Genomic DNA, 56,472 nt, shown 5'->3' with positions numbered 1-56,472 from the left:
AACGCGCTACCCCCTTGTCCTTTGTCCTAGTCCTTCAGCGGCACGCCGAGATTTGCGAAGGCAACCGGATCCCGGCTCTTCAACGCACCGGCAAGCAGCAGGCCGACCACCGCGGCAATCAGCACCAGCCCCGGCAGCAACACGCCAAGGAAGCCACCGGCCCCGGACAGGCCACCGAAATTAATGACGATCAGGTAGATGATGACGACGAAAGCGATGAAGGCCAGCCCAGGCAGGATGGTGGTCTTCAGCGCATTCTCCTGCGTCGACGGGTTGGCGCGGAAGTACATCACCACGGCGAGCGAGGCCACCGCCATCATGACGATGACTCCCAGCGTCGCGACATTGGTCAGCCAGGAAAACAGCGCCAGAACCGGATCGAGGCCGAGTATCGCGAACAGTCCGATGACGATCGCTGCCAACACGCTCTGGATGACGGAAGCGACATGCGGGCTCTGGTGCACTGAATGCGTCACGCCGATCGCTTCAGGCAACAGCTTCTCGCGGCCCGAGACGTAGATGTAGCGGGCAACCGCGTTGTGGAACGCCAGCACGCCGGCAAACAGGCTCGACACGAACAGGATGCCCATGGCGTGCGACAGCATGGTTCCGGCGTAGCGGTCGGACAGGCCGAACAGGAAAGTCGTCGGATCCTGAAGCGCCTGCAGTGCCGGCAACAATTTGTCGACGCCGGCGCCGACCGCCATCAGCCAGGCCGTGACCATGTAGAAGACGCCGATCAGCAGCACGGAGAAATAGGTGGCGCGCGGAATGGTCACCTTGGGGTCGCGGGCTTCCTCGGCGTAGATCGTCGTCGCCTCGAAACCGATGAAGGCGGCGAAACAGAACAGGATGGCGATGGCGGGCGAGCCGCTGACGATCTGGCTCCAGCTGAACGGCGCCGCCGAGAGGCCGCTGTCGCCACCGGTCTTGAGGATGGCGAGGTCTAACACCAGCACCACGATGTATTCGCACAGCACCAGCACCGTCAGGATCTTGGCCGAGAGGTCGACCTGGCGGTAGCCCAACACCGCGACGATGGCGACGGCGATGAAGCTCCACACCCACCAGGGCAGGTCGATGCCCCAGCCGGCGAACAGGCCGGCGGTCGCGGCCCCCAGCAGGCCCATGACCCCGATCTGCATGGCGTTGTAGGACAGGATCGCGATGATTGCGGTTGCGCCGCCGGCAAAACCGCCGAGCCCGCGCGCGGCATAGGCATAGAAGGCGCCGGCATTGCCGACATGGCGCGACATGGCGACGTAGCCGACCGCAAACAGCAGCAGCAACACGGTCACGATAAGATAGGTTCCGGCAAAGCCCGCCCCATTGCCCATAAGCATGCCGAGCGGCGTGCCGCCGGCGACCGCGGTGAGCGGCGCCGCCGCCGAAATCACCATGAAGGTGATAGCGCCGACGCCAAGACTGTTCTTGCGCAGCCTGTTGGCGGGCGCCTGTTCCGAAACTGCTGACATTTGTCCCTCCAGTCTTACGAACCCCTGGGTTCGCGGCCGCTCGGCCTGTTCCCTGAATGCCATCGGTTCATTATTTGAACCCTTATTTTGAATATAGACTTGCAAAGAATGCGGATGCCTGTCAAGTTAATTCACACATTAAGTTTCTATCCGAGCGGGAGGCTGGATGGGTACGGTCGGCAAGGCGATTTCACTTCTGGAGCTGTTCACGGCGGACGAGCCCGAGCTCGGACTTTCCGATCTCGCGCGGCGGTGCGCCTTGGCCAAGGCGACGACGCGGCGGCTGCTGATGGCGCTGGGCGGCCATGGCTTCGTCGAGCAGGATGCCGGCACGCGGCACTATCGCCTCGGCGCCGGCCTGTCGCGGCTGGCGCGTATCCGCGAAGCCTGCTTCCCGTTCCTGCAAACGGCAATTCCCGTGGCGCAGGATTTGGCGGGTTCGACAACCAAGACGGTGCATCTGTCGGAATTCGGCGTCGACAGGCTGATCACCGTCCATGTCGAGCATTCAAGCTGGGCAAACCGGGTGAACATCGATGTCGGCCAGCTTCTGCCGCTGCATTCCACCGCCTCCGGCATCGCCTATCTCGCCTTCGCCGACAACGCGACCGTGAAAGCATGCCTGACAGGTTCGCTTGAGGCCTTCACCGATCATACCCTCGTCGAGCCGGCCGCCATTTCAAAGTCGATCGGCGAGGCGCGCGACCGCGGCTATTCGATCTGCGACCAGGGCCATGAGGACGGCGTGATCGGCGTCGCGGCTGCAATCCGCGCCGCCAACGGACTTGCGCTGGGGAAAATTGCGGTGGCAGCCCCGAAGGCCAGGACGACACCGGCTGCGATCGTGGAACGAGGGCTTGCGGTTGTGACCGCGGCACGGGAGATTTCGATGCGCCTCAATGGCGAAAACCTGCAAACCCTGAGGAGGCAGGCCTGATGTCTGCAGATATGGCGACGCCCCGCATCCTGGTCATCGGCACGGGCGATACCAAGACCGACGAACTGCTGTTCATGAAAGCGTGTATCGAGGCATCCAGTGGCCGCGCCGTGATGATGGATGTCAGCGTGCTAGGCGCCCCCGCCTATAGTCCCGATCACGACAAGCATGCCGTTGCGCGGGCCGCTGGCGTGACGATGGCCGAAATCGTCTCGAGCGGCGATGAAAACACCGCCATGACATTGATGGCCGTCGGCGCCGTTCAGCTGGTGCGGCAGCTTCATCAGCGCGGCGAGATCGACGCCTTCATCGCCATCGGTGGTTCGATGGGAACCGATTTGGCGCTCGATGTCGCGCTGTGCCTGCCGCTCGGCGTGCCGAAATTCGTCGTCTCGACCATCGCCTACTCGCATCTCATTCCGCCCGAGCGCGTCGCGCCCGACCTGATGATGATCCTGTGGGCAGGCGGGCTCTACGGCCTCAACACCATCTGCAAGCTGGTCCTTTCCCAGGCCTGCGGCGCGGTGGTCGGTGCGGCGAGGATCGTGCTTGCATCCCGTGCTTCGGCCCCGGCGGTCGGACCGACCATCGGCATGACTTCGCTGGGCAGCAGTTGCCTGCGATATATGAAGACGCTGAAGCCGGCGTTGGAGCAGCGCGGCTATGACGTTGCAGTCTTTCACACCACCGGGATGGGGGGCCGGGCCTTCGAATCGATCGCCAGCCAGGACCATTTCTGCGCGGTGTTCGACTTCAGCCTGCAGGAGATCACCAATCATCTTGCCGGTTCGGTCGTCAGCTCCGGCGCAGACCGGCTCGAGAATGCCGGCGCCCGCGGCATTCCGCAGATCACAGCCCCTGGCGCCGTAGACATGGTCGATTTGCCGACCTGGCAGGCGCTGCCGACAAAGTTCGCGCAGCGGCCATTCCATGCTCATAACAGGTTGATCGGCTCGATCACCGTCGATGCCGCCGACCGCCGTGAAGTCGCCAGGACCATCGCCGCCAAGCTCGGTGCGTCGAAGGGGCGCTCCGCTTTCATCCTGCCCTCCGGCGGCATCCAGGAATGGGATGCGCAGGGCGAGCCGCTGTACGAACCCGAAGCCCTCGCGGCGTTCACCGATGAGATGCGCAAGGCCATTCCCGCCGGCGTCGAGTTCCACGAGATCGACGCCCACATCAACAGCGACGAGTTCGTCGGCAAGGCGCTCGAAATCTTCGACCGCTGGGTCGAGGAAGGCATCATCCCGCGCGGCATGCCGGCCAAGGGAGTGGCTGCGTGAGCGCTGTTCCTGCCCAGGCGCTCGTCCTCGATTTCGGCGGCGTCGTCACCCGGACCCTTTTCGAGACCCATGCCTTGACCGAACAGGCGCTCGGCCTCGCGCCGGGAACGCTGCAATGGCACGGGCCGTTCGACCCGGATTCAGATCCGCTGTGGCGCTCCATGCAGGCCGACGAGATCAGCGAGCGCGATTATTGGCGCACCCGCACCAGCGAAGTCGGCCGGCTCGTCGGCGAGGACTGGCAGGCGATGGAGACATTCGTCCAGCGCGCACGCGGAGCCGAGCCGGAAAAGATCGTGCGGCCCGAAGCCGTCCGCGCCATCCGGACCGTGCATGCGGCGGGATTTCGCCTGGCGATCCTGTCCAACGAGCTAGATCTGTTCTATGGCGCCGGCTTCCGTCAGCGGCTGCCGCTGCTCGAGCTGTTCGACACCATCGTCGACGCCACTTATACCGGCATCCTCAAGCCCGATCCGCGCGCCTATGCCTTGGTGACCGAGGCGCTTGGCCTGCCTTCCGGCGCCTGTGTGTTCGTTGACGACCAGCAGCGCAATGTCGATGGCGGCCGTGCCGCCGGCATGCGCACGGTTCATTTCGACGTCGCGCGACCGGCACTTTCCTATGCCGAGGCCCTCGGCCATTTCGACCTCATCTCCTGAGACATTTGCGGAGCCTTGCGATGCGCGACATCAATTTCCTCACCGAGAAAAACGCCAAGCCGATCTGGCATCCGATGGCACACCCGGCCGAGATGCGGGCCAACCCGCCAAAGGTGATCATGAAAGGCGAAGGCGTGATGGTCACAGACATCGACGGCAACACCGTGCTCGATGCGGTTGGCGGCCTGTGGAACGTCAATCTCGGCTACTCCTGCGACCCCATCAAGAAGGCCATCGCCGACCAGCTCAGCGCCCTGCCCTACTATTCCGGGTTTCGCGGCACGTCGACCGGCCCGTCGATCGAGCTCGCTTACGAACTCAGCGAATGGTTCGAACCGGAAGGCATGGTGCGGACCTTCTTCACCTCGGGCGGCTCGGATTCGGTCGAAACCGCACTGCGGCTCGCCCGCCAATACTGGAAGATCCGCGGCCAGGGCGACCGGACAAAATTCCTTGCCCTGAAGAAGGGCTATCACGGCACACATTTCGGCGGCGCGTCGGTCAACGGCAACGCCAATTTCCGCCGCAACTATGAGCCGCTTATGCCCGGCGTCTTCCACATTCCCGCACCCTGGACCTTCCGCAATCCGTTCGACGAGACCGATCCGGCGCGGCTGGCCAAACTGTGCGCCAAAGCGCTGGAGGACGAGATCGCCTTCCAGGGCGGCGACACCATTGCCGCCTTCATCATGGAGCCGGTTCTCGGCGCCGGAGGCGTCATCGTTCCGCATGACAGCTTCATGCCGCTGGTGCGCGAGATATGCGACCGCCACGAAATCCTGCTGATCGCCGACGAGGTGGTCACGGGCTTCGGTCGCACCGGCGCCTGGTCGGGTTCGCGGCTATCCGGCGTGAAGCCGGATTTCATGACCATCGCCAAGGCGATCACCTCGGGCTATTTCCCGCTCGGCGCCACCTTGATCGGCGCCAAGGTCGCCGACGTCTTCGAGGCCGACAAGACCAGCTTCGGGGCGATCGGTCATGGCTATACCTATTCCGGCCATCCTGTCGGCTGCGCGGCAGGGCTGGCTGCACTTGCCGAGACCAAACGGCTTCGCCTGGACGAGAATGCAGCCGCGCGCGGCATCGAGCTGGCGGCGACGCTGGAGGGGCTAAAAGCCAAGCACGCGATCGTCGGCGACATCAGGTACAAGGGCCTGATGGCTGCGCTAGAGCTGGTCTCCGATCGCACGACGAAAAAGCCGGTGGACAAGAAGACCATGGCCGTGGTTTCGGAAGCCACTTATGACGCCGGCGTCATGCTGCGCGTGTCCGGCAACAACATCATCCTGTCGCCGCCGCTGATCATCGGCGCCGCCGACGTGGCAAAGATCGGCGAGGCCATCGATGCAGGTCTGTCGAGGGCCTGATGGACCCGCTGACGCAATGGAGTTTGGTACGCAATGACCCAATCTGAGAAGAACCCGAGCGAGGAAGCGCTCGTCAAGCGGCGTGCCCGCCTGCTCGGCGCGAAATCGCAATTGTTCTACGACGAGCCCGTGCACCTGGTGCGCGGCGAAGGCGTCTGGCTCTACGATGCCGACGGCCGCAAGTATCTCGATGCCTACAACAACGTCGCCCATGTCGGCCATTGCCACCCGCATGTGGTCGAGGCCTTGTGCCGTCAGGCAAGCCTGCTCAACACCCACACACGCTATCTGCATACCGCAATTCTCGACTATGTCGAGCGGCTGACGGCGACCTTCGATGCAAGCCTCGCCACCGCAATCCTGACCTGTACCGGCAGCGAGGCCAACGACATAGCGCTGCGCATGGCGCAGGCCGCCTCCGGCAATATGGGCATCATCGCCACCGACGCCACCTATCATGGCAACACGGCGGCGGTTTCGCAGCTCAGCACGCGCATGCCTCCGATCCGCGGCCGCGCCCCCCATGTCAGGCTGGTGCCGGCCCCCGACAGCTATCGCCATCCCGATGCGATGGCCAATGGCAAGGCCTTTGGCGACGCCGTGCGTCAAGCGATCGCCTCGCTGGCACAGGATGGCATTGGCCTGTCTGGCATCATCTTGTGTCCGCTGCTCGCCAATGAAGGTTTCCCGGCTCTGCCCACCGGATTTTTCGACGACGCCTTGGGGGCCGTGCGCGAAGCCGGTGGTCTGGTCATCGCCGACGAAGTGCAGCCCGGCTTCGGCCGCACCGGCAGCCATTTCTGGGGCCATCAGCGCGCCGGCTTCGTCCCCGACATCGTCACCATGGGCAAGCCGATGGGCAATGGCCATCCGATCGCGGCCGTGGTCACCACCAAGGAGATACTGGCGACCTTCCGCGACGCTTTCCGCTACTTCAACACCTTTGGCGGCAACCCGGTCTCCTGCGCAGTCGCCAATGCCGTCCTCGACGTCATCGAACAGGAAAACCTTGTCGCCAACGCGCAAGACGTCGGCGCCTATGCGCTTGGCCTGCTGCGCCCGCTGGCCGATCGGCATGAGTGCATCGGCGAGGTCAGGGGGGCCGGACTGTTCTTCGGCGCCGAGCTGGTCCACGACCGCGACACGCGCGAACCGGCGCCCGACATTGCCGAGCAGGTCGCCAATCGCATGCGCCATCGCGGCGTGCTGATGGGCAAGACCGGCATCCACGGCAATGTGCTCAAGATCCGCCCGCCCATGCCGTTCTCGCGCGACAATGCCGACTTCCTGATCGGCCTGCTGGACGAGGTGCTGGGCGAAGTCGGGGGAGTGCCGGCGTGAATTCTGTTTCCACCCAATGCGAGCCCGAAACGGCAGCCGATGTCACGGAGCTCGCCAGGCGTGCGCTCGAACATTGGGGCGTCCGCAACTCTGAGCCGGAACTTCTGAAGCACCGCGAGAACGCCGTCTTCCGCGTGCGGCTGCCGGATGGCCAGCCGGCAGCCATGCGCATCCACCGGCTCGGCTACCACACGGACGCCGCGCTGCGTTCGGAACTGCAATGGATGGGCTTCCTGCAATCCGCCGGCGTCGCCACGCCGTCTTGCGTCGCAACACAGGCCGGCGATCCGTTCGTGCTTGTCAGCACGGCCACCTCGGCGCAGCCCCGGCAGGCCGATTGCCTGAGCTGGCTGGAGGGCCGCGCCGTGGGCGCACGCGGCGTGCCACTGGTCTACACGGCCGACCAGTCGATCCAGATCTTCACGGCGATCGGGCGGACCATCGCCCATATGCACAATGTCACTGCCTCGTGGACGCCGCCCGCGGGCTTCGCCCGCCATGCCTGGGACTTCGACGGCTTCTTCGGTGCGAACCCGGTCTGGGGCCGGTTCGAGACCTCGCCCTTTCTCGATGGTCCTCGCCGCGCGCTGGTCTTGCAGGCGCGCGACAAGGCAGTGAAGGCGCTGTCGCAACATGAGCGCAGCGCGCGCAATTTCGGCATCATCCACGCAGATCTGGTGCGCGAAAATGTGCTCATCCATGACAGCGCGGTGCGCATCATCGATTTCGACGATTGCGGCCATGGCTGGCACATGTACGACCTTGCCGTCGCCCTCTACCAGAACCGCGAGGAGGCGATCTACCCGCTGATCGAGACCGCTTTGCTTGACGGCTACCAGCAAGAGCGTGCGCTGACCCCGCAGGACATCGCCGCATTGCCTCTATTCGCCGCCTTGCGTGCCTTCGCGTTTCTTGGCTGGGTGCAAAGCCGCGTCGAAGGCGACATCACCAGGGATGTCGGCTTGCGCATGTCGACCATCGCAGCCGATGTGGTGATTGACTACTTGCGCGGCGAACAGCCCAACTGACGAGCCGATGAGAGCCATCAGCTCTTGGCGAAATGGATGCTGACCGTTCCCGAGCTGCCGAAGTCGGCGACGATCGTATCGCCGGGCCGCGCCTCGACCGGGCGCACGAACGATCCGGACAGCACCACCTCGCCGGCCGCGATGGACATGCCGTAGCGGGCGAGCCTGTCCGCCAGCCAGGCAATGCCCATCGCCGGATGGTTGAGCACGCCGGCGCCAAGCCCGGTCTCCTCGACCTCCGCATTGCGCGAGACGATGGCGCCGATCCAGCGCATATCGGCTTCATCGGGTCGTTGCGGCCGGCCGCCGACGACAATGCCGGCATTGGCGGCGTTGTCGGAAATCGTATCGAAGAAAGTGCGCGCCTTCTTTGTCTCGGCATTGACGCGTTCGATGCGCGTGTCGAGGATTTCGAGCCCCGGCGTGATATAATCGGTGGCGTTGAGCACGTCGAAGATGGTCACGCCTGGGCCCCTCAGCGGCGCCTTCATGACGAAGGCTATCTCGGCCTCGACGCGCGGCTGGATGAAGCGGCCGACGGGTATCGTCGCGCCGTCGTTGAAGAACATGTCGTCGAACAGCACGCCCGAATCCGGCGTGTCGATGGCGAGCGCATATTGCATCGCCTTCGATGTCAGGCCGATCTTCCAGCCCTTCGGGGTCAGCCCGGCATCGGTCTTGCGTTTCACCAGCGCTGCCTGGACGCGATAGGCATCCTCCATCGTCGCATCGGGAAAATCGAGGCTGAGCAGACGGATCTGGCGGCGCGAACGCTCAGCTTCGAACAGCCTTGCCGCGGCATCTTCAACTTGCTCGGGGGTCACGATGCTGCCTCGTCGACGACGCCGTTGCGGAGCACGCCGATGCCGTCGGCTTCGACTTCGATCACGTCGCCCGGCTTCAGCCAGATCGGCGGGTCGAAGCGGGCGCCGGCGCCGGTCGGCGTACCGGTGACGATGATATCGCCTGGCACCAGCGTGGTGAAGGTGGAGACATAGGCGATGATCTTGCGGAACGAGAAGATCATCCGGCTGGTGCGGTCCTGCTGGCGCAATTCGCCATTGACGCGGGTGGTCAGCGCGATGTCGGCAATCTGCGCCTCGTCGGTGAACGGCACCAGCCACGGACCGAGCGAGCCGGTGCGGTCGAAATTCTTGCCCTGCGTGACGTTGAACTTGGCGTGCCGTACCCAATCGCGAATGGTGCCTTCGTTGCACAGGGATAGTGCCGCGATATGGTCAAGCGCATCCCTCTCGGCGATGCGTCGTCCACCCTTGCCGATGACGATGACGATCTCGCCCTCATAGTCCAGCTGCGGCGATTCCGGCGGCCGCACCAGCGGCGCGTCGTGGCCGACGAAGGAGCGGGGGAAGCGGATGAACAGCGACGGGTTCGAAGGCGCGGCCTGGCCGTCTTTGTACTCTTCGTTGCGGTCCGGGTAGTTGACGCCGACGCAGACGATCTTTTCCGGCGACGGCACAGGGATTTCATAAGCGATGGCGCCGACTGGAAAATCGACGGCGTAGGCTTCGGCCTCTTCCGCCAGCCGCCGTAGCACGCCGGCCTCGATCACTTCGCGCAGCGTCGGCCACTGGCTGTGCCGCGCCGACAGGTCGACGACGCCCTTATCTGTGACCACGCCATAGCGCGTCTTGCCGCCGACGGTGAAGGTGGCGAGCCGCCCATGTGCAGTCATCCCGGTCTCCGTCAGGTTCGCGTCTGTGGTCACGGTGCGATGATCGGCGACGCCGTCAAATCCGGTTGGCGTGCGGCCGCGCCGGCAAAGGTGCTGCCCTCCTCGAACCAGCTTTTCGGCGCCGGCGCGCCCCATAGCGTCTGGCGCTGCGGGTCCTTGAGGTCCCATTTGATCGGCTCCAGATCCGGATCGACCGTCTGGTAGTCCGAGCAATAGATCTCGATGCGGTGATTGTCCGGGTCGCGGACATAAAGGAAGAAGGCGTTGGAAATGCCATGCCGGCCTGGGCCGCGCTCGATGTTTGCGAGGTAACCGGTCGTCGCCATCAGATCGAGCAGGTCGATGATGTTGAGCGGTGTCGGCACCCAGAAGGCGACGTGATGCAGGCGCGGACCCACACCGTTGGTGAAGGCGATGTCGTGGACACCGCCCTTGCGGTGCGTCCAGGCCGCCCACAGCTTTCCGCTACTGGCATCCTCGGTGTATTCGGTGACGCGGAAGCCAAGCTCGTTGTAGAAGGCGACGGACTCGTCGACATTGGGCGAGAAGCAGTTGAAGTGGTCGATGCGCAGCGGCTTCACGCCCTTGTAGAGCGCATATTTCTGATGAATCGGCGGCAGCCTTTCCATTTGGGCAAAGAACTCGAGCGGAATGCCGTACGGGTCGCGGGTGCGGAAGGTGCGCGACTGGTACGGTCGCTCGACCCACTCGACCGGCAGGCCTTTTGCCTTGAAGAAATGCTCGGCCTTGTCGAGATCCTCATCCGAAAAAACCTTGAAGCCGAGATCGCGGGCTTCGGCGCTGCCGGCCTTCTTCAGCACGATGCAGTGGTGTCCGCGCTCTTCCAACGCCCTTAGATAGATGGCTTCCGATGTCTCGTCGGTAACCTGCAGGCCGAGCGTGTCGACATAGAAGGCGCGGGATTTCGCAAGGTCGGTGACCGCCAGTTCGACATGGCTGAGGCGCACGATGTTGAAGGCGGGATAGAGGTTTGGTTTGGGCAGTGGCATGCGATGTCCTCCGGTCAGCCGCCGAGTTTCTGGATCGTGTGCGCTGAAGTGGCGAAGGCGATGTTCTTCGTCTCCATGTAGAAATCGAAGGAATGGTCGCCGCCGTCGCGGCCGATGCCGGAATTCTTGACGCCGCCAAACGGCGTCGGCAAATGCCGCACATTCTCCGAATTGACCCAGATCATGCCGGCGTCCAGCGCATCGGTGAAGCGGAAGGCGCGGGTAACATCCGACGTCCAGAGATAGCCGGTCAGGCCGTATTGGGTGTCGTTGGCCAGCGCCAGCGCTTCGGCCTCGTCCTTGAAGGAAATGGCAGTCAGCACCGGCCCGAAAATCTCTTCCTGGGCAATGCGCATCCTGTTGGTGGCGCCGGTAAACAGCGTCGGGCTGACATAGCAGCCACCGCCCGGACCGGCGAACTTGCCGCCGCCGGCGGCTACCACCGCGCCTTCCGATTTGCCGATCTCGATATAGGACAGCACCTTTTCCTCGTGCACCGGATGGATCAGCGGACCGACCACCGTTTTGGGATCGAGCGGATGGCCAACCTTGATGCGCTTTGCCTTCTCCGCGACCAGATCCGTGAATGTGTCGTAGACCGAGGCTTCGACCAGCAGCCGCGACGATGAGGTGCAGCGTTCGCCGTTGAGCGAGTAGATCATGAACACGGCCGCATCCGCCGCACGTTCGAGATCGGCGTCGGCGAAGACGATCACCGGGTTCTTCCCGCCCAGTTCGAAATGCACGCGCTTCAGCGTATCGGCGCCCTGTTTCATGATCATCGAGCCGGTGCGGCTCTCACCGACAAAACCGATCGCCTTGATGTCAGGGTGCTCGGTCAGCGCCTTGCCGGCGTGCTCGCCGAGGCCGTTGACCAGGTTCCACACGCCTTTCGGCAGGCCGGCCTCCTCGGCGATCTCGACCAGCAGGCGAGCGGTCAGCGGCGAAAATTCGGCCGGCTTGTGGACGACGGTGCAGCCTGCCGCCAGCGCCGGCGCGATCTTCCATGTCGACAGCATGAACGGCGTGTTCCACGGCGTGATGATGCCGACCGGGCCGATCGGCACGCGCGTGGTGATGTTGACCTGGCCTGTCGTGCGCAGCGTCTCGCCGTCGCGCGCTTCCGGCGCGCGGTCGGCGAAGAAGCGGAAATTCTCGGCGCCGCGCAGCGCGGCCTTGGCCATGAATTTCAGCGCCTGGCCGGTGTCCATGCACTCGACGAAGGCGATCTCCTCGGCGCGCGCTTCGATCGCATCGGCTATCTTGTGCAGCAGCTTCTTGCGCCCGTCGCCCGGCATGGCGGCCCAGGCCGGGAACGCCGCCTTTGCCGCCTTGGCGGCGCGGTCGATATCGGCGGCACTGCCACGCGCGACCTTGGCCAGCGGCTTGAGATCGACCGGCGACATGCTCTCGAAGGTCGAGCCATCCACCGCCGGCACCGCTTCGCCGCCGATCTGGTTCAGCACGCCGTCGCGCTTGAAACGGGCCAGATAGGCCTCGGCCTTTTTCAGATTGCCTTCGAGGTCGGACATATCAGCTTCCGTCACTTGCCGCGCAGTCGCGGATGGATTGCGTTTTTCTTCCAGCTCAGTACCGGGTCGATCTCCCTGATCTCCAGGGAAAGAGCGAAATGCGGGGTATCGAACAGGGGGCCAAGGTATTCGCTCACCGCGGCGAAGACCGCCTCCCCGGTTCGTTTCTTGTCCTCGGCGCTGCGCCCGGTTCCAATGCGAAACGACATGTCGAGGAAAGCGTTTTCCGGCAGGCTGTCGGCGATGGCATAGGCTTCCGCACGGAAGGCCCGCACCCGCACCGCGCCGGTTTCAAACAGCCCGGTGCCGAGCACGGTGCGCAACACCAGCGCGCACAATTCGCTCATGTCGACCTTGGCATCGAGGTTGGCCGAATACTCGATGGAAAAGTGAGGCACCGCGTCTCGCCTCCCGGATTGTTGCGCTGCTGTAGTTAACGCGTTAATTACATGCAGCATCACTGAAGTCAAGCCTTGCATCCAAGTTGAGGCGACGATACGGGATGGAAAGGTCAGGTTTTGGCGTGCGGTCCCGCCGACCGCCCGCATCATTGGGGACGCTGCTTCTTGCTGCCTGAAAACACCCGTCGTTCTCTGCCGATGGCGCTGCTCCATGCCCGCGAAGTGGTGATGGCGCGGTTTCGCCCTATGCTGGCGGCGCATGACGTGACCGAACAGCAATGGCGTGTGCTGCGCGTTCTGAGCGAGGCCGGCCCTGTCGAGGCGACGGAACTTGCCGATCGCGCTTCGGTGCTGCCGCCCAGCCTGACACGCATCATCAAGACGCTCGAGGGCCGAAAATTCATCACCCGCAACAGGGCGGAAGGCGATGGCCGCCGTGTCGTGCTGACGATCGCCCCGGCGGGCTCCGCCCTTATCGATGCCTTGTCGCCGGAACGCCTCGTCATCTACCGCGACATCGAACAGCGCTTCGGACATGAGAGGCTCGAGCAATTGCTCGATCTGCTGGAGAGCCTGATCGCCGGCGAGAACTGACTGCTCCCGCTCAGCCGCCAAAACTGCCAAGCCGCGTCGGCTGCGTGTAATTGCGGTCGACATAAAGCAGCGCCGAGCCGCCGCTGCCGTGCCTGACGTCGATAACCCGGCCGATCATGACATTATGCGTGCCGACTATGTGCACATCCTCGATCTCGCAATCGAAATTGACGATCGCATCGGACAGCGCCGGCGTGCCTGAGGCCAGCGTTTGCCAGCGCGCCGCCGAATAGCGTGCCTCCATGTCCCTGGTCGCGCCGGCGAACTTGCCGGCCAGGTGCATATGGTCATGCGTCAGCACGTTGACGCAGAAGCGCCGGTTGGCGAGGAACATGGCGGCCTGCGTCGAGCGGCCGTTCATGCACACCAGCAGTGTCGGCGGTTCGTCCGACACACTGCACATGGCGGTGGCGGTGAAGCCGCCGCGCCCGGCCGGACCATCTGTCGTGACGATGTTGACCGGCGCGCAGACCCTTGCCATGGCGTCGCGGAAATCGGCCTTCGAAATCTGCGTGGCCATCTGACATCACCCGGCCGTAGAAGCGAGCGGATTGAGCCAGGTATCTCCCGTCCAGCCGTTCTCGTCATAGTCGGCCATGCAGGTGTCGACCAGTTCTTCCATGGCCTTCAGCCGGCCGCCGCGTTCGGCGCCCTTCAGCACCTGCAGCCGCACCTCTTCCGGCGCACCGGCATAGTTGAGTTCGTAGAGCGCGTGGCGGCCGCCGAACTCGGTGCCGGTCGCGTCCCACAACAGTTTCATAATCTTGATGCGCTCGACATGGCCCATGTCGTTGGAACCGCGCACATATTGCGCGAGGTATTTGTCGATCTCGGGATTGTTGAAGTCGCGCACCGATGACGGCAGGTAGATCAAGCCGGAGGCGATCACCCGGCGCACCGTGTCGATGACGCGCGGGTAGGCTTCCGACATGAAAGTCCGGTAGGCAAGGGCTGCTTCCAGGTTGGGCAGGACAGCGCCATTCGCCCAGGGGATCGGATTATAAGCCATGGCGTTGGAAAAGCTCCAGAACATGTGCCTGAGCGCGATGACCTCGCCCAGCGCCGCCTGGTTGCCTCGGAAGGCATCTCCGCCGGTGGCGCGCAGCGCCTTGGCCAGCAGGCCGGCGAGGAAGTCGAGCTTGACGGCAAAGCGTGTGCAGCCCTGGAAGCAATAGCCATGCATGAAGCCCGAAGCCGGATGGAAGGACAGGATTTTCTGCGCGTCGCGCAGCACCAGCACGTCCTCCCAGGGGATGAAGACATTGTCGAGCACCAGGATGGCATCGTTCTCGTCGAAGCGCGACGACAACGGATAGTCGAACGGAGCCGCCGCCGTGTTGGCCGTCTGCTCATAGGAGACGCGGCAGAACATCTTTACCCCCGGCGCATTCATCGGCACGATGAACATGACCGACAGCGACGGATCTTCGGTGACCGTCGCCGAGCTCTGCGCCAGGAAATTGTAGTGGGTCAGCGCCGAGGACGTCGCCACCACCTTGGCGCCGGAGACATAGATGCCGGCGTCGGTCTCCTTGGTGATGTGGACGAAGACATCCTTCACCTGTTCGGCCGGCTTGTGGCGGTCGATCGGCGGGTTGACGATGGCGTGGTTCATGAACAGCACGGCTTCCTGCGCACGCTTGTGCCAGGCGAGCGCATTGTCCTTGAACGGGCCGTACCAGTCGGCATTGGCGCCGAGCGTGTTCATCAGTGCCGCCTTGTAATCGGGCGTGCGGCCCATCCAGCCATAGGACATGCGTGACCACTCGGCGATCGCGGTCTGCTGGGCCGCGAGTTCGCCGGAGGATTTGGCGACGCGGAAATATTTGTGGGTGTAGCCGCCCGAACCGGTATCGGTAGGCGAGGTCAGCGTGCCCTGCCGCTTGGGATCGTGCAGCGCATCATAGAGGCGCGCCAGCGACCGCGCCGAATTGCGCATCGCCGGATGGGTGGTGACATCGGCAATGCGCTCGCCGTTGATGTAGACCTCGCGGCCGTCGCGCAAGCTCTCCAGATACTCGGCCCCGGTGAACGGGCGCCCATTGTCGGCACGAAAGTCTTCCGATCGCATGATGTTCCTCCACTTATGGCATCAACTCTAGCTCTCCTGGCAAGGATCGGTTAGGACGTAACGGCAAAACCGATTGGACTTTTTCCGGCGCCATGAGCCTCAATTCCATTCCTGATTTCTTTGTCTATGGCGAGCCGGTGCGGCCGCTCGAAGTCGGCTTCCTGCATGTCGAGACGGTGCTTGCGCGCAGCAACATTCATCTCGGCCAGGTTGCCGCGCACAAGCATCCGCAAATGGGCCAGATCACCTACTGGACAAGCGGCTCCGGCACTTATCGCATCGAGGATCAATCCTGGCACTTTTCGGCGCCGGCCGTCAGCTTCGTGCCGAGCACCATCGTGCATGGCTTCTCGATCGGGCCCGGCACCGACGCCATCGTCGTTTCGGTCGCCGATGATGCGCTTGCGGCAATAGCCGCTCACAGCCTGCTGCCATTGGATCGGCCGGTTTTTGCCGATAGCCTTCCTCAGCACGTCGCGTGGAAAAGGCTTGCGGCGGTGCTGGAGATGATCGCCACGGAATATGCCGAGGCGCAGGCCGGGAGTGACAAGACCCTGCCGGCGCTGATTGCCGTCGCGCTCTCCCACGTCGCGCGTCTTGGTCCCGAGGTAATGGATGCGACTGGCTCTTCCGATGCTGCATTGGCGCGCGGCTTGCGCCGTCTGGTCGATGCGCATTTCCGCGACAACTGGCCCGTCGACCGCTACGTCGAGGCGCTGGCCACGACACCGCATCTTCTCGACAAGGCCGCCCATAGGGTGCTTGGCAGCGGCGTCAAGCGGCTCATGGGCGAGCGACGGTTGCTGGAGGCCAAGCGCTTGCTGCTGTTCACCGTGCGCACCGTCGAGGACATCGCCTACGAAATCGGCTTCGACGATCCGGCCTATTTCTCACGCTTCTTCCGGGAGCGGGTTGGCCAGGCGCCCGCCGCCTGGCGCCGCGCGCAGCTGGGGCAGAGTTGAAGCTTCCGCGCCGGCCAGGATCAGGCGTTTGGGTCGACACGCCGGCCAGGCGCAGCGCCGCCGAGTTGATCCACCTGTTGATAGGTGTTGCCGCGCAGCATCACCCCTCGCACGGCGCGGCGCATCGAGATTGATGTCGCCGCGAAACTTGCTGGTGTTTTTTGTCGCTTCCAAACGGTTCGTTATTTGAACCACCATTTTATGTGCTATGAGCGGACTGCAAGGTGGATTGGCTTCCGTCCCATGCGAAGTATCTTGAGGATGCACAATGAGCACAGTCGGCAAAGCGATATCGCTGTTGGAGCAGTTCACGCTCGGCGAACCGGAGATCGGCCTGTCCGAGCTCGCCCGCAAAACCGGCCTCGACAAGGCGACGGCGCGGCGCCTGCTGATGGCGCTGGCCGACCACCGCTTGATCGAACAGGAGCCGGCAAGCCGCCGCTACCGGCTCGGCGCCGGCCTGTCGCGGCTGGCCCGCTTTCGCGACGCGCATTTTCCCTTCGTGCGCGTGGCAGCACCTGTGGTTCGCGAGCTGGCGCTGGAAACAGGCGAAACGGTGCATCTGTCGGAATTCAGCGCCGGCGCACTGCTGACCGTCCACGTCGAACTCTCGGCAAAGGCCAACCGGGTCAATGTCGATGTCGGCCAGGTGCTGCCCTTGCACGGCACCGCCTCCGGCATCGCCTTTCTCGCCGCTTCGCCTCAGGAAGCGGCCGAGGCCTATGTCGACAAGCCGTTGCCGACCTTCACGCCACACACGGTGACGCAGCCCGACAGGCTGATGAAGGCGATCCGGCTTGCCGCCAAGCGCGGCTATTCCTCGAGCTCCCAAGGCTATGAAGAAGGCGTCCACAGCATAGCCGCGGCAATCCTCGGCTCCGATGGCCGTCCTTTAGGCACTCTGGCGGTGGCCTCGCCTGTGTCACGCGCCGATGACAGCATGGCGGCCAGCCAGGGCGAAGCGGTGATCAAGGCGGCGCGGCTGATTTCAGCGCGCCTGGCCGGCGAAGCCTGACATCTCTACCGTCGCAGGGGGGGATGATTAGCGGGTTAAGTTCCCAGCGGCGCACCGGCCTTGCCGCGAGACCGGAACGCTTCGTCTGGGACAGGCGGCTGGAGCGCAGCAAGGAAGAATTGTTGTCGCCCGCCCGAGTGTCGCCCACGATCTCGGAAATCGCCTTTGCTTGCGGGTTCAATTCGAGTGCGCATTTTTCGCGCGCGTTCGAGAGCCGGTACGATGTGGCCCGCGGGAGTTGCGCCAGAGGCTGAGGGCGGGTGCATTAAGGGGTGTGCCGTTGCCGGATCTCGGAGAGCGCCCTAGCTCGCCGAAAGCCGGCATCCGGCAGCAAGTTCTACATATTGGCAGCGGTTGGCCGCACGATCACTTCGTTGACGTCCACGCCATCGGGTTGATCAAGCGCAAAACGGATCGCCCGTGCAATGGCGTCCGGTGTGAGCGACTTCTGCCGCCATTCTTTCAGAGCCGTGGCGACCTGAGGATCGCTGATATCGTCGCCCAGTTCGGTTGCGGTCACTCCGGGGGAGATGATCGTGGCGCGGATGTCGTAATGCTCCTGCCGCAGCCCCTCGGTGATTGCCCAGACGGCATATTTCGTGCCGCAATAGACCGCCGCGGTGGGCAGCACGATATGCGCACCGACCGAGGCGACATTGACGATATGCCCATTCTTCTGGGCGACGAAGCGCGGCAGCACCGCGGCGATCCCGTTCAGCACGCCGCCGATGTTGACATTGATCATGCGAGACCACTCATCGCGCTTCAGCGCGGCAAGCGGCGACAGCGGCATGACGCCGGCATTGTTGACCAGCACATCGATCTGCCCGAATTCGGCATGAGCGGCATCGGCAAAGGCGTCGAAATTCGCCGCGTCAGTCACGTCGAGTTCGCGCCACGCCACGCCTTTGCCTATTTCTGCGGCCAGCGCCTTGAGCCGCTCGGTGCGGCGGGCTCCGATGAACAGTCTGGCGCCGGCACCGGCAAGTTCCCGAACCGTCGCTTCGCCGATGCCGCTGGAGGCGCCGGTGATGAGTACAACCTTGTCTTTAAGTCCCTTCATGATCGTTTCCTTTTTCGCTGCGGTGACGGGGAGATAGATGGCGGCGAACCGGTAAAGGGCGGTAGCGTGATCGTCCAAAGAGTTTGCACGATCCTCCAAATGAACTCGAAATGCCTTGCAACATTTCGCGCCATGAAGATTTATGCGGCATGGAGAAAATCAATGAACTCGCCGAGCTAATCACCCGCTTTGCGCCGAAATCTGGCATGGCCGGCACTGCGGTGCCGCGGCTGTCGCTCATTCGCGCCAACCAGCCCAGTGCACCCGTGCCTGCGGTCTACGAGGCGTCGCTTTGCATAATCGCCCAAGGATCGAAGCGCGTCTCGCTGGCCGACCAGAGCGTGGTCTATGACGCATCGAGCTACCTGCTCGTCTCGGTCGACCTGCCGCTGGTCGGGCATGTGTTGGAGGCGAGCCCGGCGGCGCCCTACCTCTGTTGCAAGATAGATTTTGATTCCACCGCGCTGGCCGAGCTGCTTGTGAAAGAAGGACGTGCATCCCCCAGCAGGGATCTGCCGGTGTTAGCTGCCTATCCAAGTGACCCCGACCTGATTGATGCCGCCTGTCGGCTTGTCAGGCTGCTCGATCGCCCCGAGAGCATCACCGTGCTGGCGCCGCTGATCGAACGCGAAATCCTTTACCGGCTCCTCACCGGACCGCACGGTGACACGCTTCGCCAGATGGCGTCGGTGGACAGCCACCTGAGCCAGGTCAGCCGCGCCATCGCCACGATCCGCAATCATTTCCAGGCACAACTGCGCATCGAAGACATTGCGGCGGCATCAGGCATGAGCGCGTCGTCCCTTCATGCCCATTTCAAGGCGATTACGCGCATGACCCCGCTCGAATACCAGAAGCAGCTGCGCCTGCAGGAGGCGCGAAGGATTATGCTTGCCGGCGGCGTAAACGCAGGCACGGCCGGGTTCGCGGTGGGCTATGACAGCCCTTCGCAGTTCAGCCGAGAATATCGTCGCCTGTTCGGTGCGCCGCCCCGGAAAGATATTGACCGCCTTCAGGCGACACCCAGTTCGGCTGCGGCTTATTGAGTTTTCCGAGCGGCATGCGCCAGCCATGGCTGGTCAGAAGCCAGCCGCCTCCAGGTGGCGAAGCGTCCGATCATGCTCGGTAGAACTCCCGGTACCATTCGACAAAGCGCGGAACCCCTATTTCGATCGGGATTTTGGGCTTGAAGCCAGTCGCCTCCTCGAGCGAGCTGACATTGGCGAAAGTTGCCGGAACGTCGCCTGGCTGAAGTGGCATGAGGTTGCGGTTTGCCTTGCGTCCCAGCGCGTCTTCGAGCACCTCGATCAATCGGTTCAGTTGAACGGGCGAATTGCCGCCGATGTTGTAAATCCTGAACGGGGCGTTGCTGGTCGCTGGGTCTGGCGCGACACTTTTCCACTCAGGATTGGGTGTCGCGGGTTGCTGCATGACGCGGATAATACCTTCAACAATGTCGTCGATATAGGTGAAATCCCGCTGCATGTTGCCATAGTTGAAGACCGCGATCGGCTCGCCGGCGAGGATAGCCTTGGCGAAGATGAACAGCGCCATGTCCGGCCGCCCCCACGGACCATAGACGGTGAAAAAACGCAGCCCGGTGGTCGGCAGTCGAAACAGATGGCTGTATGTGTGCGCCATCAGCTCGTTCGCCTTCTTGCTTGCGGCGTAAAGGCTGAGCGGATGGTCCGCCGGATCGTGCACGGAAAACGGCATGCGGGTGCTGCCGCCATAAATCGAACTCGACGATGCATAGACCAGATGGCCGACGGAGGCCTGCCGGCATCCTTCCAGGATGTTGACAAAGCCGCTGAGGTTGCTTTCCACATAGGCGTGCGGATTGCTGATCGAATAGCGTACGCCGGCTTGCGCCGCGAGATTGACGACAACCTCCGGCGCGGCCGAGAGGAAGAGCTCCGAAATACGGTCCCGCTCCGTGAGATCGGCATGCTCGAAACAAAAATTCGAAAACGCTTTCAGCCGCTCGAGACGAGCCTGCTTCAGGCTGACGTCATAATACTCGTTCATGGAGTCGAGGCCGATAACCTGGCCTCCTTCGGCAAGCAGCCTCAGGCAAAGATGAAACCCTATGAACCCGGCTGCGCCGGTGATCAGTATCGGCCTGCTTGATGTCACTGCATATCCTAGCGTTAATTTCAGGCGAGCTTTACAAGCTCCAGTATTTTATGTTGTCGGGAACTTCATTGGGCTTGATGGCCGACTTGACATCGAACAGTGTCCCCCCCGGCCTGATCATTTGAAAAAGACGCGCTCTTTCGTTGGTGAGATATTGCCTGTGAGGCACCGCCAGAACAAGGGCCTGCAAATCGTTTATCTCATCGAGCGGCAGGATTGTTTCGCCGTGATCACGCCGAGCGGTTTCGACATCGGCAAGGGGATCATGGACTTTGGGGATAATTCCGAACTGCCTTAGTTCCTTGACCATGTCGAAAACTCGGCTGTTGCGCAAATCCGGCACGTCCTCCTTGAATGTCAGCCCGAGAATGCCGACAGAAGCCCCTTTGACGGGCGTGTCAGAACCAATCAGCCGCTTGACAACCTGCTGGGCGACGAAGGCCCCCATGCCGTCATTGATGCGACGTCCGGCGAGGATGATCTGCGGATGGTAACCTTCGGCCTCGGCCCTGGCGGTCAAATAATATGGATCGACGCTGATGCAGTGGCCGCCGACGAACCCCGGTTTGAAGGGAAGGAAGTTCCATTTCGTCGACGCAGCATCAAGAACATCCTGCGTCCGGATATCGAGCCGTTCGAAGATCATTGCCAGTTCGTTCATCAGCGCGATGTTCAGATCGCGCTGGGTGTTCTCGATAACCTTCGCTGCCTCGGCCACCTTGATCGACGGGGCGCGGTAGACGCCGGCATCGATGATACGGCCATAAACGTTCGCGACGCGCTCCAGCGTCTCGTTATTCTCGCCGGAGACGACTTTGACGATCTTTTGCAGCGAGTGTTCTCGATCGCCGGGGTTGGCGCGTTCGGGCGAATAGCCGAGGGCAAAGTCGCGGGGATGTCGCAGGCCGGAAACCTGCTCGATGATCGGCCCACAGAAATCTTCGGTCACACCTGGATAGACTGTCGACTCAAAAACGACGACGGCGCCTTTGCTCACCGCCTCGCCGACGAGTTCGGACGCCAGTTTCAAAGAAGCTAGATCGGGAGCGCGATTTGCGTCGATAGGGGTTGGCACGGCAACGATGAAGAAAGTAGCGCCTTTCAACATCTCCCGATCGGTGGTCAGCCCTATCGAGGTCTCCTTGAGCGCCGTTGCGTCAACTTCCCCCGTACGATCGACGCCGCCACGCAATTCCCCGATCCGACGCTCGCTGATGTCAAAAGCTATGGTGCCGGGGAAAACCTTCCCAAAGGCAATGGCTACCGGCAGGCCGACATAACCCAGGCCGATAACTGCAATGCGTTCGGACATCCGTGGGGTTCCTCGAGCCACCTGTTGAGCCGACGTGCTTGTATGGCAGCCTGTTGGCCAATTCAACGATGCTCTATCGCGAAGAGGATTGTCTCATTAAAAATGGTCGTTGCCATTTTCATGTTGCCATCGCCGATGCCATCGATGTTGTGGATAAAATCCAGCAGGACCGGGTTTCGAGCCACTCTCTGCTGCGGATTGGGGTGAACCGTCAGGTTCTGCCGGCCACCTACGCAGCGGCGGCCCTGACGACAGGGCTGATATTCTCTGCTGCCAATCCATAGGCCACTATCGGCCTCAATCGTGCCTTCTGATCAAACCAAATGCCCGGATCGGAATTCGCATCGGCACCGAGCGGATCTGCGAAATTTCAGTTTGGTCCTTGTGCATTGGCTGCGGACACGTCGTATCCTGCGTGTGGCGACCGATATCTGGTCGATCAGCATTTGCCTGGGAGCAGAAATTGGCCAGACTCTATGACAGCCGCAGACGCATTCTCGTTACCGGGGGCGCAGGGTTTATCGGCTCGCATCTTATTGACCGCCTGTTGGAACGAGGCGACGAAATCTTGTGTGTCGACAACCTTTTCACCGGATCAAAGCGCAATATCGACCATTTGGCCAAGCATCCCCGCTTCGAATTCATGCGCCATGACGTGACCTTTCCGCTCTACGTCGAAGTCGATGAGATTTACAACCTGGCGTGTCCGGCCTCGCCTGTTCACTACCAGTACGACCCGGTTCAGACGATCAAGACCGCCGTGCACGGCGCCATCAATGTTCTTGGACTGGCAAAGCGGCTGAAATGCAAAGTCTTTCAGGCCTCCACCAGTGAGGTCTATGGTGACGCGTCTGTGCATCCGCAGCCCGAGAGTTACTGGGGCAATGTAAACCCGATCGGGCCGCGCTCATGCTACGATGAAGGCAAACGCTGCGCCGAAACGCTGTTCTTCGACTATCACCGACAACATGGCTTGTGGGTCAAGGTCGCGCGGATTTTCAATACGTTCGGGCCGCGCATGCACCCGGCAGACGGCAGGGTTGTCTCAAATTTCATCGTGCAGGCGCTTCGTGGTGAACCGATAACCATTTTCGGCGACGGCTCACAGACAAGGTCGTTTTGCTACGTCGACGACCTGGTGAGCGGCATGCTGCGCCTCATGGATACGGGGCCGGAGGTGACCGGTCCGGTAAACATCGGCAATCCAAGGGAAGTAACGATCAGGCGCTTGGCCGAACTGACGACGCAGATGACCGGATCAGGTTCGGATATAATTTACCGCGATCTTCCGCAAGACGATCCGCGGCACCGCCAGCCCGATATCACCCTTGCCAAAAGGCTTGTCGGCTGGGAGCCGACGGTGACTTTGGAAGCCGGGCTGCAACAGACGATCGACTATTTCAAAGCCCTGCTGCCGAAGGTTTCCACAAACTCGCCTTGACCCGGCACCGCAGTGCAACCGTCAAGTCTGACCGATCACCGTCGTGGTAGCGACGCCTTTTGCAGTCGACTCCGGTAGGCTTGAAGTTTTTTGAATTCTAATTATTTTAAGCTTGAAATTATTTGAAGAACCCCATGGCGCTTCATCCGTCCGAGCCGGGACACCGGCATTTGGCGGAGAGCAGAAGGAGGAGGAAGATTTGCCGTCGTTCCGGGATAAAACTCCATGAACACAGCACGATTTTCCGAGAGTGTCACAGGCAAGATCGTCGATGGCGTTCTCGTCGTCACGATCGAAAATCCGCCGGCCAACGCGCTGTCCTTCCATGTCAGGGCCGGACTGATGGCTGCGCTTGGGCGTGCGGCGTCGGATGAAGTGTCTGCCGTGGTGCTGACCGCCATTGGGCGCACCTTCATCGGTGGCGCCGATATCAAGGAATTCGGCAAGCCCGCTATCGAGCCCACACTGCCTGAAGTGATCGAAGCGATCGAGAGCTTCGCGAAACCGGTCGTCGCGACAGTTGGCGGCGCGGCGCTCGGCGGCGGCTGCGAGATTGCGCTGGCCTGCCACTACCGGGTGGCCAGCAAGGCGGCCAGCTTCGGCCTGCCCGAGGTCAAGCTCGGGTTAGTGCCTGGGGCCGGCGGAACCCAACGCCTGCCCCGCCTCATCGGCACGGTCGCCGCAATCGACCTGATCGGCACGGGTCGGCCCGCGAAAGCCGACGAAGCGCTCACTCTCGGTCTGATCGATGCCATTGCAGACGATCTTCCCGAAGGCGCGCTCGATGTCGCCCGCCGTCTCGTTGGCCAACCGTTGCGGCGCACGGGCGCGCTTTCCGTCCCACGCTCGCAACCCGAAGCCGAAGCGGCAGCCGCAAGAAAGGTGCTTTCCCGCAGCCGTGGACAGATCGCGCCTGCAGAAGCCGTGAGACTGGTCCAGGCCGCGTCCACGGCCAAACTTGAGGACGGTCTTGCGGACGAACGCGCGACCTTCCTGCGCCTCCGGGATTCTCGCGAAGCGGCAGCGTTGCGCCACGTCTTCTTTGCCGAGAGGCAAGCCAGCAAAGTCGACAGGCTGGAGGGTGTCACGCCTCGCAAGGTCGAGACCGTCGGTATCGTCGGAACCGGCCTGATGGGTGCAGGCATCGCGGTCTCGGCCTTGAATGCCGGCTATCGCGTAATCGGCATCGAGCAGAACGACGACGCCGCGGCAAAAGGATACGAGCGTATCGCCGGGCTTCTCGACAAGTCGGTCCAATCCGGCCGTCTCACCGATCATGCGCGCAGGGAGGCGCTGAGCCGGTTTGAAGCGGCCAGCGACGCCGGCAGGCTGGTGCAGGCCGATCTGGTCATCGAGGCAGTGTTCGACGATCTCGCGGTAAAAACCGAACTCTTCCGGAAGCTCGAACGTATCGTCCGCCCGGACGCCATCCTTGCGACCAACACCAGCTACCTCAACCCCGACGAGATCGCCTCTGCAACCGCCCGGCCCGAACGGATCGTCGGCCTGCATTTTTTCTCCCCGGCCAACGTCATGCGGCTCACCGAAGTGGTGGATTGCGCGGCGACGGCGCCCGATGTGCTCGCCTCGGCGATCGCCTTCGTCAGGAAGCTCGGCAAGCTGCCTGTCGTGTGCGGCGTTACCGAGGGTTTCATCGGCAACCGCATCTATTCGGCCTACCGCCGCGAGGCGGAGTTCATGGTGGAGGATGGCGCAGCACCCGATGAGGTGGATGCCGCGCTGGAGGCCTGGGGCTTTCCGATGGGGATCTTCGCGGTCAACGATATGGCTGGGCTGGAGATAGCCTGGGCGCGGCGCAAGCGACAGGCGGCGATGCGCGATCCGCAAGCACGTTATGTCGAAATCGCCGACCGGCTGTGCGAGGCCGGCCGCTTCGGCCGGAAGACCGGGCGCGGCTGGTACGATTATTCCGACGGCGAGCGCAGGAGCGACCCGCAAGTGGCCGCGCTGATCGAGGCCGTTCGGGCGGCCAAGGACATCGTGCCGCGCCGCTTTTCGCCCGATGAGATCGTCACGCGCTTGCTGGCGGCAATGGCCGACGAGGGCAAGGCATTACTCGCCGAAGGCATCGCGGCGCGTGCCTCCGACATCGATCTGGTGATGATCAACGGCTATGGCTTCCCGGCCCACAAGGGCGGGCCGATGTTCCGCGCCGGAGAGGTTTAAGGACCAGCTACGACAGCCTTGCGATGACGGCGCGCAGTGCCTCGCCGAAACGCCTGACCTCGTCGACCGTGTTGTAATGGACCAGCGAGGCGCGGATGGCGCCGCTGTCCATCGACAGGTTGAGACGCTTCATCAGCCGGGGCGCATACATATGGCCGTCGCGGATGCCGATCTGCATGTCAGCCATTTCCTCGACGATCCGCTGCGGCGACAGCTTGCCGATGTTGAAGCAGAATGTCGGCACGCGTTCGTTGATGCGGGCTTCCTCGGCGACGCCGTAGATCGTGGCATTGCATCCCTTGAGCACGGCGAGCATCTCACGCGCCAGGAGCACTTCGTAATCGCGGATGGCGCCCATGCCGGCAACGATGTTGTCGCGCCGCGAGCGGTTGTTGGAGGGCGCCAGATTGCGGCCGATCAGTTCCAGGTACTGCACTGCGGCATCCATGCCCGAGACGTTCTCGTAGATGAAGGTGCCTGCCTCGACCTTGTAAGGCGGCTCGTCGGGGATGAAATCCTCGCGGAAGGTCGGCAGCCGCTTCAGCGTTTCGAAGCGGCCCCACAGAAAGCCCATATGCGGCGAGAAATTCTTGTAGCCGGAGCAGACGAGATAATCACAGTCCCAGGCCTGCACGTCGATCAGCCCGTGCGGTCCGTAATGCACGCAGTCAAGGAACACTTCGGCGCCGGCCGCATGCGCGATCGCGGCCACCGAAGCGACTTCGACGATCGAGCCGATCGAATGCGCGGTCACCGTGCAGGCGACGAGACGGGTGCGATCGGAAACCAGCGGCTTGAGGTCGTCGACATGCAGGTTGCCGTCCTCGCGCATGCGCCACCATTTGAACTTGGCTCCGGCGGGCTCCAGCGCCAGCCACGTGGCGATGTTGGCGTCGTGGTCCATATCGGTGATGACGATCTCGTCGCGCTCTGTGTCCTTGGCCAGCATCTGGCCGATGCCGAGGCTGACCAGGCGAATGAACGAGGTGGCGTTCATGCCGAAGCAGACTTCCGACGGACTGTAGGCGTTGATCAGCAAGGCCACGCTCGTCCGAGCATCCGCAACCGATTGGTCGACCGTGACCGAGCGCCCATAGCGACCACCACGCTGCACATTGTGCGAGACCAGGTGATTGGTCACCGCGTCGAGCACGCTCTGCGGGATCTGCGCGCCGGCGGCGTTGTCCATGAAGATGAAATCACCGGCGCGCTGCAAGGCCGGAAACATGGCGCGGATGGTGTCGACCGGAAAGCCGCCGGCGGCTTGGGAATTGCTCAACTGTATCTCCTGCGAATGGCTTGGGAAGCGGGACGGTTGATGAGGTCAGCGCGTCTTCTCGGTCTTGAAGCGGTCTTCGAGCAGGCTGACGAGGCGGACCATCGGCCAGAGGAAGATGAGATAGACCAAAGCGGCGCCGATCAGCGGCGAGGGATTGGCATAGAGCGACTGCGCGTTGGTCGCTTCCTTCAACAGTTCAGGCAGCGCAACGGTGGAAGCGAGCGACGTGTCCTTGAACATCGAGACGCAATTGCTGGTCATCGGCGGGATGACGACGCGGATCGCCTGCGGCAGCACCACCTTGCGCAAGGTCAAAAGGAAAGGCAGGCCGAGCGCCTGTGCTGCCTCGAATTGGCCTTTCGGAATGCTCTCAATGCCGGAGCGGAACACTTCTGCTGAATAGGCCGACATGATGATGGCGAACGCCGTCACGGCGGAGGCCCAGGACGACAGACGGATGCCGAGGAAGGGCAGCGCATAATAGATCAGGATCAGCACCACCAGCACCGGCAGGGCGCGGAAGATGTCGGTGTAGCCGACCGCCAGCCAGCGCAGCGGCTTCGGCGCATAGAGCCGCAACAGGCTGATCCCCAGGCCGATGGGAATGCCGATGCCGATACTCAAAATGCCGAGCAGCAGCGTGTTCAGGAAGCCACGCAACAGCGCCGGCAGGCTGGACATTATCACGTCAGGATTGAAGAAGGTGTCGATCAGCGACATGGGAGCGTTCCCGAACCCCAGAGCAAAGGATGCTCAAGTTAAAACCAATCGACCTTGCCTCCGATGAGGCTATCCGTGTGGCAGCAGGCGCCGGAGCGTAAAATGAATCGTGCCGGCCTGGGAGCCGGCACGATTTAAGTGCATTGCCGGTCAGGCCTTGGGCAGCGGCATTTCCTTGACCGTCGAGGAATCGGCTGGCGCGTCGCTGCCGAACCACTTCTTGTGGATCGCGGCCAGCGTTCCGTCCTTCTTCATCGCGGTCAGCGCGTCGTTCAGCTTGCCGAGCAGCGGATGGTCCTTGCTCATCATCAGGCCGTACTGTTCGCCGGTCTTGATGCGCTGCTTGACCTTCAGGTCCTTCATCTTGGTGAAGGAGTATTCCATGCCCGGAATATCGCTGACGGCGGCGTCCACGCGGCCCGCGCTGAGGTCGAGCAGAAGATTCTGCTGCGTGTCATAGCCCTTCACGTCGCTGTAGCCGTCAGCCTCCTGATGCGCCTTGACCCAGGTCTCGCCGGTCGAGCCTGAAAGCACGCCGACGATCTTGCCCTTGAGGTCGGCCTCGGTGTTAACAGCGCTATCGGTCTTCGTCGCAATGCCCATGTCGGAGTCATAATAGGGCTGGGTGAAGGACAGCGTTTTCAGTCGCTCCGGCGTGATGGTGATGGAGGAGATCGCGACATCGATGCGGTTGGAACTGACAGCCGCGAACAGCGCCTGGAAGCCGAGGTCGGCAATGTCGGTGGTCATGCCGGCACGCTTGGCCGCTTCGTTGACGATGTCGACTTCAAAGCCCTCGAACGTGCCGCTCTCGTTCTTGTATTCGAAGGGCGGATTGGTCGGGTAGGCGCCGACATTGAGCACATCGGCGGCAAAGGCGGTGGCCGGGCCGGCAGCGATGCCGATCGTGGCGGCGAGAAGAAGCAGGTTGCGACGAGTGAAGCTCATTTTGTGTTCCCTCTGGTTGTGATCGGGCGGGTTTGCTCCCGCACGGTTTGTTGCCGTCCCACCTCCCAGCGGGGCGTCAATTCATGGCGGCGACCATGCGCTCGAGCGCGGTCGCTATCTGGTCGCGTTCACGGCACACGCACATCCGCAGGAAGGCCGCTGCCGAATTTCCAAAGAGGTGGCCGGGAGCCAGCCCGACGCGCGCCGTCTCCAGTATCCTGGCGCAGGCCTGCCGGGCGTCGCTTTCGCCGTCCATGGCAAAGAAGGCATACATGCCTCCGCGCGGTTTCGTCGGCAGGATGATGCCGGGAATCTGGGCCAGCCTGTCATAGGCAAGGTCGAGGCCGGTTTTGATCCGCTGCCTGATCTCCTCGACCAGCGGCTCGCCTTGGCGGATGGCGGCGACAGCGCCTGCCTGGATAGGCGCGGCGGTGCCGCTGTTGATGTACTGCGTCATGGCGCCAAGCTGGTCGGCCACCCCCGACGGATGCGTCAGCCAGCCGATGCGCCAGCCGGTCATCGCCCACGCCTTCGAAAAACTGTTGACCGACAGCACCCGGTCGCCATCCTCGGCGATCTGCAGGATGGAAGGAGCAACATTGCCGTCGAAATAGAGCCGGCCATAGACCTCGTCGGAGATGATCCAGATGCCGGTGCGCCGGCTGAAGTCGAGTAGCGCCTGCATCTCCTCGCGCGACGCGGTCCAGCCGGTCGGGTTGGACGGCGTCGACAGGATGATCGCGCGTGTGCGCGCATCGCAAGTGGCGAACAGCCGGTCGAGATCGAGATGCCAGTCGCCCTTGAAGTCGAGCGAAAACGGCCTTGGCTCGCCGCCGATCAGATGGATGGCGTTGTGGATGTTGGGCCATTGCGGCGCGACATAGACGACGTTGCTGCCGGTATCGACCAGCAGTTCCAGCGCCAGGTACAGCGCCTGCATGCCGCCGGGCGTGACCGTGGTGCGCGCAATCGGGATCGTCCGGCCGTGAATGCGCGTTTGGTATTCCGACAGCGCCTCGTTCAGTAGGGGGTGCCCACGCATGTTAGGGACGTAGAACGTCTGGCCTTCATCGAAGGCGGCCTTCGCCGCGTCGCGGATGAAAGCGGGCGTCACCATGTCGCCTTCGCCGTACCAGAGCGCGATCACGTCGCCCAGTTCTCGGGCGCGCACGGCAAGGTTGGCAATGTTTTCGGTGTGCAGGTCACGGATCTGGGCACGTACGCCGTCGAAAGCATAACGCGCGCTGGACGATGACTGGGGCAGTATGAACGACAAGGACTGAAACCCCTCCCACCCGGAGCACCGCGACGGACTGCCCGGCAAGCCCCACCGGCACGACAGTCGCCATCGAGTTTGGATGCTATCCAATGTGCTGCGCTTTTCAAGGAAAAAGTTTTAAGCTTAAAAAGTTTTTGCCCGATCCCGCCCGTCTACCGCAGCTCGGCGCGCGCAGCGGTGCAGTTGGCCGTAGCGCCGGCGCCAAGAAACATCGTATCGCTGGCCAGCACGAAGAAGCTCGCGCCGATAGCGGCCCACTGGCTGATCGTCTGTGGGCTGGCGCAAAATATACCCGATGTCCTGCCATGCGCGACGGTCGCGCGGATGATCCTTGTGATCGCCTCATTGAGCTTGTCCACGCCTTTCGGCCCGATCGCATCGATCGACACGGAGAGATCGCCGGGGCCGACGAAGACCACATCGATGCCGTCTATGGCCGCGATCGCCTCGATGTTGGCCAGCCCCTCCGATGTCTCGACCTGGACCGCGACGACCACCCTATCATTGGCCGCGGCCAGATATTCGGGAATGCGATAGCCATAGCCGGCCGCGCGGCCAGGCCCGACGCCGCGCTCGCCCAGCGGCGGATAGCGCGAGGCCTTCACCGCCGCCTCGGCCTGAGCAGCGGTCGAGACGCGCGGCACGAGCACGCCTTGTGCGCCGCTGTCGAGCGCCGCCTGGATAGCTTCCGGCGCATGACCGGAAACACGCACCATGGCCGGCACGCGATGCACGTCGGCCGCGCGCACCATGGTTTCGATCGTGTCGCGCGCGATCTGGGCATGTTCCCAGTCGATGCAGACGAAGTCGAGGCCGGTGAGCGCCATCACTTCGACGGCGACGGGATGGGGAATAGCGGCGAAGGAGCCGACGAGATTGGTCTTGCCGATGCACTTCTGACGGAACGCGCTCATATCCATCCCCCTTTTTTCCCCTCCGAATTGATATCCGCAATCGGCGGCGAGGCGAAGCTATTTCAGGCTTGAAATATTTTTGCGCGGGCCTAGCGTGTCGGTCTCCCGCCACGAGTTCCCATGATGATCAAAACGCATCCCCTGCACGGCTCGAACAAACTGAAGCTCGGCGTCTTTTCGACCAATGCCGATGGCGGTCTGGCCATCACCGATGTGCCGGAACGCTGGACGGCAAGCTGGCAGGACAATCTGACGGCGGCGCAGATCGCCGACCGCGCCGGGCTGGAATTTATGCTTCCGATCGCGCGCTGGCGTGGCTTTGGCGGCCGCAACAAGGTGCGCGAATGGTCGTTCGAGACCTTCACCTGGGCAGCAGCTCTGGCGGTGGCCACCGAGCAGATCGGCCTGTTCATGACCGTGCATGTGCCGCTGGTGCATCCGCTCTATGCCGCCAAGGCGCTGGCAACTGTCGATCATATCAGCCAGGGCCGCGCCGGCCTGAACATCGTCTGCGGCTGGAACCCGAAGGAATTCGGCATGTTCGGCACGCCTTTGGTCGAGAAGGGCTACGACCAGGCCGCCGAATGGATCGAAATCCTGGAAAAGCTCTACGCCTCGGACCAGCCTCTGGACTATGAAGGCACCTACTATCGCCTCAAGGAGGCGGTGAGCCGGCCGGCGAGCCTACAGGTTCCACGCCCGGTGACCATGAACGCTGCTTTCGGTGGCCCGGGCCGGGATTTCGCCGCCGCCCGATGCGATTATCTGTTCACGACCTTTTCGGAAATGAGCGATGCCGGCAAGCATGTCGCCGACATCAGCGAGCGGGCCGACAAGGTTGGCCGCAACGTCGGCGTCTACACGGTGGCGCATGTCGTCTGCCGTCCAACCATGGAAGAGGCGCAGGCCTACTACACGCGCTATGCCGTCGATCTGGTCGACCACGATGCGGTCGATGCTCATATGGCAGGCAAGAAGGAGTTCTCGCAGTCGCATGACCCGCATGCCTATGACCGCTACCGGCAGCGTTTCGCCGGCGGCGCCGGCACCTACCCGCTGGTTGGAACGCCGGAGACGATTGCCGCCGAGATGGCGGCAATAGCCGGGCATGGCTACCAGGGCATCGCGCTGTCGTTCGTCAACTACACCCAGGAACTGCCCTATTTCTGCGACCACGTATTTCCGCTGCTGAAGCGGGCGGGGCTGCGCTGCTGATCAATCCGGGAATAACGAATTCGTTAATCCGGAATGACGGCGGTTGCCTGAATTTCGATCTTGGCGCGATCTTCCACCAGCGCCACCACCTGCATGGCGGCCATCGCTGGGAAATGCCGGCCGATCACCTCGCGATAGGCCTCGCCTATACCCTTGAGATTGCCGAGATATTCGGCCTTGTCGGTGAAATACCAGGTCATCGCGGTGATGTGCCGTGGCTCCGCGCCGGCTTCCGCCAGCACGGCGACGATGTTTTGCAGCGTCTGCCGCACCTGGCCGGCGAAATCGTCGGTCTCGAACTGGCACTGCCCGTTCCAGCCGACCTGTCCGCCGACGAAGACGAGCCTGCCGCGCGCGGCAATGCCGTTGGCGTAGCCGACCGGTTTCGCCCAGCCCTCCGGCTGCAGGATCTCGTGCATTTTCAAGCCTCCCCGGTATTCTTAAAACCAAATCTCAAAATCAAATACGTCGCTGTCAGGCCGCGCCCATCACCTGCCGTGCGATCACCACCTTCTGCACATCGGATGCGCCCTCGTAGATGCGTAGCGCGCGGATCTCGCGATAGAGGCTCTCGACGATATGGCCCTTGCGGACGCCGTCCCCCCCATGCAGCTGCACAGCCTTGTCGATCACCTCTTGCGCCTTGTCGGTGGCGAACAGCTTGGCCATCGCCGCCTCGCGGGTGACACGAGCCGCGCCCATGTCCTTGGTCCAGGCAGCGCGGTAGACCAGCAGCGCTGCGGCATCGATGTCCAGCGCCATGTCGGCGATATGGCCTTGCACCATCTGCAGCTCTGCCATCGGAGCGCCGAAAAGTTTGCGCTCGGCCACCCTGCTGATGCTTTCGTCCAGCGCCCGGCGGGCAAAGCCGAGTGCCGCCGCGCCGACCGTGGAGCGGAACACGTCAAGCACCGACATGGCGATGCGGAAGCCGTCTCCCGGTTTGCCGATCAGCGCCGAAGCCGGCACCCGGACCTGATCGAAGGAAAGCCGCGCCAGCGGATGCGGCGCGATCACTTCAAGGCGCTCGGCAATGCCAAGCCCCTTGGTATCAGCGGGTACGAGAAAGGCGGAAAGTCCCTTGGCACCCGGTGCCTCGGCGGTGCGGGCAAAGACGACGTAGAGATCGGCAATGCCGCCATTGGAAATCCAGGTCTTCTCGCCGCTGAGGATATAGAAGTCGCCATCGCGGCTCGCCGTCATTTCGGTGTTGGCGACATCCGACCCGGAGCGTGGCTCCGAAAGCGCGAAGGCGGAAATCGTCTTGCCGGCCCTGGTCTTTGCCAGCCATTGCTGCTGGTCGGGTGTGCCGAACAGGCTGAGCGCGCCGGTGCCGAGCCCCTGCATGGCGAAGGCGAAGTCGGCCAACCCGTCATGGCGCGCCAGCGTCTCGCGCGTGATGCACAAGGTGCGGACATCGAGCGGTCCCGGATTGTCGGTATCGAGCGCCGTCGGCTTCAGCCAGCCGTCGCGGCCAAGTTTCGCCACCAGCTCGCGGCAGGCGGCATCGACGTCGTGGTGATCGACGGGCAGGTTCCTGGCGCACCAGGCATCAAGGCGTTCGGCGAGTTCGCGATGCCGGTCTTCGAAAAACGGCCAGTTGAGGAAACTCTTGTCAGCCATCAATTGCCCTCGAACACCGGTTTCTCCTTGGCGAGGAAGGCCTTGTAGGCGCGCTCGAAGTCACGCGTCTGCATGCAGATCGCCTGCGCCTGCGCTTCCGCTTCGATCGCCTGGTCGAGGCCCATCGACCATTCCTGGTTGAGCTGCGTCTTGGTGATGCCGTGCGCGAAGGTCGGACCCGAGACGATGCGCGCCGCCATCTCGAGCGCGTCGGCCTCGAGCACTGCGGCATCGACCAGCCTGTTGTAGAAGCCCCAGCGCTCGCCTTCCGCTGCCGTCATCGTGCGGCCGGTGTAGAGCAATTCGGCGGCACGGCCCTGGCCGATGATGCGCGGCAGGATCGCGCAGGCGCCCATGTCGCAGCCGGCAAGGCCGACGCGGGTGAACAGGAAAGCGGTCTTGGCCTCCGGCGTGGCGATGCGGATGTCGGCGCTCATGGCGATGATGGCGCCGGCGCCGACCGCGACACCGTCGACCGCCGCGATGATCGGCTTGCCGCAGTTGAGCATCGCCTTGACGAAATCGCCGGTCATGCGGGTGAAGGCGAGCAATTCCTTCATGTCCATCTTGACCAATGGGCCGATAATGCCGTGGACATCGCCGCCCGAGCAGAAATTGCCGCCATTGGGCAGGAACACCACGGCGTCGACGTCGTCGGCATAGACGAGATCGCGGAACGTGTCGCGCAGTTCCGCATAGCTGTCGAAGGTCAGCGGATTCTTGCGCTCCGGCCGGTCGAGCCGCACCTTGGCGATCCTGCCTTCGACTTCCCAAAGGAAGTGCTTCGGCTTGAGGCCGGCCATCGAACTCATTCGCGTCCCTCCCAGTTGCTGCGGAACGAGGTCAGCATGCCGGTCAGCCGGCGCGCATCCTCCTCGCTGACCTTGGCCAGCAATTCTCCGATCCAACCCTCATGCGCCGCGGCCATTGCGGCAAAAGATTTGGAACCCTCGTCGGTCAGTCGCACCATGGATGTGCGGCGATCGCCATTGCGGCGCGCGCGCGCGACCACCCCTTCCGAAACAAGCCGGTCGACGATGCCGGTGACATTGCCGTTGGATACCAGCAGGAAGCGCGACAGATCGCTCATCAGCATGCCTTCCGGCGCGCGGTAGAGGGCGGCCATGACGTCGAAACGCGGCAGCGTCGTATCGAATTCCTTCTTCAGGCGCTCGCGCAGCTCCGCTTCGATCGTGCGCGAGGCGCGCAGCAGCCTGATCCAGAGACGCAGCCGGTCCTTGCCGGGTCCCGACGGCGCGGGCAATGGGCCGGCTACCATGTTTCGCCTCCTGAGATCGAAATTGCTTGTCCGGTAATCGACGCAGCCGCATCGCCGCACAGCCAGAGCACCGCTGAGGCAACTTCCTGCGGCTGGATGAAACGGCCTTGCGGGTTGGTCGAGGCAAGGCTCGCCCGCGCCTGCTCGACTGAGCGGCCGGTCTTTTCGACGACGCGCTGAATGGACTCCTCCAGCATGCCGGTCTCTACGAAGCCCGGGCAAACGGCGTTGACGGTCACGCCGGATTTCGCCGTCTCGGCCGCCAGTGCCCGCATCAGCCCGACCACCCCATGCTTGGCCGCCACGTAGGGCGCGACATAGGCGTAGCCTTTCAGCCCTGCGGTCGAGGCGACGAAGACGATCCGGCCCGCCTTGCGCGCGGCCATGCCGGCCAGCGCCGGCTTCACCGTCAGGAAGGCGCCGGTCAGATTGACGTCGAGCGTCCGCTGCCAGTCGGCAAGCGAGGTCCTGTGCGCCGGCGTGCTGCCGGCCATGCCGGCATTGGCGACGACGATGTCGAACGGGCCGCGCACGGCTTCCGCTTGCGCGTAGAGCGAAATCATCGCCGCCTCGTCGGTGACATCGGCTGACATGGCGTGGATGCGGTCGTTCTCGCCGGCCAACTTGGCAAGCTCGGCGTCGCGCCTCCCGCATATGGTCACCTCTATGCCGGCCTCGGCCAGCACGAGCGCGATGGCCCGGCCGACGCCGGAGCCGCCGCCAGTGACCAGCGCATGTTTGCCTGAAATCGCCAAGGCCGTCGTCATACTTTCAGCCCCGCCGCTGCATCGCGCTCGGCCAGCCGGTAGATCTGGTCGCGTCCGGGCAGATAGGGATCCGGCCATTTGACACCACGATCACCGAGCGTCACGGCTGCATGCAGCGTCCAGTAGGGATCGGCGAGATGCGGCCGTGCCAGGGCCACCAGGTCGGCGCGGCCGGCCATCAGGATCGAATTGACATGATCCGGCTCGTAGATGTTGCCGACCGCCATCGTCGCCATGCCGACCTCGTTGCGGATGCGGTCCGAGAACGGCGTCTGGAACATTCGGCCATAGACAGGCTTGGCGGCAATCGAGGTCTGGCCTGCCGAGACGTCGCATATGTCGACGCCGGCTTCGTGCAGCATCCGCGCGATCTCCACCGCATCGGCCGGCGTCACACCTTCGATGCCGACCCAATCATTGGCCGAAATGCGCACCGAGATCGGCTTTCGCGTCGGCCAGGCGGCGCGCACCGCATGGAAGATTTCCAGGGGATAGCGCATGCGATTTTCCCGCGAACCGCCATACTCATCCGTGCGCTGGTTGGTGACCGGCGTGATGAAGGACGACAGCAAATAGCCATGCGCGGCATGGATCTCGAGCATGTCGAAACCGCAGCGATCTGCCATCTCGGTGGACGCGACGAACTGGTCACGCACCTCGTCCATGTCGGCGCGGTCCATGGCTTTCGGCACCTGATTCTCAGGCGACCATGCAATCGCCGAGGCCGCCATGACCGGCCAATTGCCCGAGGCGAGCGGCACGTCGGTGCCTTCCCACCCGACACGGGTCGAGCCCTTGGCCCCGGAATGGCCAATCTGGGCGCAGATTTTCGCCTCGGTCTCGGTGTGGACGAAATCGACCAGCCGCTTCCACGCCACCTCATGTTCGGACGCATAGAAGCCGGGACAACCGGGCGTGATGCGTCCTTCCGGGCTGACGCAGGTCATCTCGATATAGACAAGCCCGGCGCCGCCCTTGGCACGCTCGGCATAGTGGGCGAAATGCCAGTCGGTCGGGCAGCCATCGACTGCCTTGTACTGCGCCATCGGCGAAACGACGATGCGGTTGTTGAGCTGCATGTCGCGCAGTTTAAACGGCGCGAACATCGGTGCCCGGCGCTGCCTGTTGCCGCCTGCCCCTGCCTGGCGCTGGAACCATTCCTCGGCGCTTTCAAGCCATTTGGCATCGCGCAGCCGCAAATTCTCGTGGCTGATGCGTTGCGAGCGGGTCAGCAGCGAATAATTGAACTGCACCGGATCGAGGCCGAGATAGCGCTCGACCTCCTCGAACCACTCCAGCGAATTGCGCGCCGCCGACTGCAGCTTCAGCACCTCGGTGCGGCGCGCATCCTCATACTTGCGGAAGGCGGCGTCGAGGTCCGGTTCGGTTTTGACATATTCGGCCAGCGCCACCGCGCTTTCCAATGCGAGCTTGGTCCCGGAGCCGATCGAGAAATGTGCCGAGGCCGCCGCGTCGCCCATCAGAGCCAGGTTCTTGTAGGACCAGCGTTCGCACAGCACGCGCGGGAAATTGATCCAGGCCGAACCTCTGATGTGATTGGCATTGGTCATCAGCGCGTGGCCGCCGAGATGTTTCTCAAAGATGCGCTCGCAGACGGCGATGGATTCCTGCTGCGACATGGCGCCGAAGCCGAAGGCAGCCCAGGTCTGTTCGCTGCACTCGACAATGAAGGTCGCTGTCTCGCTGTCGAATTGATAGGCGTGCGCCCACACCCAGCCATGCTCGGTCTTCTCGAAGATGAAGGTGAAGGCGTCGTCGAATTTCTGGTTGGTGCCGAGCCAGACGAATTTGCATTTGCGGGTGTCGATGTCGGGCTTGAAGACTTCGACGAAGGTGTTGCGCGCCCTTGAGTTCAGCCCATCGGCGGCGACGACCAGATCATGCGTCGCCATATAGGGCTGAGGGTCGGCGATATCGCTCTCGAACATCAGCCTCACGCCAAGTTCGCGCGCGCGTCGCTGCAGCAGGACCAGAAGCCGCTTGCGGCCGATGCCACAGAAACCGTGGCCCGACGAGACCGTGCGCACGCCGTCATGGATGACGGCGATGTCGTCCCAATAGGCGAAATGCTTCTTGATCCAGACAGCGCTGACCGGGTCGTTTTTGGCAAGGTTGTCGAGTGTTTCGGCCGACAGCACGACGCCCCAGCCGAACGTATCGTCGGCGCGATTGCGCTCGAACACCGTGATCTCGTGGGCGGCGTCCCGCAGCTTCATTGAAATGGCAAAGTAGAGGCCGGCTGGTCCGCCACCGAGAACCGCAACCTTCATCCGTGCGATCTCCTCTTCGCTTGCTGCATATCAAGTATCGCGCCGGAGATAAAATATTTCAAGCTTAAAGTTTCATGTTGGAACGATTGCTGGACACGGGTGGCGCGCCTGCGGGCTGGCCCCGCAAGCGCGCTCTGGAAATCACTTGTCCGGGTTCTTCGGGCTCCACAGCACAGTCTCGGCACCCTTCTCATAGGCCATCCCATCGGGATAGCTGATCGCCTCCAGTTGCAATCCCCATGGCGCCTGGAAATAGAGGATGGTCTGGCCGGCCGCCGGACCTTCCTTGACCGGCAGCGGACCCATCCGCGTCTTCACCCCCTTGCCGTCGAGATAGGCTTTCGCCGCGGCGACATCATCGACATACATGGCAATGTGGAAGCCGCCGATATCGCTGTTCTTCGGCGTCAAATCCTTCTGGTCAGGCGCGGTGTATTTGAACAGCTCGATGTTCGATCCATAGCCGCAACGCACCATGGTGACCTGCTCGATGACAGCCTTCGGATCGACGCCCAGAAGATCCTGCATGAAGGTGCCCTTGTCGTCGGCAAAGGGCCCGAACGACATCGCCTTCTTGCAACCGACGACCTCAGTGAAGAAGTCGACCGCCTGCTTCATGTCGGGAACCGTTATGCCGGTGTGGTCGTCGCCGCGCATGCCGGGGATCGAATCGGCCGAGGCCGCTCCCATCGAGCCGAACAGGATCGCGGCAAGCATCGTGCCGCGGGCTGCATAGTTCATGTTACCCTCCGTTCGCGGGCTGATTTTGCTCTTCTGCACGTCCGAGGCCCGCTGTTGGGCGTGCAGATGAACAATCCTATTCCGGCGCTTTCGCCGCTGGCCGCAGCCAGTCCGCATCGATCTCGGGCAGCGGAATGGCGGCAAGCAGGTCGCGCGTGTAGGTCTCCCTGGGATTGTCGAATAGCGCATCGGTGGCGCTCGCCTCGACGATCCTGCCCTCGCGCATGACGATCACCTGTTGGCAGAGCCGCCGGATGACCGACAGGTCGTGGCTGATGAAGGCGACCGTCAGCCCCATCTCCGCGGCCAGTCTCTCCAAAAGGGTGAGGATCTGCGCCTGCGTCGATACGTCGAGGCCGGAGACGATCTCGTCGGCCAGCACGAATTTCGGCGAAAGCGCCAACGCGCGCGCAATTCCGACGCGCTGGCGCTGCCCGCCCGACAGTTCATGACGATAGCGACTAGCGAAGCTTTGCGGCAGGCCGACGCGATGCAATGCCTCGGCGACGCGTTCCCTAAGCCTGTCGCCAAGCCCATTCTGCTTGAGCGGCGCGGCAATGATGCCGGCGATGGTGCGACGCGGGTTGAGCGACGACATCGGGTCCTGGAAGATCATCTGCAGGTCGCGGCGCAGAGGTCGCAGCTCCGCATCCGGCAGATGGGCGATATCGCGGCCCTCGAAATGGATGCTGCCGACGCTCGGCTCCAGAAGTCTGACAAGCGTGCGGCCGAGCGTCGATTTTCCGGACCCGGATTCACCGACGATGCCGGTCACCGAACCTCTCGGCAGATCGAAGTCCAGGCCTTTCAAAATCTCGGCCAGCGGCGCGCGGCCGATCAGCGGCTTGCGGGTCATGTCGGGCAGCGCCACCTTCAGCCCGCGCACGGAAAACAGCGGCTCAACCATGCGGCCGCCTCCACGCCTGGTCTGCCGCGCCGATCTCGGCGGCAAGCCCGGCCAGCACGGTCTCGTCCACCGGCTTCAGCGAGGCCAAGGGATGGGTGTAGCGTGGCGTGGCGGCTATCAATGCCCGCGTATAGGGATGCTCAGGCGCGGCGAAGAGAGCGGCTGTATCAGCCTCTTCCACCACCTTGCCGGCGTAGAGCACAGACACTTGCTGGCTGATCTTTGCAACGACGCCGAGATCGTGGGTGACGAACAGGATCGCGGTGCCATGCTCGCGTTGCAACTCGGCGATCAGGCGCAGGATCTGCTTTTGCACGGTCACGTCGAGCGCGGTTGTTGGCTCGTCGGCAACGATCAGCCGTGGCTCGGCGGCGAAGGCGGCGGCGATCAGCACACGCTGGCGCATGCCGCCGGACAGCTCGTGCGGATAGCATTTCAGCACCCGGTCGGGATCGCGGATCTGCACCTCATCCAACAATTGCCGGATACGCTTGTCCGCCTTGTCACCGTTCCAGCCGAGAATGCGCACCAGCCGGTCAGTCATCTGCGGACCGATGCGGCGCGACGGGTTGAGCGCAGTCAACGGATCTTGCGGGATCAGCGCCGTGCGAGCGCCGATCAGCGTGCGCCTTGCCTTGGGCTGCAGCCTGCCGAGGTCTTCGCCTTCGAGCTGCATGGCGCCTTCGACGATGCGCACGCTTGACGGCAGCACACCGAGCACCGCCTTGCCGATCATCGTCTTGCCGGCGCCGCTCTCGCCAACAAGGGCACGCACCTCACCCGGCTGCACGGAGAGCGACACCGACCGCAGCACGCGCTGGCCGTTCGGCAGCACGGCGCTCAGATTGGCAATATCCAGGCAAGCGCTCATCGCAGCACCGGATCGAAGCGTGTCTTCAGCGCCTCACCGAACTGGCTGAACGACAGCACGGTGAGGATCAGCGTGACAAGCGGAAACACCAGCACCCACCAGGCCTGATGGATCGACAGCCGGCCCTCGGCGATGATGCCGCCCCAGGTCGGATCGTCGGTCGAGATCGACAGATTGACGAAGGACAGGATGGCCTCGACTATGACGGCGATGCCCATCTCCAGCGACAGCAGTGCCACGATCGACGGCACCACATTGGGCAGCACCTCGCGCAGCATGATGCCGATGCGGCCATAGCCGGCGATGCGGGCGTTCTCGACATAGTCCATGCGCGAATGGCCCATCGCTTCGGCGCGGATCACCCGGCAAAAGCGCGTCCAGTCGATTATGACGATGGCGAGGATGACGGAACTGAGGCCGGTGCCGAGCACCGCGACCAGCAGGATGGCGAACAGCACCGGCGGGAATGCCATCCAGACGTCGACGATGCGTGAAATGATGCGGTCGGCCCAGCCGCCGAAATAGCCGGCGACCAGTCCGAGCGTCGAGCCGACAAGGCAGGCGGCGATCGCCGCCGCGAAAGCGACGATGAAGGCGATACGGCCGCCGAAGATCAGCCGGGAGAGGAGATCGCGGCCGAGGCTGTCGGTGCCCAGCCAATAGCCGGATTCCGCACCACTCATCCAGAATGGCGGCAGCCGTTCCAGCATCAGGTCTTGCGCCAGCGGGTCCTGCGGTGCGACCAGCGGCGCGAAGATCGCGGCCAGCAGCGCCAGCAGCAGCCAGCCGCCGGCCAGCCACAGGCTCGGGCCCAGTCCGCGCCGGGCGATGCGTGCCTCATCCATGGCGCAGCCTCGGATTGAGCAGCGCGTACATCATGTCGACGCCAAGATTGATCAGCACGAACACCAGCGCGAACACCAGCACGATGCCTTGGATCAGCGGCAGGTCGCGGTTGATGACGGCATCGATCGCCATGTTACCGAGCCCTTCGTAGGAAAACAGCCGCTCGACGATGACCGTGCCGCCGATGAGGAAGGTGAACTGGACGCCGACGAGAGTCAGTGTCGGCAAGGCAGCGTTCTTCAGCGCCTCGCGTAAGATAACCTGCGTTTCCGAAAACCCTTTCACCCGCGCCAGCACGACATAGTCGAGGTCCAGCACTTCCTTCAGCGACTGTTTCAGCAACTGCGCGATGATTGCGGCCAGCGGCAGCGCCAGCGCCACAGCCGGCATCAGCATGTGCTTCAGGAGATCCCAGGTCAGGTCGAGGCGCAGCCGAAGCAAGCTCTCGAAGAAATAGAACTGGGTGACGAAGGGCAGGTCGAGCTGCGGCGACACGCGGCCGGAAATGTCGAAGATCGGCACCAGCACGCCAAACAAAAGGATCAGCACGAGGCCCCACAGGAAATCGGGAATGGAAAGGGCGGCACCGCTGGCGATATCGATGCCGGCTTCGACCGCCGTGCCACGTTCGCGGGCGCCGAGGATCGCCGTCGTGCCGCCGAGCCCAACCGCCATGATCAGCGCGACGATGGCGAGTTCCAGCGTTGCCGGCAAGCGGTTGAAGACGAGGCTGAGCACATCTTGCCTGAGCGAAATCGAGGTGCCGAAATCGCCCCTGACGACGCCGGACAGCCAGATGAAGAATTGCTGCACGATGGTCTTGTCGAGCCCGTAGAGTGCACGCAGCCGGTCGATGTCGGCATCTGTCGCACCGGGGGGCAGCATCATGGCGATCGGGTCACCAGGCGCGACGCGGATCACGACGAAGACGACGACAGCCACGCCGAACAGCGTGATCAGCATCGTCAGCAGACGGATCAGGAATCGTTGCAGGAGCATTCTGGTGTTGGCCCAGTGCGTTTCTAACGAAGAGCCCCCTCATTCGTCCGCTTCGCGGCCACCTTCTCCCCGAGGGGAGAAGAGGTCACGGACAGCTGAGCTGGTCTCTTCTCCCCAGCGGGGAGAAGGTGGCCCGAAGGGCCGGATGAGGGGGCCGCTCAGCGAAGGGTGGCGCCCACAAGCCGATATCAGGCCGGGGTCATCAGCGCCGGCAGCAGCGCGCCGGACACATGCTGCACCACGTTGACGCCCTTGGCATGCACGATAGGTTGCGCATACTGAATCAGCGGCAGCACATAGGCCTGCTCGGCGATATACTTGTCGACAGCCTTCCAGCCGGCGATGCGCTTGGCCTCGTCCTTCTCGCCCCAGAGCGGATTGATCATGTCGATCAGATCCTGGCTGTCCCACACCGAGTGCGGGCTCGGCCCATACATGGCAAAACCCGTCGACGTCGTCGGGTCGCCGATGGCGTTGCCCCAATTGTAGAAGGCGGCCGGCGCCAGCTTGTCGGCGGCGCGCAGTTCATAGTGCTTGGCGATCTCGTAGACCTCGATCGTCGCCTCGATGCCGACCTTACGCCACATGCCGACGATCGCCTGGATCATCTCATAATCCTTGGGCTTGAAGCCCTTGGTCGTCTGGATGGTGAACTTGACCGGTTTTTCCGGCGAATAGCCGGAAGCCGCGAGCAGCTCCTTGGCCTTTTCCGGATTGTGCTCGACCTTGATCGAGGCGTCGAAGGCCGTGTACTCCGGGGTCTCCAGCGTAGCGATCGGTTGGCCATAGCCGCGCAGCAGCCGCTTGACCAGAAGCTCCTTGTCCACAGCCATGACGGCGGCCTGGCGGACGTTCTTGTCCAGCATCGCTTCGATGTCGTTGAAGAAGATCATGCCGATGTCGGAAACGGGCTTGCACGAGCCGGCAAGCCCGTCCTTGGCGATCAGCCGGTCATACTCTTCATAGGGGACCTCCAGCGTCACCTGCGAGGAACCGGATTCGATTTCGGCAACGCGGCTCGCCGCATCAGTGACGAACTTGATCGTCACATTCTCGAAGGCCGGCTTGTCGCCCCAATAGTGCGGGTTGGCCTTCAGTCGGAGGAAAGCATTTCGCTCGAATTTTTCCACCATGTAAGGGCCGGTGCCGATCGGCGCCTTCTCGAAACCTTCGGCGCCGACCTTCTCATAATAGGCCTTCGGCAGGATGTAGCCGGTCAGGAACGACATCCATTTAAAGTAGACCGGATCGAACTGCACGACGTCGCCGGTGATCTTGTTGCCGTCGATCTTGAAATTGTTGACGTTCTTCCAGACGAACTGGATCGGATTGCCGGTCTTTTCGTCGCCCGCCCGCTGCAGCGACCAGACCACGTCCTCGGGCGTGAAGGGCGAGCCGTCATGCCAGGTCACGCCTTCGCGCACCGTCATCGTCACCTTGGTGCGATCCTCGTTCCAGCCCCATTCGGTGAGCAGGCCAGGCGCAAAGGACAGGTCCGGCTTTTGCGGAATGAACTGGTCGAACACCGACTGGTAGAGGCCCTGGATCGTCGGGTTGACGGCCGAGGGTCCGGTGGTCGGATCCCAGGACGGCAGGTTGACGTTATAGGCGATGGTCAGTTCGCCCGCTGCCTTGGCGATCTGCGGCAGGCCGATTGCGGCCGCACCAAGTGCCGCGGCACTGTATCCCAGCAATTCGCGTCTGTTGATTGTCATGGTCGTTCCCCTTGTTGTTTGTTGTCTTTGCGCGGCACTACCAGTTCATAGCTTCAGGCTTCGTGGGCAGCAGCGCCTTGCCTCTCGTCGCCCTCCTGAAATCTTCCGAGCTACCTCCCGCCAAGCTGTTGCGCGAGCATGTAGCCCGAGGCCGCGCCGCTGCCGGCGCCCGGCCATGTCGCGGCGCCCGTGAGGTGCAGATTGGCGACCGGCGTGTTCCAGCCGGCATAGCCGCGCGCCGGGCGAAACAAGAAGTTCTGCGCCAGATGATGGCTGCCGCAGACCTGGTCGCCACCGACGAGATTGGGGTTCTCACGCTCGAGGTCGATTGGCGAGAACACTGCACGGCCGAGGATTTTCGCGTGCAGTCCGGGTGCGTAGATCTCGATGGTGTCGAGCACGCGTTCGGCATAGACGTCCTTGACCTGATCCCAATGCGCGGGCGCGATCTTGCCGGCCGCCTCGCCCAGGATTTCGGCGGGCAGCATGCGCACCTGCACCCACAGCACATGCTTGCCCTGCGGCGCGCGTGACGGATCGACCGCGGTCGGCTGGCCGACGACCAGCACCGGTTCATCCGGCAGCATGCCCGCCATCGCCTGCTGATAGGTGCGCGACATCGCGTCGAGCGACGGCGACAGATGCACATAAGCGAACTGCCGCAGCTCGGCCCCGGCGCGCCAGTCCGGCAGGTCGTCGAGCGCCAGATGGATCATCATCGTGCCAGGCGCGTGCCGAAATTTCTGCATAGCCGTGTCGAAGCCGGTGTCGCCGGAACCGTTGGGCAGCAACTTGCCGGTCAACGCCTTGGGCGCGACGCCGGCAATCACCGCCTTGCTTGCCGTATGCGTCTCACCGGAGGCGAGCCGGACGCCGGTCGCCTTGCCGCCGGAAACGGTGATTTCGGCAACCTCTGCCCCGGTAACGATCTTGCCGCCCGCCGAGGTGACCATACCTGCCAGCGCCCGGATGATCGTGTCGGCGCCGCCCTTGCCCAGCACCATGCCAAAGCTCTGGTTGGCCATCGATTCCAGATAGGGGAACACGGCGCCGCCGGCGATGTCGGGTGCAAAGTCGAGATGCATGCCCCAGGTGGCGAGCGTTGCCCGCACATGCGCAAACTCGAAATTTTCCTCCAACCAGGCGCGAGGCGATGACAGCAAAAGCCGACCGGTGTCGAGCGCGCCTGAGATACCCTTCTTGCGCCACAGGTTCCAGGCGGTGCCGGCAAGCGCACGCACACTCATCGGCGAGCCCAGCAGCCGGAACAGATGCTCGGCCTCATCAGGGAATGCGGCAACGAGCTTGCGCCACGTCTCGGCATCGGCAGCGGAGAACGCGGCCATGCGGCTGGCAGTCTTTTCCAGGTCATTGCTGACGCCAAACCAGCGTCCGTCCGGAAAGGCGCTGGCGAAACAGTCGGCGACCGGCGCGAACGCCAAACCCTGCGCTTTCAATTCATTTGCATATTTCCGGTGGAAGGCGGAGCCGGCGAACAGGCTCAGATTCATCGCACCGAAATCGTGGCGGAAGCCGGGAAGCGTATATTCGTGTGTCTGGACGGCGCCGCCGATTGCTGCACTGCGCTCGAAAATCCCGGTTTTCCAGCCCTTGAGTGCCAGATGCGCAGCGCATGCCAGACTGTTGTGGCCCGCCCCGACAAAGATGGCGTCGAACTCGCTCACGCCCCGTTCCCATTTCCTTTATGCTTAAAGATAATTGCAGATGCATATGTTTTCGTCTAGTAGGATATTAAGGGCCGAGACGAGCCTTGATCATCACCGACAAGAGGGAACTTCAGACCATGGACACGCAAAAACTCCTCGGCGAAGTCGCCGGCCAACTGCTTTCAGGCGCCATCAAGGTGGTCGACCTCTCTGCGCCGCTCGGACCCGACACGCCGCTGATCAAGCTGCCGCCGGAGCTTGCCGTCGACACGCCGAAGGTCGAGATCCACAACATCTCCCGCTACGACAAGAACGGTCCGTGGTGGGCATGGAACTGGCTGAAGCTCGGCGAGCATTCGGGCACGCATTTCGATGCGCCGCAGCACTGGATCAGCGGTAAGGACTATCCGGACGGCGCCACCGACACCATTCCGGCGCAGAATTTCGTCGGCCCGGTCAACGTCATCGACTGCTCGAAGGAAGCCGCCGCCGACCACGATTTCCTGCTCACCGTCGACCACATCAAGGCATGGGAAGCCAAGCATGGCACGATCAATGCCGGCGAATGGGTGGTGATGCGCACCGACTGGTATAAGCGCAATGGCTCGGAAGCCGAGTTCCTCAACGCCAACGAGACCGGCCCGCACACGCCAGGTCCGACGGCCGAAGCCATCCAATTCCTGATCAGCAAGGATATCAAGGGCTGGGGCTCGGAGACGATCGGCACCGATGCCGGCAAGGCCGGCGGCATGGAGCCGCCATTCCCGGCGCACACGCTGATGCACAAGGCCAACCGCTATGGCCTTGCCAGCCTCTGCAACCTCGACCAGTTGCCGCCAAAAGGCGCCATCCTGATCGCCGCACCGCTCAAGATCGAACATGGCACCGGCAGCCCGATCCGCGCGCTGGCACTGGTGTCGAAAGGCTGAGAAAGCACGCTGAGGTGAGCCAGCCGGATCACATCATCGTCGGCAGCGGCATCAACGCGCTGGTCTGCGCGGCGATGCTTGGCGGCAAGGGCGCGAAGGTGCTCGTCCTCGAGCGCAACGACCGCATCGGCGGCTGCATGCGTACCGAGGAGATCACCGCGCCCGGCTTCATCCATGACGTGATGGCGACCACCTTCGTGCTGTTCATCACCTCGCCGGCCTTTGCGGCGTTGGGCGGCGATCTCGCGCGGCACGGGCTGGAGTTCTGTCACACCGGCACGCCAACCGGCGTGCTGCGGCCGGACGGCAGCCATGCCGTGCTCACCACCGACCGCGCCGCCAATGTCGCGGCAATCAATGCGATCGCCCCCGGCGATGGCGACCGGCACGCCGACGATGTCGGCAGCATCGAGCGCAATGCCGGCCTGCTGTTCGGCCTGCTCGGCGGCAGCCTGTGGTCTTATCCGACAGCCAAGCTGTTGGCCGGCGATGCCTGGCGGCGAGGCCCGCGCGGGCTTGCCGCCTTTCTCGGTGAAGCACTGGTGCCGGCGCGCAGCTGGCTGGAAAGCACCTATCGGTCCGAGACAATCCGCGCGCTGTGGGCGCCCTGGGTGCTGCACGCCGGGCTCGGACCGGAAGACGCCTTCTCAGGGCAGATCGCCAAGGTCATTGCCTTCGCGCTGGAAGCGGCCGGGGCGCCGATCGTCAAGGGTGGGGCGAAGACCCTGCTCACTGCCTTCGAAGCTCTGATAAGGGAACGTGGTGGCGACATCCGCACCGGCGCCGATGTCGCCTCGATCGTCCAGAGCGGTGGCCGCGCGACCGGCGTACGGCTCGCCTCGGGCGAAACGATTACAGCAAACAAGAGCGTCATCTGTTCGGTCACGCCGACGCAGCTTTACCACCGGTTGCTCGGCAGCGAGGCTCCCAAGGCCGATGTCGAAGCGACACAGAAATACCGCTACGGCAAAGGCAATTTCCAGATTCACTATGCGCTGAACAAGCCGCCGGCATGGCGCGGTGATGGCCTGGACCAGGTGGCATTGTTGCACCTGACGCCAGGGCTCGACGGCGTCTCGAAAGCCTGCAACGAAGCGGCGCGCGGCATGCTGCCGGACGTGCCGACCATCTGTGTCGGCCAGCCACATGCGCTCGACCCATCGCGCTGCCCGCCTGGCAAAGCAATACTGTGGCTGCAACTTCCCGAGGCGCCCCGTCACATCAAGGGCGATGCTGCCGGCACGCTCCAGGCACCCACCGACGGGCAATGGACCGAGGCGTTGCGCGAAGCCTATGCTGATCGTGCCGAAGCCATCCTGGCCAACCACATCGATGGTTTCAAGGACAGCGTGATTGCGCGGCGCGCCTATTCGCCGGCCGATCTCGAAGCGATGAATATCAATCTGGTCGGCGGCGACCCCTATGGCGGGTCCTCGACCATCGACCAGTCGTTCCTGTGGCGGCCGTTCAAGACCAGCCGCAACCATCAGACCGGCATCAAAAACCTCTATCACATCGGCGCGTCCACCCATCCGGGCGCGGGCCTCGGTGGCGGTTCCGGCTTTCTGCTGGCGGGGAGGCTGTGATGGAGCAGAAGGTTCCGGAAAAGCGCCAGCGCATTTCGACGCTTGGCCAGATCGGCCTGCAGCAATTCGCGCCCTATCTGATGAACCGCATCATGGGGCGCTACAACGCCACCTTGCGCGACGATTTCCGCAAGCAGGGCCTGACCATTCCGCAGGTCCGCACGCTGGCCGTGCTGTCGGTCACCGACGGCGTCACCGTCAACGACCTCTCGGTCTACACCGTCATCGAGCAGTCGACCTTGAGCCGCACGCTCGACACGCTGGAGGGGCAAGGCTTCGTGCGGCGCGAGCAAGGCGTTACCGACAGCCGCATCCGCCATGTCTTCCTGACCGACGAGGGCCGCGCCGAGTTCGCGCGCGCCTGGCCGGCAATGCATGACGCGTTCGAGGCGATGTTCGACGATGTCGACGACGCCGAATACACGGCGCTGATCGCCACATTGCAGAAGATGCTGAAGAACATTCGCAAGCACGACATCTAGACGTTAGGCGCCGGCCGCACCGCCGGCAACGGAAGGTTGGAAAAATGGCCGAACGGTCTTTTGCCAAGGAAGTCGAAAAACTCAGGCTCGGCGCCGGCGAGGAATTTGCGGGCGAAGGCATTCTCGCCATCACCAAGGCGCTGCTGCAATGCGGCGTCGGCTATGTCGGCGGATACCAGGGCGCGCCGATCAGCCATCTGATGGACGTGCTGGCCGACGCACAGGACATTCTGGGCGAACTCGGGGTGCACTTCGAGGCGAGCGCCTCGGAAGCCACCGCCACCGCCATGCTCGCTGCCTCGGTGCATTACCCCATCCGTGGCGCGGCGACCTTCAAGTCGACTGTCGGCACCAATGTCGCGTCCGACGCGCTCGCCAACCTTGCCTCCGGTGGCGTTACCGGCGGCGCGCTGATCATCGTCGGCGAGGATTATGGCGAGGGTTCCTCGATCATGCAGGAGCGCAGCCATGCCTTCGCCATGAAAAGCCAGGTCTGGCTGCTCGACCCGCGCCCGAACCTGCCTTCGATCGTCAAGGCGGTCGAGGATGGCTTCGAGCTATCCGAGGCGTCCAATACGCCGGTGATGCTGCAGGTGCGCATCCGCTGCTGCCACGTCCACGGCCATTTCATCGCCAAGGACAACAAGCGCCCGCCGATGACGGTGGCCGATGCGCTCGACGCGCCGCGCCGCGACACCGGCCGCATCGTGCTGCCACCCGCCTCCTTCCTGCACGAGAAGGAGAAGGTGCAAAAACGCTGGCCGGCGGCTGTCGATTTCATCGCGAGGAACAAGATCAACGAATTCTTCGGCTCGGATCACGGTTCGGTCGGCATCGTCATGCAGGGCGGCATGTACAATTCGGTCATCCGCGCCTTGCAGCGTCTCGGCCTTGCCGACACCTACGGCGAGACGGATGTGCCGCTCTATGTGCTCAACGCCGTCTATCCCCTGATAGACGATGAGTTCCTGTCTTTCTGCGAAGGCAAGCAGGCGGTGCTCGTGGTCGAGGAGGGCCAGCCCAACTACATCGAGCAAGCCTTTGCCGCCATGCTGCACAAGGCCGGGCGCGGTACCAGGCTGGTCGGCAAGGAGTATCTGCCGATGGCCGGCGAATACACCGGCCAGGTCATGCTCGACGGCATCGGCGCCTTCCTGCGCGCCGAGGCCTCGCATCTCTTGCCGGGCGAGGTGCGCGCGCCCAACAAGGTCGGCGACGGCGTCGACACCGCCGACCTGATCAATGTCGTGCCGGGCCGTCCGCCGGGCTTCTGCATCGGTTGCCCGGAGCGGCCGATCTTTGCCGCGACAAAGCTGGTCGAGCAGGAACTCGGCAAGCACCACATCGCCTCCGACATCGGCTGTCATTTGTTCTCGATCATGCCGCCTTTCGAGCTTGGCGCCACCACCATGGGCTACGGGCTCGGGCCGGCCTCGGCTTCGGCCTTCAATTCGCCCGACGCCAAACGGAGGTCGATCTCCTTCGTCGGCGATGGCGGCTTCTGGCACAACGGCCTGACCTCCTCGATCGGCAACGCGGTGTTCAACAAGAATGACGGCGTCATCGTCATCGTCGACAATTTTTACTCCGCCGCCACCGGTGGGCAGGACATCCTGTCGTCGCGCGCGGGCAACAAGACCAAGTCGACCAAGCATCCGATCACCGAGGCGGTGAAAGGCATGGGCGTCAAATGGCTGCGCCACATCGACCGCACCTACGATGTCGGCAAGATGCAGGACACGCTGCGCGAGGCGCTGACGACGGAGGAAAAGGGACCGAAGGTCATCGTCGCCTCGTCCGAATGCATGCTCAACCTCCAGCGTCGCGAAAAGCCGCTGGTCGACAAGGCGATCAAGGGCGGAACCCGTGTCGTCAAGCCGAAATTCGGCGTCGACGAGGACATCTGCACCGGCGACCACGCCTGCATGCGGCTGTCCGGCTGCCCGTCGCTGTCGGTGAAATCGCTCGACGATCCCTTGCGTGACGATCCGGTGGCATCGATCGACCAGAGCTGCGTTGGCTGCGGCAATTGCGGCGAGGTGGCGGACGCCGCCGTGCTGTGCCCATCCTTCTACCGCGCCGATGTCGTGCACAATCCGGGCCGCTGGGACCGTTTCCTGGAAAGCGCTCGCCGCGCCGTGATCGGCCTGATGCAGCGCCGCCGCGAGAGCCGAAGGTTGACGTTCGCCGATGCTTGACCAGGCTTCGCCCTTGCGCCCGAAATCCGGTGCCGCCGATACCGAGCCGGTGATCAAACTCGCTTTGCTCGCGGTCGGTGGCCAGGGCGGCGGTGTGCTCGCCGACTGGATCACCGATGTCGCCGAGCGCAATTCCTATGTCGCGCAATCGACCTCCGTCGCTGGCGTCGCCCAGCGCACCGGCGCTACGATCTATTACGTCGAGATGGCCCGCGACACCGGCCGGCTGCCGGTCTTTGCCCTGTCGCCTTCGCAAGGCGATGTCGACATATTGATCGCCGCCGAGCTGATGGAAGCCGGCCGCGCCATCATCAGGGGCTTCGTCACGCCCGATCGCACCACGCTGATCACCTCCTCGCACCGTATCGCCGCGGTGTCGGAAAAGATCGAGCCGGGTGACGGCCGGGCCTCGTCTTCCAAGGTACGCGCGACGGCGGAAGCTGCATCGAAACGCTTCATCGCCTTCGACATGGAAAAGATCGCCGCGGACAATGGCTCAATGATCTCGGCCAGCCTCCTTGGCGCGCTGGCAGGCTCCGACGCATTGCCGTTCAGGCGTGAAAGCTATGAGCAAGCGATCGGCGCCGGCGGCCGGGGCGCGAAAGCCAGCCTCGCTGCCTTCGCGGTCGCCTACGACCGCGCGCGCGGTACGACGGCCCCCGCGCCAGAGCCGGCAGAACCGGCCACGGTCGACCCCGCTCCGGGCGCAGGGCGCGTGAGCGGTCCGCAGAACCTGCTGCAGGGTTGGCAGGCGCTGGCCGCCCGCATCGACCTGATGCCCGCGGCGGTGCGCGACATGGCGCTCCGGGGCCTGAGAAAGGTCGTCGACTACCAGGACATCGCCTATGGCCGCGACTATCTCGACCGGTTGGACAAGGCCGTTGCGCTCGACGATCCCGGCCATGCCTATGGATTGTCCATCGCTGCCGCCAAGCATCTGGCCAACGCGCTGTGCTACGACGACATGATCCGCGTCGCCGATCTCAAGACACGTTCGACGCGTGACCGGCGGGTGCGCAAGGAGGTGGGCGTCAAGAACGGCTCCATCCTGCAGGTGACCGAGTATTTCCATCCGCGCATCGAGGAGTTCTGCGGCACTTTGCCGGTGGGGTTGGGCAGCTACATCGAGAACCGACCGAAACTTGCCGGCTTTCTCGACCGGCGCATCAATCACGGCCGGCGCATCCGAACCGACAGCTTTGCCGGCTTTGCGGTCCTCTGGTTCATCGGCGGCCTGCGCCGCTGGCGCCGCCGCCTGTTGCGCCACAAGGTCGAGACGGCGCATCTGGAGCGCTGGTATGCGCTGGCGCTTGGATATGTGCCCCAGCATTACGCGCTCGCCGTCGAAATCCTGAACTGCCGTCGGCTGATCAAGGGCTACAGCGACACCCACGTCCGCGCCCAGTCCAAATTCGATCGCGTCCTGTCAGCGCTCGATCTGGTCAAGGGCCGCGATGACGCTGCCGACTGGATCAGGCGGTTGCGCGAAGCTGCGCTGAAAGACGAGAAAGGCGACATGCTCGATGGCGCGGTGAAGACGGTGGCATCGTTGTCTGATCATGGTGTGGGAGGAGGTCGAGCTTAGGCTGGTACCTCTACGCTACTGCCGCCGTTTCCCTACTCCCACTGGATTGCGGATTGAACACGCCGCTTCAAGCGATCGCAGCTCGGCTTCCACCCGGATTGCGGGAAGCGTTGCCGGCCGACCTGCCGGGCGTCAGTCGCGCGATATGGACAGCCCCGCGAGAAGCGGAGCGTACGCGGCGAGCCTGCGGGATACGAACTCCGTGAAGAGCCGCACCCGCTTCGTCTTGCGTGTCTCGCCTTGCGTGAGAAGCCACAGTGTCCCATGCATGGGCACGTCGATCCCCGGCACCCTCACCAGCAGGGGGTCGGCATCTCCAACGAAGCACGGCAGTTTCGTTATCCCAATCCCTTGGTGCGCCGCGATGATCTGCGTCTCGGCGTCAGGTGTCCTGAACGGTACTCCCGTCACGTGAACTTCTCCCTCGCGCGCCCAGTCCGGAATTCCATGATTGTCTATGCCTATCCACCGGATGGGATCAGGCGTGCCCGCACGCCACGCGGCTAGTCGATCGCGAGACATGTAGACGCCGCTGAACAGCTCCGGTCCCTTCAGGCCGTGAAGATTGAGCGGCAGGGTCTTGCGGTCGGCGACAATGCGGATCGCGACGTCGGCCTCTCGGTTGGTCAGATTGGCCAGCTCGCCGGACGACAGGATTTCCATCTCAATGTCGCGATGTAGACGCGCGAAGTCGGCGAGATCCGGCATGAGCAGGTGTGTGGCGAGGAACGGTGGAAGCGTCACCCGCAAAAGCCCGCGCGCGCTCTGGTCACGACCGAAGACTCGCGTCTCCAACTGGTGCGACGACGCTTCCATCTGTGTCGCGAGATCGAGGACCTCTTCGCCCGCAGCCGTCAGGCGGTAGCCGGAAGGCAGCTTTTCGAACATCTGCGCCCCGAGGCGTTCCTCGAGCTGAGCGATGCGTCGCAGCACGGTCGAGTGGTTCACACCGAGGTGCGCGGCGGCAGCACGCACCGAGCCGCCGCGCGCGGCGGCAAGAAAGTAGCGGACGTCATCCCAGTCGATCATGGTGCATTCCTGCGCAGCGAAGTGCGGCTTGCAAAGCCCATACTAACACGATCAGCCGTAGTTCGTGCGGTCGCCGCGGCGTTCAATCATCTAGCTGGATCGTTTTCGCACCAGCGATGTGCGCGATTGCGCACTCACCGCCCGACTTCGGCGAACCCATCTTGAGGCTCTCGCGGGACTTTCCCGTGCAGCCAAAGATACGAGACGGCGAAACGAAGGATGCATGACATGAACAGACTGAATGGAAAGACCGCTGTGATAACCGGCGGCGCTACGGCCATCGGCCGCGCCGCAGCCAAGCGCTTTATGGAGGAGGGCGCCTTCGTCTTCGTCTTCGGCCGCCGGCAGGAAGCGCTCGACGCTGCCGTGGCCGACCTTGGGCCTAGTGCCCGCGCGGTTAAGGGCTCGGTCTCGGATGAGGCCGACCTCGACCGACTCTACGCTGCGGTGAAGGCCGAGCGCGGAAGCCTCGATATCGTCTTCGCCAATGCCGGGGCGGGAAGTCTGCTTCCGCTCGGGCAGATCACCGCCAGGCACATTGACGAAACCTTCGACACCAATGTGAAGGGTACGATCTTCACGGTCCAGAAGGCGCTGCCGCTGATGAGCCAGGGCGGTTCGATCATCCTGACCGGCTCGAGCGCCGGCACCACGGGCGCTCCGGGGTTCACTGCCTATAGCGCGAGCAAGGCGGCAGTGCGCAACCTGGCGCGGACCTGGGCGGAGGACCTGAAGGGCACCGGCATCCGGGTAAACGTGTTGTCGCCCGGGGCGACGGCGACCGAACTCGCGAAGGAGGCGTTGGGCGAGGAAGGCCAGAAGGCCTACGGCGCGATGACTCCGCTCCAGCGCATGGCCAATCCGGCGGAGATCGGGGCCGTGGCCGCCTTTCTCGCGTCGCCGGACAGCAGCTTCATGACCGCCAGCGAAGTCGCCGTCGACGGCGGCCTGGCTCAACTCTGACCCCCAGCGCGGTCCGTACCTGGGCCGCGCGCAACGAAAGACAAAGAATTATGAAAAAACTCGAAGGCAAGATCGCAGTCATCACGGGCGGAAGCAGCGGGATCGGATTGGCCACAGCCAAGCGCTTCGTAGAAGAAGGAGCGCACGTCGTGATTACCGGGCGAAGAGAGAAGGAGTTGAAGGAGGCCGCAGCCTTCATCATGAAAAACGTTACGACGGTCGTGGGTGACGTGTCGCTCCTGGAAGATCTGGATCGCCTCTATGCCGTCGTGAAGGTGAAACATTGTCATATCGACATTCTCTTCGCCAACGCCGGCGCGGGGACGATCGCACCGCTCGCCGTCGCTACCGAGGCACATTTTGATCAGACCTTCGATGTGAACGTGAAGGGTCTGTTCTTTACGGTGCAGAAGGCCCTTCCCCTGTTCAAAGACGGCGGTTCGATCATCCTGAATTCTTCAGTGTCGAACGTGTTGGGGCTTCCAGGGTTTAGTACCTACGCCGCGAGCAAGGCGGCTGTACGCAACTTCGCGCGCGCTTGGACACTGGAATTCAAAGACCGCAAAATCCGCGTCAATGCAATGAGTCCGGGACCAATCGAGACGCCGGCCTTGGAGACAACGACTGGCCTTACCCCTGAGCAAGCCGAGCAAGCGGCCGCCCAGTTTGCGTCACAGATCCCAATGGGTCGCAGGGGCAAACCAGAGGAAATCGCGGCTGCCGTAACGTTCCTCGCCTCCGATGAAAGTTCTTTCGTCACCGGCGTGGATCTCGCCGTCGACGGAGGCATGGCGCAAGTCTGACCCCGGCATTAGCACCAGATCGGAGAAGTACTATGAACTATGCAATCGTAGGATTCGGCAATATCGGACGGGCCCTTGCCAAGGCGTTTGCCCGAAACGGCATCGAAGTTTCCGTTGCAACCACACGCGACCCGGAAAGCTTTGCCGCCGATGCGGCCGCGATCGGACCCACCATCATCCCCAAAAAACTGGCGGAAGCCATCAAGGCGGACATCATCTTTTTGGCTGTCCGCTTCGAGGCGCACCCGAATGTTGCGAAGGCGCTCCCCACCTGGCAGGGGAAGACGATCATCGATGTGACCAATGCCTATGGCGTGCCCCCTGAGGAACTGGGAGGACAACCTTCTTCCAAGTTCATCGCGCAGGCCTTCTCTGGCGCAAAACTGGTCAAGGGCTTCAACCATCTGGTCGCCCCGGTGCTTGATCAGGATCCGGCCGTACATGGTGGCCGGAGGGTCGTGTTCCTGGCAAGCGACGATGATGCTGCCGCAACACAGACTGGGGAGCTTGCGGAAAATCTCGGTTTCGCGCCGATCAAGCTTGGCGGGGTGTCGGAAGGTGGCCTGCTGGTCCAGGCGCGCGGAGACAGCTGGGGTCATCTGATCTTCAAGGACTTGGTCAAATTCGACTGACGAGCGCGACGTCCCCACCGGCAAAGAAACCACGCACTCGATCGGAACTCGGATCGGATCAAGCGCGATCCGATCCGAGCAAAATGGAGAAATCACTATGAGCACCGAGAAGAATATCCACTCCTAAGGAGATTTCGATGTACGACCAATCCAAGGTATCCGAGTTAATCCGGTTCGCACGAATCGAGGCGGGCTCCACCGTGATCGACGTCTACCCTGGCGACGGAGACTGGACGCGCCTCTTATCCGACATCGTCGGATCAGAGGGGCGGGTCTACAGCTTCGTGCCGGCCGAAGTCGCCCACTTCAAGAACGATCCGGTCGGCCTCATGCGGACGCTCGCGAAGGAGCCGGGCCGAGAGAACGTCGAAGCCGCCTCGGCGGATCTCGTCGCGATGCCGGAGGTCACGCCGCCAGCGGATGTCCTATGGCTGCACCTGTTTTACCACGATCTTCACACCGCCCTGGTCCAGAAGAAGGGTGCGACGGCGGCCGACTTCAATCGAGCTGTCTACAAGCGGCTGAAACCCGGTGGGTCCTACGTCATCGTCGACCACGCCGCCGCCGCTGGGTCGGGCACGAGCGACCCGGTCGCTGCATCGGATCGACCCTGCATTCGTCGGCGAGGAGGTGGAGGCGGCCGGCTTCGTACTGGACGCGGAAAGCACCGTGCTGGTGAATAAGGATGACC

At 63.2% G+C, this 56,472-nt stretch carries 53 protein-coding genes and 2 pseudogenes (1 of these 55 running past the window's edge); 24 read left to right on the top strand and 31 right to left on the bottom strand.

The window, feature by feature from the left end:
• Window positions 1-26 precede the first annotated feature (26 nt).
• Window positions 27-1,475: an APC family permease gene (locus AC3EML_RS11530; protein ID WP_352521183.1), complete on the bottom strand. Its 1,449-nt coding sequence runs from the start codon at window positions 1,473-1,475 to the stop codon at window positions 27-29.
• Window positions 1,476-1,641: 166 nt separating this feature from the next.
• Here AC3EML_RS11530 and AC3EML_RS11525 point away from each other — a divergent pair, with 166 nt between their 5' ends.
• The 6 genes from AC3EML_RS11525 to AC3EML_RS11500 are packed head-to-tail and all read left to right on the top strand — an operon-like array spanning window position 1,642 to window position 8,093.
• Window positions 1,642-2,412, top strand: a complete 771-nt coding sequence (locus tag AC3EML_RS11525; protein WP_352521182.1) for an IclR family transcriptional regulator — start codon at window positions 1,642-1,644, stop codon at window positions 2,410-2,412.
• Window positions 2,412-3,695 carry a Tm-1-like ATP-binding domain-containing protein gene (locus AC3EML_RS11520; protein ID WP_352521180.1) on the top strand — a complete coding sequence of 428 codons (1,284 nt, stop codon included), beginning with the start codon at window positions 2,412-2,414 and terminating at the stop codon, window positions 3,693-3,695. The genes AC3EML_RS11525 and AC3EML_RS11520 overlap by 1 nt, the downstream gene beginning before the upstream one ends.
• Entirely contained in the window at window positions 3,692-4,354 is a 663-nt protein-coding gene (locus AC3EML_RS11515; RefSeq protein ID WP_352521179.1) for an HAD family hydrolase, read from the top strand. The genes AC3EML_RS11520 and AC3EML_RS11515 overlap by 4 nt, the downstream gene beginning before the upstream one ends.
• 20 nt (window positions 4,355-4,374) lie before the next feature.
• The gene (locus AC3EML_RS11510; RefSeq protein ID WP_023708115.1) at window positions 4,375-5,724 is read left to right on the top strand and encodes an aminotransferase class III-fold pyridoxal phosphate-dependent enzyme; all 1,350 of its coding nucleotides are present in this window, start codon (window positions 4,375-4,377) and stop codon (window positions 5,722-5,724) included.
• Between the two features lie 33 nt (window positions 5,725-5,757).
• A complete protein-coding gene (locus AC3EML_RS11505; RefSeq protein ID WP_023686940.1) occupies window positions 5,758-7,065 on the top strand; it encodes an aminotransferase class III-fold pyridoxal phosphate-dependent enzyme in 1,308 nt (435 codons plus the stop codon).
• Complete coding sequence (locus AC3EML_RS11500; protein WP_352521178.1) at window positions 7,062-8,093, top strand: phosphotransferase enzyme family protein; 1,032 nt, start codon at window positions 7,062-7,064, stop codon at window positions 8,091-8,093. The genes AC3EML_RS11505 and AC3EML_RS11500 overlap by 4 nt, the downstream gene beginning before the upstream one ends.
• A 17-nt stretch (window positions 8,094-8,110) precedes the next feature.
• Here AC3EML_RS11500 and hpaH read toward each other — a convergent pair whose 3' ends face one another.
• The 5 genes from hpaH to AC3EML_RS11475 are packed head-to-tail and all read right to left on the bottom strand — an operon-like array spanning window position 8,111 to window position 12,729.
• Window positions 8,111-8,920 (bottom strand): 2-oxo-hept-4-ene-1,7-dioate hydratase, encoded by an 810-nt coding sequence (gene hpaH / locus AC3EML_RS11495; protein ID WP_352521298.1) that lies wholly within the window; start codon window positions 8,918-8,920, stop codon window positions 8,111-8,113.
• Window positions 8,914-9,789 (bottom strand): fumarylacetoacetate hydrolase family protein, encoded by an 876-nt coding sequence (locus AC3EML_RS11490; RefSeq protein ID WP_352521177.1) that lies wholly within the window; start codon window positions 9,787-9,789, stop codon window positions 8,914-8,916. Before AC3EML_RS11490 ends, hpaH begins: the two co-directional genes overlap by 7 nt.
• Window positions 9,790-9,818: 29 nt before the next feature.
• Window positions 9,819-10,799 (bottom strand): 3,4-dihydroxyphenylacetate 2,3-dioxygenase, encoded by a 981-nt coding sequence (gene hpaD / locus AC3EML_RS11485; protein ID WP_023710040.1) that lies wholly within the window; start codon window positions 10,797-10,799, stop codon window positions 9,819-9,821.
• A 14-nt stretch (window positions 10,800-10,813) separates the two neighbouring features.
• On the bottom strand, window positions 10,814-12,331 hold the full coding sequence (gene hpaE, locus AC3EML_RS11480; RefSeq protein ID WP_023692269.1) for a 5-carboxymethyl-2-hydroxymuconate semialdehyde dehydrogenase: 1,518 nt from the start codon (window positions 12,329-12,331) through the stop codon (window positions 10,814-10,816).
• An 11-nt stretch (window positions 12,332-12,342) separates the two neighbouring features.
• Complete coding sequence (locus AC3EML_RS11475; RefSeq protein ID WP_023667827.1) at window positions 12,343-12,729, bottom strand: 5-carboxymethyl-2-hydroxymuconate Delta-isomerase; 387 nt, start codon at window positions 12,727-12,729, stop codon at window positions 12,343-12,345.
• Window positions 12,730-12,930: 201 nt separating this feature from the next.
• Between AC3EML_RS11475 and hpaR the strand changes: the two genes are divergently transcribed.
• The gene (hpaR, locus tag AC3EML_RS11470) at window positions 12,931-13,326 is read left to right on the top strand and encodes a homoprotocatechuate degradation operon regulator HpaR (RefSeq protein ID WP_023714916.1); all 396 of its coding nucleotides are present in this window, start codon (window positions 12,931-12,933) and stop codon (window positions 13,324-13,326) included.
• Window positions 13,327-13,336: 10 nt separating this feature from the next.
• Here hpaR and AC3EML_RS11465 read toward each other — a convergent pair whose 3' ends face one another.
• A complete protein-coding gene (locus AC3EML_RS11465) occupies window positions 13,337-13,846 on the bottom strand; it encodes a flavin reductase (protein WP_023692271.1) in 510 nt (169 codons plus the stop codon).
• Window positions 13,847-13,852: 6 nt separating this feature from the next.
• Window positions 13,853-15,397, bottom strand: coding sequence for a 4-hydroxyphenylacetate 3-hydroxylase N-terminal domain-containing protein (locus AC3EML_RS11460; protein ID WP_023710044.1), 1,545 nt, complete (start codon window positions 15,395-15,397; stop codon window positions 13,853-13,855).
• Window positions 15,398-15,489: 92 nt separating this feature from the next.
• On the opposite strand from AC3EML_RS11460, the gene AC3EML_RS11455 reads away from it, so the two are divergent.
• The 3 genes from AC3EML_RS11455 (at window position 15,490) to AC3EML_RS11445 (ending at window position 17,628) form a co-directional block, all read left to right on the top strand.
• Entirely contained in the window at window positions 15,490-16,359 is an 870-nt protein-coding gene (locus AC3EML_RS11455; protein WP_023692273.1) for a helix-turn-helix domain-containing protein, read from the top strand.
• Between the two features lie 268 nt (window positions 16,360-16,627).
• The gene (locus AC3EML_RS11450) at window positions 16,628-17,374 is read left to right on the top strand and encodes an IclR family transcriptional regulator (RefSeq protein WP_023748001.1); all 747 of its coding nucleotides are present in this window, start codon (window positions 16,628-16,630) and stop codon (window positions 17,372-17,374) included.
• A 23-nt stretch (window positions 17,375-17,397) separates the two neighbouring features.
• A complete protein-coding gene (locus AC3EML_RS11445; RefSeq protein WP_352462124.1) occupies window positions 17,398-17,628 on the top strand; it encodes a helix-turn-helix domain-containing protein in 231 nt (76 codons plus the stop codon).
• 83 nt (window positions 17,629-17,711) lie between these two features.
• Here AC3EML_RS11445 and AC3EML_RS11440 read toward each other — a convergent pair whose 3' ends face one another.
• Window positions 17,712-18,437 (bottom strand): SDR family oxidoreductase, encoded by a 726-nt coding sequence (locus tag AC3EML_RS11440; protein ID WP_352521176.1) that lies wholly within the window; start codon window positions 18,435-18,437, stop codon window positions 17,712-17,714.
• Between the two features lie 149 nt (window positions 18,438-18,586).
• Between AC3EML_RS11440 and AC3EML_RS11435 the strand changes: the two genes are divergently transcribed.
• Window positions 18,587-19,483: an AraC family transcriptional regulator gene (locus AC3EML_RS11435; protein WP_023748003.1), complete on the top strand. Its 897-nt coding sequence runs from the start codon at window positions 18,587-18,589 to the stop codon at window positions 19,481-19,483.
• Window positions 19,484-19,553: 70 nt separating this feature from the next.
• Here AC3EML_RS11435 and AC3EML_RS11430 read toward each other — a convergent pair whose 3' ends face one another.
• The gene (locus tag AC3EML_RS11430) at window positions 19,554-20,573 is read right to left on the bottom strand and encodes an NAD-dependent epimerase (RefSeq protein ID WP_488505217.1); all 1,020 of its coding nucleotides are present in this window, start codon (window positions 20,571-20,573) and stop codon (window positions 19,554-19,556) included.
• Between the two features lie 31 nt (window positions 20,574-20,604).
• Window positions 20,605-21,885 (bottom strand): nucleotide sugar dehydrogenase, encoded by a 1,281-nt coding sequence (locus AC3EML_RS11425; protein ID WP_352521174.1) that lies wholly within the window; start codon window positions 21,883-21,885, stop codon window positions 20,605-20,607.
• A gap of 38 nt (window positions 21,886-21,923) precedes the next feature.
• On the opposite strand from AC3EML_RS11425, the gene AC3EML_RS11420 reads away from it, so the two are divergent.
• The 3 genes from AC3EML_RS11420 (at window position 21,924) to AC3EML_RS11410 (ending at window position 25,513) form a co-directional block, all read left to right on the top strand.
• Window positions 21,924-22,169 carry a hypothetical protein gene (locus AC3EML_RS11420; RefSeq protein WP_352521173.1) on the top strand — a complete coding sequence of 82 codons (246 nt, stop codon included), beginning with the start codon at window positions 21,924-21,926 and terminating at the stop codon, window positions 22,167-22,169.
• A 179-nt stretch (window positions 22,170-22,348) separates the two neighbouring features.
• A complete protein-coding gene (locus AC3EML_RS11415) occupies window positions 22,349-23,326 on the top strand; it encodes a UDP-glucuronic acid decarboxylase family protein (protein ID WP_023667815.1) in 978 nt (325 codons plus the stop codon).
• A 225-nt stretch (window positions 23,327-23,551) separates the two neighbouring features.
• Window positions 23,552-25,513, top strand: a complete 1,962-nt coding sequence (locus AC3EML_RS11410) for a 3-hydroxyacyl-CoA dehydrogenase NAD-binding domain-containing protein (RefSeq protein ID WP_352521172.1) — start codon at window positions 23,552-23,554, stop codon at window positions 25,511-25,513.
• A 7-nt stretch (window positions 25,514-25,520) separates the two neighbouring features.
• Here the strand turns inward: AC3EML_RS11410 and AC3EML_RS11405 are convergent, their stop codons facing one another.
• The 5 genes from AC3EML_RS11405 to AC3EML_RS11385 form a co-directional block, all read right to left on the bottom strand.
• Window positions 25,521-26,792, bottom strand: a complete 1,272-nt coding sequence (locus tag AC3EML_RS11405; RefSeq protein WP_352521171.1) for a cysteine desulfurase-like protein — start codon at window positions 26,790-26,792, stop codon at window positions 25,521-25,523.
• Window positions 26,793-26,837: 45 nt separating this feature from the next.
• Complete coding sequence (locus tag AC3EML_RS11400) at window positions 26,838-27,512, bottom strand: amino acid ABC transporter permease (protein ID WP_023667812.1); 675 nt, start codon at window positions 27,510-27,512, stop codon at window positions 26,838-26,840.
• 150 nt (window positions 27,513-27,662) lie between these two features.
• On the bottom strand, window positions 27,663-28,460 hold the full coding sequence (locus AC3EML_RS11395; RefSeq protein ID WP_023682726.1) for an ABC transporter substrate-binding protein: 798 nt from the start codon (window positions 28,458-28,460) through the stop codon (window positions 27,663-27,665).
• A 76-nt stretch (window positions 28,461-28,536) separates the two neighbouring features.
• Window positions 28,537-29,736 (bottom strand): pyridoxal phosphate-dependent aminotransferase, encoded by a 1,200-nt coding sequence (locus AC3EML_RS11390; protein ID WP_352521170.1) that lies wholly within the window; start codon window positions 29,734-29,736, stop codon window positions 28,537-28,539.
• A 155-nt stretch (window positions 29,737-29,891) separates the two neighbouring features.
• Window positions 29,892-30,653, bottom strand: a complete 762-nt coding sequence (locus AC3EML_RS11385; protein ID WP_352521169.1) for an HpcH/HpaI aldolase family protein — start codon at window positions 30,651-30,653, stop codon at window positions 29,892-29,894.
• A gap of 123 nt (window positions 30,654-30,776) precedes the next feature.
• Between AC3EML_RS11385 and AC3EML_RS11380 the strand changes: the two genes are divergently transcribed.
• Window positions 30,777-31,868: an LLM class flavin-dependent oxidoreductase gene (locus AC3EML_RS11380; RefSeq protein ID WP_286460991.1), complete on the top strand. Its 1,092-nt coding sequence runs from the start codon at window positions 30,777-30,779 to the stop codon at window positions 31,866-31,868.
• Window positions 31,869-31,891: 23 nt separating this feature from the next.
• Here the strand turns inward: AC3EML_RS11380 and AC3EML_RS11375 are convergent, their stop codons facing one another.
• From AC3EML_RS11375 to AC3EML_RS11310, 14 genes and pseudogenes are all read right to left on the bottom strand, one after another.
• Window positions 31,892-32,287, bottom strand: a complete 396-nt coding sequence (locus tag AC3EML_RS11375; RefSeq protein ID WP_023667806.1) for a RidA family protein — start codon at window positions 32,285-32,287, stop codon at window positions 31,892-31,894.
• Window positions 32,288-32,342: 55 nt separating this feature from the next.
• Window positions 32,343-33,491 carry an acyl-CoA dehydrogenase family protein gene (locus AC3EML_RS11370; RefSeq protein ID WP_023667805.1) on the bottom strand — a complete coding sequence of 383 codons (1,149 nt, stop codon included), beginning with the start codon at window positions 33,489-33,491 and terminating at the stop codon, window positions 32,343-32,345.
• A complete protein-coding gene (locus tag AC3EML_RS11365; protein ID WP_352521168.1) occupies window positions 33,491-34,303 on the bottom strand; it encodes an enoyl-CoA hydratase family protein in 813 nt (270 codons plus the stop codon). Before AC3EML_RS11365 ends, AC3EML_RS11370 begins: the two co-directional genes overlap by 1 nt.
• Entirely contained in the window at window positions 34,300-34,770 is a 471-nt protein-coding gene (locus AC3EML_RS11360) for a MarR family winged helix-turn-helix transcriptional regulator (protein ID WP_023667803.1), read from the bottom strand. The genes AC3EML_RS11365 and AC3EML_RS11360 overlap by 4 nt, the downstream gene beginning before the upstream one ends.
• Window positions 34,764-35,537, bottom strand: coding sequence for an SDR family NAD(P)-dependent oxidoreductase (locus AC3EML_RS11355; protein ID WP_023667802.1), 774 nt, complete (start codon window positions 35,535-35,537; stop codon window positions 34,764-34,766). Before AC3EML_RS11355 ends, AC3EML_RS11360 begins: the two co-directional genes overlap by 7 nt.
• Entirely contained in the window at window positions 35,534-37,828 is a 2,295-nt protein-coding gene (locus AC3EML_RS11350; protein ID WP_352521167.1) for a bifunctional salicylyl-CoA 5-hydroxylase/oxidoreductase, read from the bottom strand. Before AC3EML_RS11350 ends, AC3EML_RS11355 begins: the two co-directional genes overlap by 4 nt.
• 141 nt (window positions 37,829-37,969) lie before the next feature.
• Entirely contained in the window at window positions 37,970-38,569 is a 600-nt protein-coding gene (locus AC3EML_RS11345; protein ID WP_023834926.1) for a VOC family protein, read from the bottom strand.
• Window positions 38,570-38,645: 76 nt separating this feature from the next.
• On the bottom strand, window positions 38,646-39,476 hold the full coding sequence (locus AC3EML_RS11340) for an ATP-binding cassette domain-containing protein (protein ID WP_352521166.1): 831 nt from the start codon (window positions 39,474-39,476) through the stop codon (window positions 38,646-38,648).
• The gene (locus tag AC3EML_RS11335) at window positions 39,469-40,347 is read right to left on the bottom strand and encodes an ABC transporter ATP-binding protein (protein ID WP_023695186.1); all 879 of its coding nucleotides are present in this window, start codon (window positions 40,345-40,347) and stop codon (window positions 39,469-39,471) included. The genes AC3EML_RS11340 and AC3EML_RS11335 overlap by 8 nt, the downstream gene beginning before the upstream one ends.
• Complete coding sequence (locus AC3EML_RS11330) at window positions 40,344-41,192, bottom strand: ABC transporter permease (protein WP_352521165.1); 849 nt, start codon at window positions 41,190-41,192, stop codon at window positions 40,344-40,346. The genes AC3EML_RS11335 and AC3EML_RS11330 overlap by 4 nt, the downstream gene beginning before the upstream one ends.
• Window positions 41,185-42,192, bottom strand: a complete 1,008-nt coding sequence (locus tag AC3EML_RS11325; protein ID WP_352521164.1) for an ABC transporter permease — start codon at window positions 42,190-42,192, stop codon at window positions 41,185-41,187. The genes AC3EML_RS11330 and AC3EML_RS11325 overlap by 8 nt, the downstream gene beginning before the upstream one ends.
• Window positions 42,193-42,234: 42 nt before the next feature.
• Window positions 42,235-42,347 (bottom strand): annotated as a pseudogene (locus tag AC3EML_RS11320) (endonuclease domain-containing protein); the annotation flags it as partial.
• Window positions 42,348-42,380: 33 nt separating this feature from the next.
• Window positions 42,381-43,907 (bottom strand): ABC transporter substrate-binding protein, encoded by a 1,527-nt coding sequence (locus AC3EML_RS11315; protein ID WP_023667795.1) that lies wholly within the window; start codon window positions 43,905-43,907, stop codon window positions 42,381-42,383.
• 110 nt (window positions 43,908-44,017) lie between these two features.
• Window positions 44,018-45,592, bottom strand: a complete 1,575-nt coding sequence (locus tag AC3EML_RS11310) for a phytoene desaturase family protein (protein WP_488505212.1) — start codon at window positions 45,590-45,592, stop codon at window positions 44,018-44,020.
• Between the two features lie 119 nt (window positions 45,593-45,711).
• Here AC3EML_RS11310 and AC3EML_RS11305 point away from each other — a divergent pair, with 119 nt between their 5' ends.
• Genes AC3EML_RS11305 through AC3EML_RS11285 form a run of 5 tightly spaced genes read left to right on the top strand, consistent with a single transcriptional unit; the run spans window position 45,712 to window position 52,354 of the window.
• Entirely contained in the window at window positions 45,712-46,503 is a 792-nt protein-coding gene (locus AC3EML_RS11305; protein WP_023830414.1) for a cyclase family protein, read from the top strand.
• A 14-nt stretch (window positions 46,504-46,517) separates the two neighbouring features.
• A complete protein-coding gene (locus tag AC3EML_RS11300; protein WP_352521163.1) occupies window positions 46,518-48,089 on the top strand; it encodes a phytoene desaturase family protein in 1,572 nt (523 codons plus the stop codon).
• Complete coding sequence (locus tag AC3EML_RS11295; protein ID WP_023753949.1) at window positions 48,089-48,571, top strand: MarR family winged helix-turn-helix transcriptional regulator; 483 nt, start codon at window positions 48,089-48,091, stop codon at window positions 48,569-48,571. The genes AC3EML_RS11300 and AC3EML_RS11295 overlap by 1 nt, the downstream gene beginning before the upstream one ends.
• Before the next feature lie 44 nt (window positions 48,572-48,615).
• Window positions 48,616-50,769 (top strand): thiamine pyrophosphate-dependent enzyme, encoded by a 2,154-nt coding sequence (locus AC3EML_RS11290; protein WP_352521162.1) that lies wholly within the window; start codon window positions 48,616-48,618, stop codon window positions 50,767-50,769.
• A complete protein-coding gene (locus AC3EML_RS11285; RefSeq protein WP_352521161.1) occupies window positions 50,762-52,354 on the top strand; it encodes an indolepyruvate oxidoreductase subunit beta family protein in 1,593 nt (530 codons plus the stop codon). Before AC3EML_RS11290 ends, AC3EML_RS11285 begins: the two co-directional genes overlap by 8 nt.
• Window positions 52,355-52,486: 132 nt before the next feature.
• Here the strand turns inward: AC3EML_RS11285 and AC3EML_RS11280 are convergent, their stop codons facing one another.
• Window positions 52,487-53,383: a LysR family transcriptional regulator gene (locus tag AC3EML_RS11280; protein WP_352521160.1), complete on the bottom strand. Its 897-nt coding sequence runs from the start codon at window positions 53,381-53,383 to the stop codon at window positions 52,487-52,489.
• Window positions 53,384-53,611: 228 nt separating this feature from the next.
• Here AC3EML_RS11280 and AC3EML_RS11275 point away from each other — a divergent pair, with 228 nt between their 5' ends.
• From AC3EML_RS11275 to AC3EML_RS11260, 4 genes and pseudogenes are all read left to right on the top strand, one after another.
• The gene (locus AC3EML_RS11275) at window positions 53,612-54,346 is read left to right on the top strand and encodes an SDR family NAD(P)-dependent oxidoreductase (protein ID WP_352521159.1); all 735 of its coding nucleotides are present in this window, start codon (window positions 53,612-53,614) and stop codon (window positions 54,344-54,346) included.
• 50 nt (window positions 54,347-54,396) lie between these two features.
• Complete coding sequence (locus AC3EML_RS11270) at window positions 54,397-55,149, top strand: SDR family NAD(P)-dependent oxidoreductase (RefSeq protein WP_352521158.1); 753 nt, start codon at window positions 54,397-54,399, stop codon at window positions 55,147-55,149.
• A 32-nt stretch (window positions 55,150-55,181) separates the two neighbouring features.
• Window positions 55,182-55,781 (top strand): NADPH-dependent F420 reductase, encoded by a 600-nt coding sequence (locus AC3EML_RS11265; RefSeq protein ID WP_023695174.1) that lies wholly within the window; start codon window positions 55,182-55,184, stop codon window positions 55,779-55,781.
• Window positions 55,782-55,918: 137 nt separating this feature from the next.
• Window positions 55,919-56,472 (top strand): annotated as a pseudogene (locus AC3EML_RS11260) (class I SAM-dependent methyltransferase) (it continues 77 nt past the right edge of the window).

The organism is Mesorhizobium sp. P170090 (assembly GCF_057786115.1).
Note: the sequence above shows the minus strand (reverse complement) of the source record. Positions and strands in the feature narration are given on the sequence as shown.

Coding starts and splice junctions, on each gene's coding strand:
- AC3EML_RS11530 (WP_352521183.1), bottom strand. CDS start 1,475: ATGTCAGCAGTTTCGGAACAGGCGCCCGCCAACAGGCTGCGCAAGAAC.
- AC3EML_RS11525 (WP_352521182.1), top strand. CDS start 1,642: ATGGGTACGGTCGGCAAGGCGATTTCACTTCTGGAGCTGTTCACGGCG.
- AC3EML_RS11520 (WP_352521180.1), top strand. CDS start 2,412: ATGTCTGCAGATATGGCGACGCCCCGCATCCTGGTCATCGGCACGGGC.
- AC3EML_RS11510 (WP_023708115.1), top strand. CDS start 4,375: ATGCGCGACATCAATTTCCTCACCGAGAAAAACGCCAAGCCGATCTGG.
- AC3EML_RS11505 (WP_023686940.1), top strand. CDS start 5,758: ATGACCCAATCTGAGAAGAACCCGAGCGAGGAAGCGCTCGTCAAGCGG.
- AC3EML_RS11490 (WP_352521177.1), bottom strand. CDS start 9,789: ATGACTGCACATGGGCGGCTCGCCACCTTCACCGTCGGCGGCAAGACG.
- hpaD (WP_023710040.1), bottom strand. CDS start 10,799: ATGCCACTGCCCAAACCAAACCTCTATCCCGCCTTCAACATCGTGCGC.
- hpaE (WP_023692269.1), bottom strand. CDS start 12,331: ATGTCCGACCTCGAAGGCAATCTGAAAAAGGCCGAGGCCTATCTGGCC.
- hpaR (WP_023714916.1), top strand. CDS start 12,931: ATGGCGCTGCTCCATGCCCGCGAAGTGGTGATGGCGCGGTTTCGCCCT.
- AC3EML_RS11465 (WP_023692271.1), bottom strand. CDS start 13,846: ATGGCCACGCAGATTTCGAAGGCCGATTTCCGCGACGCCATGGCAAGG.
- AC3EML_RS11460 (WP_023710044.1), bottom strand. CDS start 15,397: ATGCGATCGGAAGACTTTCGTGCCGACAATGGGCGCCCGTTCACCGGG.
- AC3EML_RS11455 (WP_023692273.1), top strand. CDS start 15,490: ATGAGCCTCAATTCCATTCCTGATTTCTTTGTCTATGGCGAGCCGGTG.
- AC3EML_RS11450 (WP_023748001.1), top strand. CDS start 16,628: ATGAGCACAGTCGGCAAAGCGATATCGCTGTTGGAGCAGTTCACGCTC.
- AC3EML_RS11445 (WP_352462124.1), top strand. CDS start 17,398: ATGATTAGCGGGTTAAGTTCCCAGCGGCGCACCGGCCTTGCCGCGAGA.
- AC3EML_RS11440 (WP_352521176.1), bottom strand. CDS start 18,437: ATGAAGGGACTTAAAGACAAGGTTGTACTCATCACCGGCGCCTCCAGC.
- AC3EML_RS11435 (WP_023748003.1), top strand. CDS start 18,587: ATGGAGAAAATCAATGAACTCGCCGAGCTAATCACCCGCTTTGCGCCG.
- AC3EML_RS11425 (WP_352521174.1), bottom strand. CDS start 21,885: ATGTCCGAACGCATTGCAGTTATCGGCCTGGGTTATGTCGGCCTGCCG.
- AC3EML_RS11410 (WP_352521172.1), top strand. CDS start 23,552: ATGAACACAGCACGATTTTCCGAGAGTGTCACAGGCAAGATCGTCGAT.
- AC3EML_RS11400 (WP_023667812.1), bottom strand. CDS start 27,512: ATGTCGCTGATCGACACCTTCTTCAATCCTGACGTGATAATGTCCAGC.
- AC3EML_RS11395 (WP_023682726.1), bottom strand. CDS start 28,460: ATGAGCTTCACTCGTCGCAACCTGCTTCTTCTCGCCGCCACGATCGGC.
- AC3EML_RS11385 (WP_352521169.1), bottom strand. CDS start 30,653: ATGAGCGCGTTCCGTCAGAAGTGCATCGGCAAGACCAATCTCGTCGGC.
- AC3EML_RS11380 (WP_286460991.1), top strand. CDS start 30,777: ATGATCAAAACGCATCCCCTGCACGGCTCGAACAAACTGAAGCTCGGC.
- AC3EML_RS11375 (WP_023667806.1), bottom strand. CDS start 32,287: ATGCACGAGATCCTGCAGCCGGAGGGCTGGGCGAAACCGGTCGGCTAC.
- AC3EML_RS11370 (WP_023667805.1), bottom strand. CDS start 33,491: ATGGCTGACAAGAGTTTCCTCAACTGGCCGTTTTTCGAAGACCGGCAT.
- AC3EML_RS11365 (WP_352521168.1), bottom strand. CDS start 34,303: ATGAGTTCGATGGCCGGCCTCAAGCCGAAGCACTTCCTTTGGGAAGTC.
- AC3EML_RS11360 (WP_023667803.1), bottom strand. CDS start 34,770: ATGGTAGCCGGCCCATTGCCCGCGCCGTCGGGACCCGGCAAGGACCGG.
- AC3EML_RS11355 (WP_023667802.1), bottom strand. CDS start 35,537: ATGACGACGGCCTTGGCGATTTCAGGCAAACATGCGCTGGTCACTGGC.
- AC3EML_RS11350 (WP_352521167.1), bottom strand. CDS start 37,828: ATGAAGGTTGCGGTTCTCGGTGGCGGACCAGCCGGCCTCTACTTTGCC.
- AC3EML_RS11345 (WP_023834926.1), bottom strand. CDS start 38,569: ATGAACTATGCAGCCCGCGGCACGATGCTTGCCGCGATCCTGTTCGGC.
- AC3EML_RS11340 (WP_352521166.1), bottom strand. CDS start 39,476: ATGGTTGAGCCGCTGTTTTCCGTGCGCGGGCTGAAGGTGGCGCTGCCC.
- AC3EML_RS11335 (WP_023695186.1), bottom strand. CDS start 40,347: ATGAGCGCTTGCCTGGATATTGCCAATCTGAGCGCCGTGCTGCCGAAC.
- AC3EML_RS11330 (WP_352521165.1), bottom strand. CDS start 41,192: ATGGATGAGGCACGCATCGCCCGGCGCGGACTGGGCCCGAGCCTGTGG.
- AC3EML_RS11325 (WP_352521164.1), bottom strand. CDS start 42,192: ATGCTCCTGCAACGATTCCTGATCCGTCTGCTGACGATGCTGATCACG.
- AC3EML_RS11315 (WP_023667795.1), bottom strand. CDS start 43,907: ATGACAATCAACAGACGCGAATTGCTGGGATACAGTGCCGCGGCACTT.
- AC3EML_RS11305 (WP_023830414.1), top strand. CDS start 45,712: ATGGACACGCAAAAACTCCTCGGCGAAGTCGCCGGCCAACTGCTTTCA.
- AC3EML_RS11295 (WP_023753949.1), top strand. CDS start 48,089: ATGGAGCAGAAGGTTCCGGAAAAGCGCCAGCGCATTTCGACGCTTGGC.
- AC3EML_RS11290 (WP_352521162.1), top strand. CDS start 48,616: ATGGCCGAACGGTCTTTTGCCAAGGAAGTCGAAAAACTCAGGCTCGGC.
- AC3EML_RS11285 (WP_352521161.1), top strand. CDS start 50,762: ATGCTTGACCAGGCTTCGCCCTTGCGCCCGAAATCCGGTGCCGCCGAT.
- AC3EML_RS11280 (WP_352521160.1), bottom strand. CDS start 53,383: ATGATCGACTGGGATGACGTCCGCTACTTTCTTGCCGCCGCGCGCGGC.
- AC3EML_RS11275 (WP_352521159.1), top strand. CDS start 53,612: ATGAACAGACTGAATGGAAAGACCGCTGTGATAACCGGCGGCGCTACG.
- AC3EML_RS11270 (WP_352521158.1), top strand. CDS start 54,397: ATGAAAAAACTCGAAGGCAAGATCGCAGTCATCACGGGCGGAAGCAGC.
- AC3EML_RS11265 (WP_023695174.1), top strand. CDS start 55,182: ATGAACTATGCAATCGTAGGATTCGGCAATATCGGACGGGCCCTTGCC.